Raw genomic sequence first — 53,930 nt, forward strand, 5'->3', positions numbered from 1 at the left:
ACCCCGACACCCTCCACCACACCCCCATCGGCGTCTTCCGGTCGGTGGAACGACCGGTCTACGACACCCTCATGGCCGACCAGCTCGACACCGCCATGGAGCGGCAGGGCGAGGGTGACCTGGCCCGGCTGCTGGCCGGGAACGACACCTGGACCGTCGCCGGCTGACGCCCGGCGGACACCGACTTCGGAGGAAACACACCCATGGCCTACGTCATCGCCCTGCCCTGCGTGGACATCAAGGACAAGGCATGCCTGGAGGAGTGCCCGGTGGACTGCATCTACGAGGGTCCGCGCAAGATGTACATCCAGCCGGACGAGTGCGTCGACTGCGGCGCGTGCGAGCCGGTCTGCCCGGTCGAGGCGGTCTTCTACGAGGACGACCTCCCGGAGGAGCTGGGCGCGTACCGCGTCGCGGACCGGGAGGTCTTCGACGCCCTGGGCCTGCCCGGCGGTTCGCGCGACCACGCCCCGCTCGCGGCGGACCACCCGGTGGTCGACGCCGTCCCCGTGCCGTCCCAGACCTGAACCGCCCCGCGCCGGCCCCGGCCCTTCTCTTGCCTACCTCTCCCGAGCCTTTCACGGATCGAGTCCTCCCCATGGCCAAGCCCCTCGTCCTCATAGCCGAAGAGCTCTCACCCGCCACGGTCACCGCGCTCGGCCCGGACGTCGACGTCCGGTACTGCGACGGGACCGACCGGCCGGCCCTGCTGTCCGCCGTCGCCGACGCGGACGCCCTCCTGGTGCGCAGCGCCACCCGCGTGGACGCCCGGGTGATCGACGCCGCCCGCCGTCTCACGGTCGTCGCGCGGGCCGGCGTCGGTTTGGACAACGTCGACGTCCCCGCGGCCACGAAGGCCGGCGTCCTGGTCGTCAACGCCCCCCTCTCCAACGTCGTCAGCGCCGCCGAACTCACCTGCGGACTCCTGCTGTCCACGGCCCGCACCATCCCGCAGGCCGACTTCTCGCTGAAGAGCGGGGAGTGGGACCGGCGGAAGTACACCGGCGTCGAGCTGGCCGACAAGACCCTGGGCGTCATCGGCCTCGGCCGCATCGGCACCCTGGTGGCCCAGCGGATGTCCGCGTTCGGCATGCGGATCCTCGCCCACGATCCGTACGCCACGGAGGAGCGGGCCCTGCGCGCGGGCGCGCGCCTCGTCCCGCTCGACACGCTCCTGCGGGAGTCCGACTTCCTCACCGTGCACCTGCCGAGGACACCGGAGACGGTGGGCTTCGTCGGCGAGCGGGAGCTGGGCCTCGTCAAGCGGTCCGTACGGATCGTCAACGCGGCGCGCGGCGGCATCGTGGACGAGGAGGCGCTGGCCGCCGCGCTGAAGGACGGACGCGTCGCCGGGGCCGGGCTCGACGTCTTCGCGGTGGAGCCGTGCACCGCCTCCCCGCTGTTCGGCCTCGACAACGTCGTGGTCACCCCGCACCTCGGCGCCTCCACCCACGAGGCCCAGGAGAAGGCCGGGACCTCCGTCGCCCACTCGGTGCGGCGCGCCCTCGCGGGGGAGCTCGTGCCCGACGCGGTCAACGCCCCGGGCGGGCCGGTCGCGGAGGAGGTCCATCCCTATCTGAAGCTCGCCGACGACCTCGGCCACGTCTTCACCGGGCTCGCGGGCCGCCGGGCCGTGACCCGCCTGGAGATCGAGGTCCGCGGCGAGGTGACCCGGCGGGACGTCACGGTCCTGGAGGCCGCCGCGCTCCGCGGGGTCCTCGCCGGGCTCGTCCCCGGGAGGCCGTCGATGGTGAACGCGTCGGAACTCGCCCGCGAGGCCGGCGTCTCCGTGCGTTTCTCGACCAGTTCCGAGAGCCCGGACCACCGCGACACCGTCGCCCTCCGCGGCGAGCTGCCGGACGGCGGGACCGTGGCCGTCGCCGGTGCCCTGTCCGCCCGGAAGGGCACCCACCGGCTGGTCGCGGTCGGCGCGTGCGACCTCGACCTGGCCCTCACGGACCGGATGCTCTTCCTCTGGTACGCCGACGAGCCCGGGGCCATCGGCAGGGCCGGGCAGATCCTGGGCGCCGCCGGCGTCAACATCGCCGACATGGAGGTCGCCCGGTCCGGCGGCCGGGCGACGGCCGCCCTGTCCGTCGACGTCGACGTCCCCGACGCCGTCGTGGACCGCCTGGTGGCGGCCCTCGGCGAGGCGTCCGCCCGCTACGTCCGCCTCATGCCGTAGCTCGTGCCGTAGCGGACCGCCGCTCCCTGTTTCCGTACTCCCCCGTTCCGCACCCGGAGCGGGGGAGTACGCGTGCGGGGCGCCGGACGGCGGCTAGCTGAGGGGCGCCGACGCGTGGCAGAACGCGCTGAACGCCGCCGCCCGGCGCGTCAGCCGGACGCCCGCCGGACGGGCCAGGACGACGTCCAGCGGGCGTATCTCGTCCTTGATCCGGCGGATCACCAGGCCGCGGCCCTCGTAGCTGACGTCCGCGCGGGGACGCTGGATCAGCAGCGAGTAGCCGGCGCCGCGGGCGACGAGGCTGCGCACCATCTCGAAGCTCTCCGTGCGGTGCCGCACGCGCGGGGACACCCCGGCGGAGCTCAGCACCTCGTGGAAGTAGCGCAGGCTGGGCGGGACGTCGAGCGCGATCATGTCGTGACCGGCGAGGTCGGCGAGCCGGACCTCCTCCTGCTCCGCCAGCGGATGGGCGGGCGGCAGCAGGACGTACGGCTGGGTCGGGTACAGCGTGTCGTACGCGATGCCGGCCTGGACGTCGACGCCGTAGAGCACGGCCAGTTCGCAGGTCCCGTCGAGCAGGAGCCGCTGCAGGTCGGTCAGCGAGCCCTCCACGAAGTCCAGCGTCACCTGGGGGTGGGCGGCCCGGAACTCCTCCAGGACGCGGGGCAGCAGGAACGGGGCGATGGTGGTGAAGCAGCCGATCACCAGCCGGCCCGACGGGGCGTTGCCCAGGTCCCGCATGCCCGCCTGGAGCGCGTCGGCCCGGGCCAGCAGCGACCGGGCCTCGGGCAGGAGGAGCCGGCCCGCCTCGGTCAGCGTCAGCCCCTTCGCCTTGGAACGCAGGAGCAGTTGCACGCCGATCTGGCGTTCCAGTTGGGAGATCGCGGCCGACACCGCGCCCTGGCTCACGTACAGCCGGCGCGCCGCGCCCGTCATGGTTCCGGCCTCGGCGCACGCCACGAAGGCGTGCAGCCGGCGAAGGCTGATCCGTTCAGTCATCAGGAAATCCCATAACGCACCTCACCATTCCTTCGTTTTCAACTGCGCGGTCCTGATGGAGACTTGGGGAACCAAGTCAAGGAGGTTTCGCAATGATGCCGACGAACGAAAAGACCGGTTGCCCCGTGCATCACGGTTTCGATCCGCTTGGTGACGAGTACATCGCCGATCCGTATCCGATCCACACCGCGGTGCGGGAGGAGGCCCCGGCGTTCTACGCACCGGCCATCGACATGTGGGTGATCACCCGGTACGACGACATCGAGGCCGTTCTGAAGGACCCGGGGACCTTCTCGGCGCAGGTCGGCCAGAAGCCGGTGTTCCCCCTTTCGGAAGAGGCGCAGGAGATTCTGAAGAAAGGATTCCGCGCCTATCCGGTGATGTCGGACTGCGACCCGCCCCGGCACACCCGGATCCGCAAGCACAACATGACGGGCTTCTCACCGCGGCGGATCGCCTCGCTGGAGCCGAAGGTCTGGGCCAAGGCCACGGAGCTGGTGGACGCCATCGAGCCCGGGCGGGTGGACCTGGTCAACGCGCTGACCTATCCGCTTCCGGCGTACATGATCTTCACGTTCATCGGCTTCCCGGACGAGGACATGGACATGCTGAAGAGCTGGTGCGGAAACCGCATCGCCTTCAGCTGGGGACGCCCGAGCGTCGACGAGCAGCGCGAGATCGCGACGAACATGAACAACTACTGGGAATACTGCGAGAATTTCGTCGCCAAAAGGGCCGCGGAACCGGTGGACGACTTCACCAGTGACCTCATCCGGATCCGCCAGGAGAATCCCGACAGCCTCTCGCTCGAAGACATCACCAACGTCGCCTACGGACTGAGCTTCGCCGGCCACGAGACCACGACGAGTTTCACCGGCAACGCGATCCGCCAGCTGCTGTCCAACCCCGAGCAGTGGGCCGCGGTCTGCGCCGACCGCGGGCTGATCGCCAAGGCGGTCGAGGAGATCCTGCGGTACGACAGCAGCATTCCCGCCTGGCGGCGCATCACCACCCGGGCGGTGGACGTCGGCGGCGTCGAGATACCCGAGCGGGCCAAGGTGCTCATCCTGCTCGGCGCGGCCAACCGGGACCCGAAGCACTTCGCGGAGCCCGAGACCTTCGACATCCACCGCGGCGACGCCCGCCGCCACCTCGCCTTCGGCAAGGGCATCCACTACTGCATCGGGGCCCCGCTGGCGCGGATGGAGGCCCGCATCGCCCTCGACCTGCTCGCCGAGCGGGCGCCGGACATGCGCCTGGTCGAGGGCCAGGACTTCGACTTCCCGGCGAACGTCTCCTTCCGCGGCCCCCGGAGCCTGCTCGTCGAGTGGCCCGGATGACCCTCCGGACGCCGCGGGTCCGGCGCGACCGGTCACGGCCGGCCGCGCCGCTCGGTGACCAGCAGCGTCTGCAGGACCTGCCCGCAGCTCCCCGTCGCGTCGTCCAGCTGGCCGTGGGCGAGCCCTGAGCCGTGCGGGCTGGCCGCCGTGTGGGAGCGCAGGCACAGCCACTCCCCGACGGGGTCCCGGTGCAGGGCGAGCGTCACGTCGGTGTTGATGACGAGGCCCGCGTGGTGGTCGAGTTCGAAGCCGACGGCCCAGCTGCTGTCGGCCACCGTGAGCGCCCGGGTCAGCGGCGAGTCCGGCGCCCCGGCCACCAGGGGGGCGCGCTGCCGGGCCCAGGCGGTCCCCGGACCGAGCGTGTCGAAGCCCGCGCCGTCCCCGAAGCGCCACTCCATCGCCGCGATGTACCCGTCGAGATGGGCCCCCGCCATGGTGTGCGGCGGCTGCGGCCCCGGCAGGGCGGGGGCGGGCGGGACGGGCCGCAGCGCCGGGGTCTCCCCCGGGCTCGCGACGAGCCGCCACGCGCGGGCCAGCAGCACCGGGACGCCGTCGGCGGTGATCTTCCCCTCCAGGATCTCGACGCTGCCGCCGGACCGGACCGTCCGCACCTCGACCCGCAGGTCCGCCACCGGGACCGGGCGCAGCAGCTCGACGGTGACACGGGCGATCCGCAGGCCCGGCCGGGGCGCGTGGTGCTCGAACGCGCGCCCGATCAGGGCGGAGGGCGGGCCGGCGTGCTGCGTCTTCGGGCTCCACGGGCCCGCGGTGGCCGGGGTGCTCTCGTACCGGCCGTCCCCCAGGTCGTGGTAGAAGGCCGCGTGCGGTGCGCCGGGGAACGGAACGGGCTCGGGGTTCACGAGGGATGCCTCCGGTTCCTGCCTCAGCGGTCTGAGGCGCTGTGGATGATGTCCGCCTGAACGGCCTCGGCGATTCTGCCCGTGTCCGGCAGCGTCCGCTCCAGGGCGGTTCCAGCCAGGAAGAGGACGGACTCCGCGAACGGGGCGGCGATGAGCTGCGCGCCGATGGGGAGACCGGCCGAGTCCCTGCCCACCGGGAGCGACAGGGCGGGGAAGCCGGTGATGTTGGCGGGGGAGGAGAGCCGGACGTAGGCGTCGGTGACCGTCTCGGTGACGCCGTCCGGCCACCGTACGGTCTCCTGCCCGCGCCGCGCCGCCGTGATCGGGGAGGTGGGGGCGGCGAGCACGTCGACGCCGTCGAAGACGCGGCCCCACGCGCGGCTGATGAGGGACCGGGTGCGCTGGGCGCGCAGGTAGTCCAGGGCGGACACGTGGTGCCCGGCCTCCAGGAGCAGCCGGACGTCCGGGCCGTAGAGGTGGGGCGCGGCGCGCAGGGTCTCCTCGTGGACCGCCGACGCCTCGGGGGCCATCAGGCCCCACTGCGTCGCCTCGATGTGCTCGGTGAGCGGCAGGTCCACGGGCGTCACCGTCGCGCCGAGTTCCCGCAGCCGGTCGATCGCCGCGCGGACGGCCGCCTCCACCTCCGGAGCGACGCGGTCGAAGTAGTACGTGCGGGGCACGCCGACCCGCAGCCCGCGCACGTCCGCCGGGCCCGGCGCGGCCGGGGCCGCCGGAGCGGCGGCGCTGGCCGGGTCCGCCGGGTCGTGGCCGGCGAGGACCCGCAGGACGAGGGCGGCGTCGCGTACGGTCCGGGTGAGGGGGCCGACGTGGTCCAGGGACCAGGACAGGGGCGCCACCCCGTGCCGGGAGACCAGGCCGTAGGTGGGTTTCAGGCCGACCGTCCCGTTGAGCGCGGCGGGGACGCGGATCGATCCTCCGGTGTCGGTCCCCAGCGCGAACAGCGCGGTGCCGGCCGCCACGGCCACCGCCGAGCCGCCGCTGGAGCCTCCGGCGACGGCGTCCGCGTGCCACGGGTTGGCCGTCTGCGGGGTGAGCAGTCCGTAGGCGAACTCGTGGGTGTGGGTCTTGCCGAGGAGGATCGCGCCGGCGTCGGCGAGCCGCGCGGCCACCGTGCTGTCGCCGCCGGGCATGCGGTCCGCCCACGCGCGCGAACTGGCCGTGGTGGGGATCCCGTCGACGTCGATGAGGTCCTTGAGGCCGTACGGGATGCCGTGCAGCGGCCCGCGGTGGACACCCGCGCGGATCTCCCGCTCCGCCCGCCGCGCGGCCCGTCGCGCGCGGTCGGCCACGACGGTGACGTAGGCGTGCAGCCGGTCCTCGACGGCGTCGCACCGGTCCAGGACGGAATCGACGAGTTCGACGGGGGACAGGGTGCGGGCCGCGAGGGCCGCCGCCGCGTCCGCGACGGTGAGCTCAAAGGGCCGCATCGAACGCTCCCGGAGCGGCGGGTGAGGGGCGGCCGGCCGCGGCCCGGAAGACCGGGGCCGGCGCGACGCCGGCCAGGTCCAGGGTCCGCAGCCCGCCGAGGAGCCGCCCCAGGTGGGCGACCAGTTCGGCCACCTCGCCGGGGCGGAGGTCCGGGGGCGGAGCGTGTCGCACGGTCGGACGGGACGGTCCCGCAGCGGCCATCGTGGTTCCCTTCCGGGGGGGGGGCGGAGCCGGATGCCTCGGATCACGTGCGGCGCCGGGGACGGCGGGGCCGTCCCCGGCTCGTCCGCGCCGGCGGGCACTGCCTGCCCGCCGGCGCGCGCGAGCCCGGTGGCCGCCGACGGGGGAGGGACGGAGGCCACCGGGAGCGAGGGGCGCGCGGCGGGGCGGAGGCCGTACACACGGGCAGGCCCCCGCGTGTACGCCGCTGCCCGTACGCGCTTCCCGCAGGTCGCTTCCTACAGGTCGATCGTGACGTCGTAGGACTCCAGCCAGGCGTTGAGCCAGAGCGGGACCTCCAGGTCGATCCGCGTGATCTGGGTGCTGGCCGTGCTGACGCTGCCGTCGAGCCGGCCGCGGACGCGGTCCGCGTCCAGGAGCGGCAGGACCGGCGCGTCGCCGCTCCCGACCACCTCGGCGAGCCGGTCGCGGAGCTTCTTCTCGTAACCGGAGTCCTGCGTGCTCGGGTACGGCGCCTTCACCCGCTTCACGATCGACTCGGGCAGGACGTCGCGGGTGGCCGCGCGCAGCAGGCTCTTCTCCCGGCCGTCGAACGTCTTCATGGCCCAGGGGGCGTTGAACACGTACTCCACGAGGCGGTGGTCGCAGAACGGGACGCGGACCTCGAGGCCGACGGCCATGCTCATGCGGTCCTTGCGGTCGAGGAGGGTGTTGAGGAAGCGGGTCAGGTTGAGGTAGCTGATCTCCCTCATCCGCTTCTCCAGGCCCGTCTCGCCCGGCAGGACGGGGACTTCGGCGAGGGCGTCGCCGTAGCTCGACCGCCGGTAGCCGGGGATGTCGAGCTTGCCCAGCAGCCCGCCGTCGAACAGCGGCGTGCCGTCGTAGAAGGGGCCGGGCGTCGAGGTGAGCCACGGGAACGTCTCGGCCGTGAGCACCTCGGGGTCGTGGAACCAGCTGTACCCGCCGAACAGTTCGTCCGCCGACTCGCCGGACAGGGCCACGGTGGACCGCTCCCGCACCGCCTTGAAGAGCAGGTACAGGGAGGGCCACAGGTCGCCGTACCACATGGGCGGCAGGTCGGTGGCGGCGAGGACCGCGGCCCGGACGCCGGGGTCGCTCAGGTCGTCGCTGTTGAGGAGGATCTCCTTGTGCTCGGCCGCCACGTGCTGGGCCAGGTCGCGGACGTACGGGGCGTCCGGGGTGCTCCGCAGGGGGTCCGGGACGAAGTTCTCCGCGGCGCCGACGAAGTCGACCGAGAACGACCGCACCGGTCCGCCGCCCTGGGCGGCCAGCGCCTTGGCCGCCAGCGCGGTCACCGCCGACGAGTCGAGGCCGCCGGACAGGAGGCTGCACAGCGGGACGTCGGAGATCAGCTGCCGGCTGACGGTGTCGTCGAGGAGGCCGCGGACCGTCTCGATCGTCGTCTCCAGGGAGTCCGTGTGCTCCCTGGCCTCCAGCGCCCAGTAGCGGCGCTTGACGAGGCCCTGGCGGCGGACGCGGACGGTGTGTCCCGGACGGATCTCGTACATGCCGGTGAAGATGGCGTGCTCGGGGGTCTTCACCATGTCGAGCAGCTCGCGCAGGCCGTCGGCGTTCACCCGGCGCGGGATCGCCGGGTGGGCGAGGATCGCCTTGGGCTCGGAGCCGAACAGGACGCCGTCCGCCGTGGGGTAGTAGTACAGCGGCTTGACGCCCATCCGGTCGCGGACGAGGAGCAGTTCCTCGTTCCGGACGTCCCAGACGCCGAAGGCGAACATGCCGTTCAGCTTGTCGACGACACCCTCGCCCCACTCCAGGTACCCCCGGAGGACCACCTCGGTGTCGCTCTGGGTGTGGAAGCGGTGCCCGCGGGAGATCAGGTCCGCGCGCAGCTCGCGGTAGTTGTAGATCTCGCCGCTGAACGTCAGCACCGCCAGGGTGCGCCCGTCCTGTTCGGCGGTCATCGGCTGGCGTCCGCCCTCCAGGTCGATGACGGAGAGGCGCCGGTGACCGATGGCGGCGTGCTGTCCGATCCACACGCCGTCGGCGTCGGGACCGCGGCACGCCATCGTCCGGGTCATGGCGTCGACGATGGCGCGTTCCCGGGTGAGATCGCGCCCGAAATCTATCCAGCCCGCAATGCCGCACATAAGCGACGTTCTCCTTAGGTAGGCGACCGTGAGCACCTGGCTCACCGAGGTGGTCCGGTAAAGGGAGGTGGAGGCGCCTCCCGCCGGGCCGGCCCGCAGGCGCGGGCGCGGCCGGGCGCGAGGGAAAGCGGTGGTGCGGGTGACCGCGGCGGAGCGCCGGTCACGGTGTGGCTAGGAGGACTTCGGCCAGGTGAACCCGCCGGCCCGGTGGGCCCAGGCCACGAGGACCATCAGGACGGCCGCCAGGCCGCCCAGCACCATCACCGTGGACGGCGAGGACCGGTCTAGGACGGCTCCTCCGACCAGGGCGCCGAGGGAGATGGTGGCCTGGAAGGAGGCGGTGAAGAGGACGGAGGACGCCTCGGGGGAGCCGGGAGCGGCCTTGGAGAACCACGTCTGGGAGCAGACCGGGACGGCGCCGTAGGCGACGCCCCAGACGACGAGCAGCGCCACCGCGCCGGCGTCCGAGCCGCCCAGGACGGGCAGGAGCAGGGTCGAGGCGGCGATCAGGGCCGCCGCCGCGGCGAAGGTGGACCGCGGGTAGCGGCCCACGGTGGCTCCGCCGAGGAAGTTGCCGGCGATGCCGGCGGCGCCGTAGATGAGCAGGTAGACCGTGATGAGGCCCGAGCTGACGTGGGTCACCTGCTCCAGGAAGGGGGTGACGTAGGTGTACGTGCCGAAGTGGGCGAGCACGACGAGGAACGTCATGACCAGGGCGAAGCGGGTGTTGACGCTGCGGAGCATGCCGCCGAGCACGTCGAGCCGCGTCGCCTGGTTCGACGGGAGCGGCGGGACGGCCACGAGGAGCAGCACGAGGACGGCCAGGGTGAAGCCGCCCATGACGAGGAACGCGGTCCGCCAGCCGGCGATGTCACCGATGAACGTGCCCAGCGGTACGCCGAGTACGGAGCCGAGCGGTACGGCGGAGAAGATCACCGACGTCGCCCGGCCCACGGACTTCGCGGGGACGAGCTGACTGGCGAGCCCGGCCCCGATGGACCAGAAGCCGCCGATGGTGATGCCCACCATGACCCGGGAGACCAGGACCAGCCAGTAGCTCGACGCGGCGGCGGCGAGGAAGTTGGCCAGCGCCAGCAGCAGGATGAACACGCCCAGCATGACCCGCCGGTCGATCCGGCCCGTGGCCACCGTGACGACGGGGGCGGACACCGCGGCGAGGAATCCCGGCATGGTCATCATGAGACCAGCCATTCCGTCCGAAATCGTGAAACTCGATCCGATCGACGTGAGGAGGCCGATCGGAAGAATTTCGGTCGTGACGATGGAGAAGATCCCCAGCATTACCGAGATGACGGCCAGCCAGGAGATGAAAGGCGACCGGTCGGGCGCTGCGGGGGATTGGACAGAAGGGGTGGTTGCTGTGGACATGGATCCCGTCCTGAGTTGGGCCTCACGTGGAGAGTGTGACCTCTAGTCCAGCAGGAACGGGCCCCATCTTCTGGCAGGTTCCCGACGCCAACAACCGTCCCCGGGAGGGGCCGGGTGCCTTCGCGGCGCGCCCGAGGAGGCATACGTTCCGCTGTTTCCGCAGGTCATGACGGTGCCCGGGGCGCCGGTCGGGAGGGGTCGCGCCGGCGCGGGGCGGGGTGGGCGCCGCGTGATCCGCGACGACTTCGCCAAGTCGCGAAACCGTCCGCCCGGGAAATCCGGCGGGCGGGGGTTCACGTCGCAATCCTGCCGGACGGCGACGCGATTCGCTGTTGTCCTGGTGCTTCCGCGACGCACACCCTCCGTTCAAATCGAGGAGAAAAATGTTCGAATCTGAAGAGGCGATCCGGAAGAACGTGCAGCAGAAGGCGGCGGGTCTCGACCGCGCCGCCGTCGCCGCCCGGGAGAAGGAGGCACGGCGCCGGTACGAAACCAGCACGCCGGGCCATTGCTTCGAGCTGACCGCGCGACGGGAGCAGCTGGAGCGGTACGCCGGCGCGTGGCGGCGGGTCCTCGACGGGATGACGGACGCGACGGCGGGCGCGGACGAGCGGTAGGCGCCGTTCGCGGCGCCTGACCGGCTCCCGCACCGGCCGGGAGGGGCGGGGTGATGCCGGTCCGGGGGCGGACCCGGCATAGGCTGGTCCGGTGAGCGAGAGGGATGCCGGGACGGCCGGGGGCGGGAGCGCGGGCCGTGCTGCCCGGCACAGGTTCGGGGTCGCCCTGCGGCGCATGCTCGGCGAGATGAACCGGCTGGTGCACGGCTTCGCCCAGGAGCAGAAGCTGCACCCGACCGACGTCCACGCCCTCTCGTACGTGCTGGACAGCCCCGGCGCGACCACCCCCGGGCTGCTCAGGGAGCACCTCGGTCTGACGTCCGGGGCCGTGACCGCGTGCCTCGACCGGCTGGAGAAGGCCGGGCACATCCGGCGCAGCCGGGCGGAGGACGACCGCAGGGTCGTCCACATCGACTACGTCGAGGGTGCGCGGTCCGTGGCGCGTGCGTACTTCATGCCGCTCGCGGAGGCCGCCGACCGCGCCAGTGGGCGGTTCAGCGACGACGAACTCGCCGTCGTCCTGCGCTATCTGGACGCCCTCAACGACGAGCTCGGCGAGCTGCGCGTTCCGCCGCGCGCCTGACCCGCGCCGCCCGTCCCCACCCGCTTTCCGGCCTCGCCGCCGCATCCGTCCGGTGCCTGTGCGGCGAAGAGGGGGTGACGTGCTTCAATATCTCTCGATCATTGAGATTATTAATCGTCGAAAGAAGTGAGGACCTCCATGTCCGCACCCGCCCGGTGGGCGAGCAGACTCCTGCCGCTTCTGGTCCTGGTCGTCTGGCTGGCCGTCGGAGGAGGGCTCGGCCCGTACGCCGGCAAGCTCGGCGAGGTGTCGACCAACGACCAGGCCGCGTTCCTGCCCCGCAGCGCGGAGTCCACCCAGGTGCTGAAGGCGCAGGAGGCGTTCCGGCAGGAGGAGAGCCTGCCCGCCCTGGTCGTCTGGACCGCCGAGGGCGGCGGCGCCCTCGACCGTTCGGCCCAGCCGGCGGCGACGCAGGCACTGGCGTCCCTCCGGGGCGTCGACGGCGTCGTCGGCGCCCCGTCCCCGGCGATCCCGTCCGCGGACGGCGAAGCCCTGCGCGGCATCGTCCAGCTCCGCCCGGACCTCGGTGACGACCTGCCCGCCGTGCTGGAGAAGGTGGACGCGGCGGCCGCCGCCGTACCCGGCACCGAGACCTGGCTCGGCGGTCCGGCCGCCACCCAGGCGGACCTCGGCGACGCGTTCGCGGGCATCGACGGACTGCTGCTCGTCGTCGCCCTGGTGACCGTCCTGGTCATCCTGCTCCTGGTGTACCGCAGCGTGCTGCTGCCGCTGATGATCATCGTGGGCGCGGTGTTCGCCCTCGGCCTGGCCTGCGCCGTCGTGTACGTCCTCGCCGACCACGACGTCGTGCGCGTCGACGGCCAGGTCCAGGGCATCCTGTCCATCCTCGTCATCGGCGCCGCCACGGACTACGCCCTGCTGCTCGCCGCCCGCTACCGCGAGGAGCTGGGCGCCCGGGACGGCGACCGGATCCCGGCCATGCGGGCCGCGCTCCGGCAGTCCTTCGGTCCGATCGTCGCCAGCGCCGCCACGGTCGGCCTCGGTCTGCTCGCCCTGCTGCTCAGCGACCTCACCAACAACCGCGCCCTCGGCCCCGTCGGGGCGATCGGCATCGCCTGCGCCGTCCTCAGCGCCGTGACGTTCCTCCCCGCCGTCCTGGTCCTGCTCGGCCGGGCCGCGTACTGGCCGGCCCGCCCCAAGGCGGCGACCGGGGACGACGCGCATCCCGTCTGGCGCAAGGTCGCCGGGCTCGTCGACCGCGCGCCGCGCAAGGTCTGGGCCGGCTCCCTCGTGGCCCTGCTCGCCTGCGCGGCCTTCTCCTTCTCGCTCGACTCGAAGGGCGTGCCGCTCGACGAGATCTTCGTCAAGGACGCGCCCTCCGTCGCCGCCCAGGCGCGGCTCGGCGAGCACTTCCCGGGCGGCGCCGGCAACCCCGCCGTCGTCATCGCGAACGTCGGGGCGGCGGAGCGGGTGCGCACCGCCGCCGAGGGCGTCGACGGGGCCGACTCCGCGGCCGTCGTCACCGTCCCCGGCACCACCCGGCCGCTCGTCGCCGACGGGCGCGTCCGCATCGACGTCACGCTCGCCGACGCGGCGGACTCCGACGCCGCCAAGGACACCGTCGCCCGGCTGCGCGGCACCCTGCACGCCGTGCCCGGGGCTGACGCCCTGGTCGGCGGCTACACCGCCCAGCAGTACGACACCCGGCTCACCGCCGAGCGCGACCGGACGCTCATCATCCCGGTCGTGCTCGCCATCATCCTGGTGATCCTGGTCGGCCTGCTCCGCTCCCTGCTGCTGCCGCTGCTCCTGGTGGCCACGGTCGCGCTCAACTTCGTGGCCACGCTGGGCGTCTCCGCCCTGGTCTTCGAGCACGTCCTCGGGTTCACCGGCACCGACTCGGCGGTGCCGCTGTACGGCTTCGTCTTCCTGGTCGCCCTCGGCGTCGACTACAACATCTTCCTGATGTCGCGCGTCCGCGAGGAGACGCAGGAGCACGGCACGCGCGAGGGCGTCCGCAGGGGGCTGATCGCCACCGGCGGCGTCATCACGTCGGCCGGCGTCGTCCTGGCGGCCACGTTCGCCGCGCTCGGCGTCATCCCGCTGGCGTTCCTGGTGCAGATCGCGTTCATCGTCGCGTTCGGCGTCCTGCTCGACACGCTCGTGGTGCGGTCCCTGCTGGTTCCGGCGCTCGTCCGGGACATCGGCGCCTTCGTGTGGTGGCCGGGGGCCCTGCGCCACCGGCCCTGACCCGCGAGCGCGGGCCCGTACCCCGCCGCGTCAGGAGGCGGCGGGGGCGGGCCGCGCCGGGGGAGGGGAGGACGGCGTCGGCTGGTAGAAGATGTCGATGTCGACCTCCTCGCCGCCGACGATCAGGGTGTCCCACGCCCCGCTCTCCCACAGCGTGCGCAGCGTCGCCGGTTCGAGCCCGCTCAGATGGGCGCGGAGGGTGGCGTCGTCGGGCATGCCGGGGAGGCGGGGCGCCAGACGGTCGCGGATCGAGCCGAGGCGTTCCATGAGGGCGTCGACGTCCGCCTTCCGGTCGAGGACCTGGCCCTCCCACTCCTCGATGCTCCGGGCGATCTTCTCCTTGATCGGCCGGCTCACGCCGTTCTCGTCCGTGGTGATCATCGCGTTCCAGGCGCGGCTCTTGTGCCGGTACTGGAGCATCGACATCGCCGCCTCGTGGCGCGCGAAGTCCGCGTCGCGGAACGGGCGGCCCGTCCACGCCCCGTTGAGCGAGCGGGCCAGCGAGATCGCCGAGCCGAGCCCGCTGTTGAGGCCGCGGCCCGGCCAGAAGTGGATGGCGTTGGCGGCGTCGCCGAGGAGGAAGCCGTACGTCCCCGGGGAGGCGGCCGTGGCCGGCCGCAGCCGGGTGGTGAACCTGGGCCGCTGCACCATGTCCAGCCGGAAGGCGGTGACGGCGCTCAGGTCCCCCTCGGCGACGCCGAACAGCGCCAGCCCCTCCCGCACCCGCCGCCACAGCGCCGAACCCCGGACCATGGCGGGCAGGAAGAGCGTGCTGTGCGTCGAGCACTGGAAGTCGCCGTGGTCGTCGCGCCCCATCACGCACGGCCGGGAGGCGATGCACTCCTCGAAGACGTGCCGCACCGGATCGATGCCGACGACCTCCGCCGCCTCGGCGTCGGTGAGCCGCATGTTCAGGAAGCCCTCGCCGCGCAGCGCGTTGAGCAGGAAACGGTTCTGAGCGACCGTCAGCAGCACCGTCATGGGATCCGAGAGCCGCGATTTCACCCGCAGACCGAGGACGACGTCCTGGACGTGCTCGCCGTGCAGCGAGTAGATGGACGTGTCGGCGTTCCCGAACCTGTCGGCGTAGTACTCGCGGGTCCGGGACCGGCCGCCCTCGCAGATCGCGAGCACGTGGGGGCGCGCGCCGGAACTCTCGTGCTCGGCCGGGTCGAAGGCGGCGGGGACGAGGCGGATGCGGTCCGGCTTCTCGCCGGCCAGGGCGAGGAGCGTGTCCTCGATGTAGGCGATCCGGAGGTTCCGGGGGCTGTGGCCCCGGATGGAGTCGGGGCCGAGCGGCCACATCTCGGTGTACGCGTCACCCCGGAAGAGCCGTTCCTGCACCGCCTCGGGGAGGTTGAGGTACTGGCGGCTCTGCACCGTGACGACCTGCTGCCGGCGGACGTTGCCCTGGCTCTCGTCCTTCCACACGACCCGCGGCCCGTCCTGCGTCCAGCGCCCGTCGTACACGGTGATCGAGACCCGGTGGCCCATGAGGTGTTCGAGGAGCAGGGCGAAGCTCAGGCCGACGGGCCCGCCGCCCGACACCGTGACCTCCAGGACCGGTCCCGCCGCCAGCGTGGCCTGGGAGGCGGGGCCGAGCGGGCGCAGCACGGAGAGGTCGAGGATCGTCTCCATCGCGTCGGCCGCCTCGAACCGGAACACCTCGGTGCCGATCTCGACGAGGTCCCCGGGCTGCAGTTCGTGCGAGGTGACGCGCGTTCCGTTGATACGCGTCCCATTGCTGCTGCCGCTGTCGTACAGCACGAATCCGTGGCCCTCGCGGCGCACTTCGGCGTGAAAGCGGGAGACGTTCTCACCGGAAAGCACGATGCTGTTGTCGCCGTTGCGGCCGAGCGTCAGCGGTGCGGTGCCGATCGGGAACTGCTGTCCCGCCAGGGAGCCTTGATGGCCGACGAGCCGAGGAGGCATGAATTCACCCAATTCCGGAGGAGGAAGAGACGGAAAGCCGCGGATCCGATGACGATGGGCGAGGACGCGGGGCAATCTTAGGGCGGCTCCGACCTCGCTGAGAAGCCGTGGGAACCGACTGCCCACCACGCGGTTTCCGTTCCGTGACATCGTCACGGGAGGAGCCGGCAAGAGGGCGGAGAAAAGGGGCGGGTGGGGCTGGTGAGAGAGGTGGGACGGAAAAGGGGAGAGGTAAATCGAGCCCGGGAAAAGGCACTTCCGGCGGCGCCGGAAGACCGGGCGGGGAGAATGACGGGATGGACTCGATCGTCTCCCGTCTCCCCGCGCGGTTCTGGACCGTCCGCTACGACGGCTCGCGGTACCCCGGCGCCCCCGCCGTGACCGCCCGGCCGGGTCTCGCGGCGGGCGCCAACTGCCAGGTGTTCGCGTACGAGGTGCTGCGGCACTTCGGGCTGAACCCGCCGGAGCTGCGCTCCTCCGACCTGTGGGAGGACACCGGCTCCACCGTCCGCGTGCCGGTCGCCCGCCCCCTGGACCTGCTGCTGTTCAACGCCACCGACGACGCCTACGGCGCCCATGTCGCCGTCGCCGCCGGCGACGGCCTGATCCTGCACCTCTGCCGAGAGGTGGGGCGTCCGGCGGTCTGGCGGCCGGAGGACTTCGCGGCCCGCGAGCGGTACGGCGTGCTGCTGGGCGCCAAGCGGGTCCTCGGGGGCTGAGGGGGATGCGCGCGCGGATCACCCCTCGCACGCCGGGCGGCGGGTCGGGAAGGGGGTGGCCGGCTCAGCCGACCGGGGAGGCGGTCACCCGGATGATGCCCTCGGGCTGGGCGAGCGGGGTGAGGCCGGCGGCCAGGAAGACGCTGGTCAGCGCCTGCTCCAGGGCGTTGCGGATGCCGCTGATCTCGGCGACGGCATGGACGTCGGGGTCGGACGCGTGCGCCGCGATCGTGGGGCGGATGAGCGGGTCCGGATGCCAGGCGACGATGACGGCCACGCCGTCGCTCTGCGCGGTGATGCCGCTGTCGGGGCCGTAACCGGCGTCGGCGAGCACGATCTGCACCCGGCGGACGAGTTCGCGGCTCATGTGGTGCTCCGGTCGGTTCAGGTCGTCACGAGGACTCTCACCCTTGAGTGTCCGCTTTGGTAGGAAATGCGTCAATATTTACACGAAAGACATTTCGCATGATCCGCGTGGATGGGGGGCAGGGGACGAGTATGGGAGCGAACGGAAAGGGTCAGGCGGGGTGGACCTTCCTGACGAACCACGCACGCGTGCTGCTGGCCGTCGCCCGCGATCCGGAGGTGCGCCTCCGCGAGGTGGCCGCCCGCTGCGGAGTGACCGAGCGGACCGTCCAGGCGATCGTCGCCGACCTGGAGGAAGGGGGGTACCTGACCCGGGGCCGCGCGGCCGACGGACGCCGCAACCGCTACAGCGTCAACCCGGAGGCCCCCTTCCGTCACCCCGCCGAGGCCGGCCACGAGATCGCCGGCCTGCTGGAACTCCTCACCCGCGAGTCCGCGAGGCCGTAGCCGGGCTGCGGGAGGGGAAGGCCCCCGCCCGGCGTCAGCGGCGGGCGCGGCGGCGGGCGAGGACGAGACCCAGGGCGACGCCGACCAGCAGCGTGACCGTGAGGACCGTCCAGAGCGGCAGCGTGACCGTCGGGATCCAGAGCCGGACGGTGACGGAGCCGGTGTTGGCGGCGATGAACCAGACGGCGAGCGCGGCGACCAGGACGAATCCGACGGTCCGCAGCCGCATGTCCCGCCCCTTCACCGTCACCGTCGCCGGTTCGTGCGGCGCTTTCGCGGTGTTCCGGGCCATGAGAGCCGGTTCCTCTCTCTCGGGGAGGAGGGATGCCCTTCCCAGTATCGAGGCCGCCGCCCCCGCTGTCCCCCGGGAGGGTGACGCGCGGAGGCCGTCACGGAGCGTTGTCCACAGGCTCCGGCGGGCGGCCCGGCGCGGGTGCCCGGGCGGCTAGGCTTTTCGGGTGGCCCTCATCGACGCTTCCTCCGACGCCTCCTCCTCCGCCCCCGGCACCGACCGCCCCTCCGACGCCCTCGACGTGCTCCACCGGGTCTTCGGCTACAGCTCCTTCCGGGGCGAGCAGCAGGAGATCATCGAGCATGTCGTGGCCGGCGGCGACGCCCTCGTGCTCATGCCGACCGGTGGCGGAAAGTCGCTGTGCTACCAGATCCCGGCCCTGGTGCGGCCCGGCACGGGCGTGGTGATCTCGCCGCTGATCGCGCTGATGCAGGACCAGGTGGACGCGCTGAACGCGCTCGGCGTCCGGGCCGGCTTCCTGAACTCGACGCAGGACCCGTACGAGCGGCAGACCGTCGAGCAGGCGTTCCTCGCCGGCGAGCTCGACCTCCTCTACCTGGCCCCCGAGCGGCTGCGCACCGAGGGCGCCCAGCGGCTGCTCGACCGCGGGACGGTCTCCGTCTTCGCGATCGACGAGGCGCACTGCGTCTCCCAGTGGGGCCACGACTTCCGGCCCGACTACCTCGCCCTCTCCCTGCTGCACGAGCGGTGGCCCGAGGTCCCGCGGATCGCGCTGACGGCGACGGCCACCGAGGCCACCCACGGCGAGATCGCCACCCGCCTCGGCCTGGAGGACGCCCGGCACTTCGTCGCCAGCTTCGACCGGCCCAACATCCAGTACCGGATCGTCCCCAAGAACAACCCGACCCGGCAGCTCCTCGACCTCATCCGCACCGAGCACGCCGGCGACGCCGGGGTCGTCTACTGCCTGTCCCGCGCCTCCGTGGAGAAGACCGCCGCCTTCCTCGCCGAGCACGGCATCGACGCCATCCCGTACCACGCGGGCATGGACGCCGCCGCGCGCGCCGCCAACCAGGCGCGGTTCCTGCGCGAGGACGGCGTCGTGGTCGTCGCGACCATCGCCTTCGGCATGGGCATCGACAAGCCCGACGTCCGCTTCGTCGCCCACCTCGACCTGCCCAAGTCCGTCGAGGGCTACTACCAGGAGACCGGCCGCGCCGGCCGCGACGGCGAGCCCGCCACCGCCTGGCTCGCGTACGGCCTTCAGGACGTCGTCCAGCAGCGCAAGATGATCGACGGCTCGGAGGGCGACGAGCAGCACCGGCGCGCCCTCGCCGCCCACCTGGAGGCGATGCTCGCGCTCTGCGAGACCGTCGAGTGCCGCAGGGTCCGCCTGCTCGCCTACTTCGGCCAGAAGTCCGGGCCGTGCGGCAACTGCGACACCTGCCTGACCCCCGCCGAGTCCTGGGACGGCACGGTCCCCGCGCAGAAGCTGCTCTCCACCGTCTGGCGGCTGGCCCGCGAGCGGCGCCAGAAGTTCGGCGCCGGCCAGATCATCGACATCCTCCAGGGCAAGAAGACCGCCAAGGTCATCCAGTTCGACCACGACCGCCTCTCCGTCTTCGGCATCGGCGCGGACCTCGGCACGGCCGAGTGGCGCGGCGTCGTCCGCCAGCTCCTCGCGCTGGGGCTGCTCGCCGTCGAGGGCGACTACGGCACCCTCGTCCTCACCGAGGCCAGCGGCGACGTGCTGGGCGGGCGGCGCCAGGTGCACCTGCGCAAGGAAGCCCCCAAGGCGGCGGCGCCCCGCAAGGAGAGCGGCGGCGGCCGGTCCGGCAAGGCCCGCGTCCCCGTCGACCTGCCCGCCGCCGCCGTCCCCGTCTTCGAGGCCCTGCGCGCCTGGCGCGCCGCGACCGCGCGCGAGCAGGGCGTGCCCGCGTACGTGGTCTTCCACGACGCGACGCTGCGGGAGATCGCGACGACGCTCCCCACGACCGTGGCCGAGCTCGGCACGGTCGGCGGCGTCGGCGAGGCCAAGCTCGCCAAGTACGGCGAGAGCCTGCTGGAAGCGCTCGCCGCGCACACGTCCGGAACCGGGGGCGCCGCGGCCTCCGAGCCCGCCCCCGGCCCCCGGAGCCCCGCGGTCCCCGAGGTCTCCGAGGCGGCGGACCAGCGCGCCGCCCGCGCCGCGGCCGCGCCTCCGGCCACCCGCGAGCAGGCCCCGCCGCGCCGCGCCGCGGCTCCGGCCGCCGAGGACGAGCCGCTGTTCTTCGGCGAGGACGAGACGGAACCGACCTGGGACGACGACTGGCAGTGACGGCCGGCGGCGGCGAGCCGCCCCGCCGCCGGGCTCACGGCGCCGGCGTCTCCGCCGGCGCCGGGGCCGGGCGCCCGTCCGGGCGGGACGCCGGGGACGACGCCGGATGGTCGCGGCGCTGGAGGCGGCGGATGGCCGGGACGCACAGCATCGCGGCCAGCAGCAGGAACGAGACCGCCGACGAGAACAGCAGGACCCGGTCCGCGCCGAAGTCGTCCGCCACCGGCCCGGCCAGGGCGCGCCCCAGCGGGATCACCATGATCGAGCCGGCGATGTCGTACGCCGACACCCGGCTCAGCACCGCCAGCGGGACGTGCGACTGCACGCTCGTCGCCCACATCACGCCCCAGAAGGCGAAGCCGCAGCCGGCCACCATGCCGGTGACGGCGGTGAGGGCGAAGTTCCAGCCGAGAGCGGGAGCCAGCGGGTTCAGCGCGAAGAAGAACATCGCCACCACGCCCGCGACCAGCGGCCGGCGCGGCCGGACCCGCATGCCGAGCAGCCCGCCGACGATCGTGCCCAGACCGTCGGCCGAGGCGATCCAGCCGTAGCCGGTCGCGCCGTGCTGCTCGGTGAGGAGCGCCGCGCCCAGCGGCAGCGACGGCCCGAAGACGAACAGGCCGTACACCGCCCACAGCGAGATCACGCCCCACAGCCACGTCCGGGACCGGAACTCGTGCCAGCCGGTGGCGAGCCGCCGCCACATCGGGTCGTCGCTCTCGTCCCGCTCGGCGGCGAGCCCCCGCAGCGGCAGCAGCCCGCCCGCGCTGACCGCGTACGCCCCCGCGATCACCACGAACGACACGGCCCGGTCGCCGTACGCGACCAGGAACCCGGCCAGGCCGGGCCCGATCAGCGTGGCCATCGACTCGGAGATCCGCAGCAGCGCGTTGGCCCGCTGGATGTCGTCGGCGACCCGCGGCACGATGCTCGCCAGGCCCGGCTGGAACATGGCGGTCGCCGCGCCGCTCACCGCCATCAGGGCCATGATCTGCCAGAGCCGTACCCCGCCCGCCGCGAACAGCCCCGCCATGACGAGCATCGCGACCACGCGGACCGCGTCCGCGCCGACCATCATCACCTGGGGCGTGAACCGGTCGGCGAGCACCCCGCCGAAGAGGATGAGCAGCACGATCGGCGCCATCCACGCGGCGAGCGCGTAACCCACGCCGGTCGCCCCGAACCCGGAGCCGAGGACCGACGTCGTCACCGACACCATGAGCATGCCGTCGGCGAGCAGCGAGGCGCTGCGCGCGGTGAAGAAGAGCCGGAAGCGACGCGACCGCCACGGGCTGGGCAGCGGCCCGGCCTTCCGCGCCGCGGTGGTGTCATCGGTGGTCATGTGGCATCTCCCGGCGCGTCCGGCCGGTCCCTTCCCTGAGGATCCGCCGCGCCCCGGCGGGCTGCCGGGGCGGGCCGTCGACGAACACGTACCGGTGCGGCGCCAGGACCCCGGGACGCCCCGGCAGCAGACGCATCAACGCCGCGTGCGCCTGATCGGGCGTCACCTCCACGCCGGCGCGCGAAGAGACGCCGATGTACGCCGTGAGGCGCGGGCCCTCGCCCGCCGCCCCCACCGCCACCTCCACCGGACGCCCGTCCAGCGCCTCCGCCAGCGCCTCGGCCACGGCGGCGGGACGGATCCAGCAGCCGTCCACCCGTACCCACTCCGGCCCGCGCGCCACCGGACGCACCCCGGTCGCCTCGGTCAGCGGCCCCGGCGCGTCCAGCGGCACGTCGGCCCGAGCGACGGCCTCCAGGAGCCGGACCAGGCCCGTGACCAGCTCCTCGGCAGCCGCCCGGGGGAACAGCGCCGGGTCGGCCCAGGTCGCCAGGCGGAGGACCGGCTCCGTCTCGTACACGAAGGTCAGCAGGCGGGTCGGCAGCGACTGGCCCCCGCCCCAGGCGAGTTCGAGTTCCGGGGCGTCCCCGTCGGGGGCGGCGGCCCCGGCGAGGGTGGCCGGCAGGGCGCTGATGTCGTTGTAGACGGCGTCGCGGGCGAACTGGCTGCCGCGCTCGGTCGTCACCCGGCCGATCAGCTCCCACAGGTCGAGCGCGTCGAAACGGCTGTGCCGGTACGCGTTCATGGCCGCGCCCCACGCCCTGGCGAGGAGCGCGTCGAACGACGGGGCGCGCACGTCGAGGTCCAGGAGCGCGTCCTGGGACAGGGTGCCGACGGAGCGGGCCAGCTTCGGCAGGAAGCGGTTCGAGGTGGGGACGGCGGCGACGCAGACGGACTGGCCGGCGCGGTGGGCGGTGAGCAGGCACCAGGCGGTGAGCAGCACCGTGCCGGGCAGCGCGCCGGTGCGCCGGGCCGCGGCGGCGAGGGCGCGGGCGCCGCGCGCGGAGCGGAGGGTGAGGACCGGGGTGTCGGTCTCGGTGCCGGCGGCGCCGTCCTCGGCGAACATCGCCTGGGGGCCGGTGCGCAGCACGCGTTCCCAATGGGCCAGGGAAGCCGTCGACTTGCGGCGTCCGGCCGGGCTGTGCTCCTCGGCGGCGAGGTCGAGCGGGGTGAGCGCGGTGACCGGCGGCAGCGTCTCGCCGGCGAGGAGCGCGAGCCATTCGTCGCGGAGGACGCCGAGGGCGCTGCCGTCCGTGACCGCGTGGCTGGCGGCGAGCGCGACGCGGACGGGCAGGCCGGCGCGGGCGAGGATCCGCAGCCGCAGCGGGTAGTCGAGGTCGAGGCGGAAGCGGGTCTCCCGGGCGGCCCGGGCCACCGCCTCGGCGTACGCGTCGGTGTCCTCGGGGAGGCGGTCGTGGTCGAGGACGGTGACGGTGAACGCCCCCTCGGCGGACACGACCTGCTCGCCGGGGGAGGGGCCGCCGCCCTCCGCGTCCGGGAAGGTGGTGCGCAGGGCCTCGTGGCGGACCGTGAGCGCGGCGAGGGCGTCGAGCGCCCGGTCCATGCCGGTGCCGTCGGGCACCGGCCATACGTCGTGGATGTTGATGGTGCCGGGCTCGTCGCGCAGGATGCAGCGGATCATGTTCGCCTGGCCCATGGTGACCGGGCCCCGGCGGGAGGCGGCGCCGGTGTAGCGGACGGTGAGGGTGCGGGAGCCGGTGACGCCGTCCGGCGCGGTGACGGCCGTCATGGCGTCACGGCCGGGACGGGCGCGGTGCGGGGACCGGGCGGACGGGTCACGGGGGTGCCTTTCGCGTGTGTGGTCAGGGCGGCCCAGGCGTCGACGAGCAGGGCGAAGTCCGCCATGCCGGCGCGGGCTTCGGCGATCAGGCGCGCGCGGCGCGCGGCGAACAGGCCGGCGGCGGTGGCGTACCGGCCGCCGAGGGAGCGGTAGCGGCGGTCCAGGACGTCGAGCCGTTCCTCGTTGCCCGCCGGGTCGATCAGGGTGCTGTCGCGGACCAGCGCGGCGACGGCGGCGGGCCGGAGGCGGCCGGCGGGGTCGAGGAGCGCGTCGCCGGCCGCGGACAGGCCCGCGTACACCGCGTCCAGGTGGGCGGTGGCGAGCAGGTACTTGGCGAAGCGGAGCTGGTACGCGAGGAAGCCGTCGTCCGAACGCCGTTCGCCGGTGTGGTAGTTGACGATGTGCCGGTTGTGCAGGACGCCGGGCAGCCGGGCGCTGTGGACGAGGTGCAGCAGGAAGTAGTCGGTGCCGATGGTGTCGGGGGCGGGCGGCAGCGGCACCCGGCCGTACACCTCGCGGCCGAGGGCCACGTTGCACATGTCGACGCGGGTGGGGCTGACCAGGGTCAGGGTGGTGAGGTCGGTGGTGAAGGGGGCGGTGCCGGCGCCGCGGAACGCCTCGTCGATCAGGTTCCGGCGCCAGATCTCCGGATGGCGGGAGGACACCGACAGGCCGACGACCTCGCGGTACGCCTCCGGGTCGCGGGCGCGGAGCTCGGCGACGTCCACGGACGGCGCGCCGATGAAGGAGGCGCCGGCGAGGACGACCGTGCGGTCGGCGCAGGCGGGGTCGAGCCGGCTGCGGCCGACCGTGCCGGTCAGGTCGGCGGCGCGCCGGCCGAGGGCCGTCAGCTCGTGGTGGATCGGGAAGACCGGTGCGCCGTCGCGGAGCTGGTAGCGGCTGTCGGAGTCGCGGCGGTGCACCGAGGCGCACCCCAGCGCCTCGGCCAGCAGGAAGGCGCGGTTGGTGCAGGCGCCGTACGACACGCCGGCCGGCAGCATCAGGTCGAGCAGCCGGTCCGCCCCGGGGAGTCCGGCGGTGGCCAGGACGGCGCGGAGGAAGGCGCGCTGGTCGTCCTCGTCGAGGTGGTGGACGACGACTCCGGGGGCGGGCGGCAGGGCGGCGACCGCGGCCCGGTGGGCGGCGAGGTCGGCGGACGCGGAGGAGTCCAGGACCAGCAGGTGCACCTCGGCACCGAACTCCCGGGCGCCGTAGGCGGCTTCCTCGGCGACCGCCGCGATCGTCGCCGTACAGGCGCGGTGGGTGGGCAGGGTCAGGCAGACGCGGCGCACACGGACTCCCCGGTGGGTGCGGCCGGGCCGGCGGGCTCCTCGTGCCAGGAGGTGAGGCCGAGCAGCCGTTCGCCGAGCGGGGTGAGCGCGGCGGTGGGGTAGCGCTGGGACTCGTGCAGGACGGGGTCGCCGACGAGGGTGCGGTTCCAGCGCGGGGTGCGCAGGTGCCGCCAGGACTCGACGCGGGAGCGGCGCAGCTTCGCGTGCTCCTCCAGGGCGGGCATCATCGACAGGTACTGCACCGCGCGGACCCCGTCCGCGGAGGTGTTGCGGGCCACTCCGTGGGCGAGCAGGCCGTTCCAGATCAGCAGGTCGCCGGGGTGCAGTTCGGGGCGGACGACGGGGTACGCGGCGCGGTCCAGGTCGGGGCGGACCGGGTCGCGGTCGGCGGGCCGGCCGAGCTTCCACTCCTCGAAGCGGCGGAAGAGCTCGGGGGCGCACTGGAAGCCGCCGGTCTCCGGCGTGGTGTCGTTGAGGGCGATGATGCCCTGCACGCGCTGCGGCGGCACGCCGAGGGTGGTGTCGATGTCCCAGTGCAGCTCGATGTCGAAGCCCCGGTCGGTGGGTTCGATGAGGGCCCGGTCGCGGTTGCGGACGTTGGGCGGGTTGAGGTTGAGCCGGTCGAGGGTCACCCACAGCTCCTCGCAGTCCCAGACGTCCACGAAGGCGTCGTAGACCCGCTGGGACTGGCGGCTGTCCCACAGCAGCTGGTGATGGTACGCCTCGACGAAGCCGTACACGTGCAGCTGCCGGTCCAGCGCGGAGCGGAACGGCCGGTCCTCGTACCAGCTGTCGGGCCGGTCCGGGTCGAGGCCCTGGAAGTCCCAGGTGAAGTCGAGCAGCCGGCGGGCGGCGGCGGCCGGGATCGCCTCGCGCACGATGACATGGCCGTACGTCTGCCAGTGCGCGAAGTCCTCCTCGGACAGCACCCGCAGCGGCCGGGTCTTCCGCAGCTCGCGCAGGGTCGTCGCGGCGAGGTAGGACTCGCCGTCGGCGCTGAAGTAGGGGCGTTCGGTGGCCGCCCGGTGCAGGTACGGGGTGCGCGGGCGGCGCGGGACGGCGGGGGCGGGGGGCGTGGTCAAGGTCCCTCCAGGCGTGGGGTCGGACGGCGTGCGGGCGTGGGGAGCGGGGCACGGCGGGGCGTGGGGGAGCGTGGCGGGAGCGGGGCACGGCGGGCGTGCGGGAGCGGGGCGCGGCGGGAAGGGGCGCGGACCTGGCGACGGTGGGGGACCGCGGGGACGAGGGACAGAATTGGTGTAGACCATCGCCGGTGTCAAGTGACCCGCCGGTATGCCCCGCGTGTCGGCCGCGCCGCCGAATTCCAGCCGCACGGCGTCGAGTTGGCGCCGGATCTTTGGTCTAGACAACCCTCGGGTGGCTGGCCTACTGTCCCCACTGCGCGGCGCCGTGACCGACCCGACCCCCCGGTCCGGCCCGACCACCGCGCCCCGGTCGACGGCGACCGCGAGCAGGGCCCCGCCCGTACCCCCACGGGCGGCGGCGGCCCGCGCCCGCACCGTCCGCGCCCCGGGGACCGACCGCCCCGGCGCACCGGATCAGGCCCGAGACCGACCGCCCACGCCGAGAGGGAACGGTTCCATGAGCACAACCAGCGCCACCATCCCGCCCGTCCCCGGACTCCGCGGCCCCGGCCCGGGACTCCTCACGCTGGACCCCGCCCACACCGCCCTGCTGCGCGGCCTCGACGCGCTGCTCGCCGGCCTCGCCGCCCGGCTCTCCGCCCCCGAGGTCACCGGGCCGCCGCTGCTCGCCGCGGACGCCCTCGCCCGCCTCGACTACTTCCGCAACTTCCCCCATCTCGGCGTCTCCGCCGGACGGTTCACCCCCGACGCGTACGATGCCCTCGCCGCCGGACAGACCCCGGCCGGCCGCCCCCTGGAACCCACCGGCTACGTCCTCCCCTCCGCCACCTGCTACGGACTGCTGCTCTCCCTGGAGGGCGCCGACGTCGGCGCCGACGGCCTGCGGCTCTCCGCCGCCGGCCGCTGCTTCCGCAACGAGACCCACTACGACGGCCTGCGCCGCCTCTGGGGCTTCCACATGCGCGAGGTCGTCTACCTCGGCACCAAGGAAGGCGCTCTCGAACACCTGGAACGCGGCGGCGCGTTCGTCGAGGAGACCGCCGCACGCCTCGGCCTCGTCCTCACCCGCGCCACCGCCGACGACCCCTTCTACGACAAGGGCGGCTCCCGGGCCCGGCTGACGGCCCTCGACCCCGTCAAGCACGAGTACAGCGCGCCCGACGGCACGGCCGTCGCCTCCGTCAACCGCCACCGCAACTTCTTCGGCGAACGCCTCGGCATCCGCGCCGGCGACCACGGCCCCGCCTACAGCGCCTGCGTCGCCTTCGGCGTCGAGCGCTGGGTGCACGCCCTGCTCCTCGCCCACGGCGGCCCCGAACAGGCCCTCGACCGCCTCCGCGCCGCCGCCCCCTGACACCTCCCCGGAAGCACCGGCCTCCCGAGGACCGGAGCCGCCGCCCCGCCGCACCCCCGCGCCCACCCGCCCCGAAAGGACCGGAGAACCACCCCATGGAACGCGTCGCCGCCTGGCTCCACGAGAAGAACCCCGGCCTCGACGGGCCGATCGACACCGACGAGGACCTCATCGAGGCCCGGCTCATCGACTCCATGGACTTCCTGGAGTTCATCGACCTCCTGGAGGAGATCTCCGGCGCGTCGATCGACCTCCAGGAGGTCACCATCGACGACTTCCGCACCCTCGCCCGCGTCCGGGAACGCTTCCTCACCCCCAGCACGTGACCCCCGGCGCCTTCGCGGTCGTCGCCACCACCCGGGAGGTCCTCGACCACCCGGGCCACGGACCCCACCTGCTCGCTCCCTGGGAGCACCGCCGGCTCGCCGCCGTCCGCCTCCCGGCCCGCCGCGACGACGTCCTCGCCGCCCGCCTCCTCGCCCGGCTCTGCGCCGCCCGCGCCGCCGGCCGGCCCCCGGGCGAGCGCGGGCTGTGGGCCCAGCGGTGCCCGGAGTGCGGCCGGGACGGGCACGGCCGCCCGTACCTCCCCGGCCGTCCCGGGCTCGGCCTCAGCTACAGCCACGCCGACGGCCTGGTGGCCGCGGCGGCCGGGTCGGGCGCGGTCGGCGTCGACGTCGAACCGGCCGCCCGCCGCCCCGGCCCCCTCTCCGTCCTCCGCCGCCTGCTGCCCGCGGCCGAGCTGCGCGAGGCGACCGCCCGCCCCGACCCGGGCCCGGCGCTCCTGCGCGCCTGGGTCCGCGCGGAGGCCCGCTGCAAGGCGGGCCCGCCGGAGCCGGGGGACGCCCGCCGGCTCACCGAGTGGACGGACCACGGACGCGCCGCCGTCGCCGCCGTGGTGGCCGCCGCACCACCGGCCCTCGTCCCGCTCCGGGAGCTGCTCGGAGGGCCGGCGGCCGGCGGCGGCTGATCAGGCGCCCACGTACTGCGCCAGGTGCTCGCCCGTGAGCGTCGAGCGCGCGGCGACGAGGTCGGCCGGCGTCCCCTCGAAGACGATCCGGCCGCCGTCGTGGCCCGCGCCAGGACCGAGGTCCACGATCCAGTCGGCGTGCGCCATCACGGCCTGGTGGTGCTCGACCACGATCACCGACTTCCCCGCGTCCACCAGCCGGTCGAGCAGCGCCAGCAGCTGCTCCACGTCGGCGAGGTGGAGTCCCGTGGTCGGCTCGTCGAGCACGTAGATCCCGCCCTTGTCGCCCATGTGCGTCGCCAGCTTCAGCCGCTGCCGCTCGCCGCCGGAGAGCGTCGTGAGCGGCTGCCCCAGCGTGAGGTAGCCGAGGCCGACGTCCACCAGCCGCTCCAGGATCCGGTGCGCCGCCGGGGTCCGGGCCTCGCCCGCGCCGAAGTACTCCACCGCCTCGGACACCGGCATCGCCAGGACCTCGCTGATGTCCCGCCCGCCGAGCTTGTACTCCAGCACCGCCGCCTGGAACCGGCGCCCCTCGCACTCCTCGCAGGTGGTGGCCACACCGGCCATCATCGCCAGGTCGGTGTACGTGACGCCCGCGCCGTTGCACGTCGGGCAGGCACCCTCCGAATTGGCGCTGAACAGCGCCGGCTTGACGCCGTTGGCCTTCGCGAACGCCTTGCGGATCGGGTCCAGGAGCCCCGTGTACGTCGCCGGGTTGCTGCGCCGCGAGCCGCGGATCGGGCTCTGGTCCACCGAGATCACGCCCGCGTCCGCCGGGATCGAACCGTGCACCAGCGAACTCTTGCCGGAGCCGGCGACACCGGTGACCACCGTGAGGACGCCGAGCGGCAGGTCGACGTCCACCTTCCGCAGGTTGTTGGCGGTCGCGCCGCGGATCGGCAGCACGCCGGTCGCCGACCGCACCGTCTCCTTCACCGACGCCCGGTCGTCCAGGTGCCGCCCGGTCACCGTCCCGCTGGCGCGCAGCCCCTCCAGGGTGCCCTCGAAGCAGATCGTGCCGCCGCCGCTGCCGGCGCCCGGCCCCAGGTCCACCACGTGGTCCGCGATCGCGATCGTCTCCGGCTTGTGCTCGACGACCAGCACCGTGTTGCCCTTGTCCCGCAGCCGCAGCAGCAGTTCGTTCATCCGCTGGATGTCGTGCGGGTGCAGCCCCGCCGTCGGCTCGTCGAAGACGTACGTGACGTCCGTGAGCGACGACCCGAGGTGCCGGATCATCTTGACGCGCTGCGCCTCGCCGCCCGACAGGGTGCCCGCCGGCCGGTCCAGCGCCAGATAGCCGAGGCCGATCTCCACGAAGGAGTCCAGCGTCTGGCGCAGCGACTCCAGCAGCGGCGCCACCGACGGGTCGTCCAGCTCGCGCACCCACGCGGCCAGGTCGCTGATCTGCATCGCGCAGGCGTCGGCGATGCTGATGCCCTTGATCTTCGAGGAGCGGGCCCCCTCGTTGAGCCGGGTGCCGTCGCAGTCCGGGCAGACCTGGGTGGTGGTGGCGCGCTCCACGAAGGCCCGGATGTGCGGCTGCAGCGACTCGACGTCCTTCGCCAGGAACGACTTCTGGAGCTTCGGGATCAGGCCCTCGTACGTGACGTTGACCCCTTCGACCTTGACCCGGGTCGCCTCCTTGTACAGCAGCGTGTCCAGCTCGCGCCGGGTGTACTTCCGGATCGGCTTCGCCGGGTCCAGCAGACCGGAGAGGCGGTACGTGCGCCCGTACCAGCTGTCCGCCGTGTAGCCGGGGATGGTGAGGGCGCCCTCGTCGAGCGACAGGCTGTCGTCGTACAGCTCCGCCAGGTCGATGTCCGAGACCCGGCCCCGGCCCTCGCAGCGCGGGCACATGCCGCCGGTGATCTGGAAGCTCGCCTTCTGCTTCACCGTCCGGCCGCCGCGCTCGACGGTGACCGCCCCCGCGCCGCTCACCGACGGGATGTTGAAGGAGAACGCCCGCGACGAGCCGATGTGCGGGGTGCCGAGCCGGCTGAAGAGGATCCGCAGCATCGCGTTGGCGTCCGTGGCGGTGCCGACGGTGGAGCGCGGGTCGGCGCCCATCCGCTGCTGGTCGACGATGATCGCGGTGGTCAGCCCGTCGAGCACGTCGACGTCCGGACGGGCCAGCGTCGGCATGAATCCCTGGACGAAGGCGCTGTACGTCTCGTTGATCAGCCGCTGCGACTCGGCGGCGATCGTGTCGAAGACCAGCGAGCTCTTGCCGGAGCCGGAGACCCCGGTGAACACCGTCAGCCGGCGCTTCGGGATCTCGACGCTGACGTCCTTGAGGTTGTTCTCGCGCGCGCCGAGCACGCGGATCCGTTCGTGGCTGTCGGCGAGGTGCGCGGCAGACGACGGCGCGCCGTTCCGCTGGGCCGTGCTCAAAGGTGTGTCTCCCTCGTCAGGGTGGGCGGTGGTGCCGACCACCTTAGGCGGCGGGTCCGACAGCGGCAGGGGGACGGGAGATGCGGTCCCGCGCGCCGCGCTTGATAGGCAAGTGGCGACTTGCCTATCGTGGCGGCATGGAGGAGGATCTGTTCAAGGCGCTCGCCGACCCGACGCGCCGGGTGATCCTCGACGAGCTGACCGAACGCAACGGACAGTCGCTCTTCGAGATATGCGCCCGGCTGGCGACCCGGCACGGCCTCGCCCTCTCCCGGCAGGCGGTCAGCCAGCACCTGGCCGTGCTGGAGTCCGCCGGCCTGGTCACGCCCCGCCGCGAGGGCCGCTACAAGTTCCACGACCTCGACCCCCGCCCCCTGCAGCACATCGTCACGCGATGGCTCACCCCCGCACCCCCGGAGGACACCCCATGAGGATCAACCTGGCCAGCGTCTTCGTCGACGACCAGGACAAGGCGCTCCGCTTCTACACCGACGTGCTCGGCTTCGTGCTGAAGCACGACGTCCCGATCGGCGCGGACCGCTGGATCACCGTCGTCTCCCCGGAGGCCCTCGACGGCACCGAGCTCGTCCTGGAGCCCTCCGGCCACCCCGCCGTCCCGCCGTACAAGCAGGCCCTCGTCGCCGACGGCATCCCGGCGACCTCCTTCGCCGTCGACGACGTCCGCGCCGAGCACACCCGCCTCACCGCCCTCGGCGTCCGCTTCACCCAGCCCCCCGTCGAGATGGGCCCGGTCACCACGGCCGTCCTCGACGACACCTGCGGCAACCTCATCCAGCTCGCCGAGTACAAGTAGCCGCGCACCGGCCCGGCCCCTCCGGTGGCGGCCCCGCGCCGCCCGGCGGCCGGGACCGCCGCCGGAGGGGCCGCGAGGTTCCGCCCGGCGCCGCCGACGCCCTGAGGGCCGCGCTGCCGCGCCGGAGCCGGGAGGTCAGTCGCTGACGGCGAGGCGTACCGCGAAGGCGCCGATCACCGTGCCGGTGACCCGGTCCAGGACGCGGCGGGCGCGGGGGCCGCGGAGCCAGGCGCCGAGGGCGGTCGCGGACGCGATGAGGACCGTCGACCAGAGCATGCCGAGGACGACGTGGACGGAGGTCAGCGCGAGGCCCATCGCGAAGTGCGGCGCCTCGGCGGGGATGAACTGCGGCAGGACCGCCACGTAGAAGACGCCGACCTTGGGGTTGAGGAGGTTCGTCAGCGTGCCCTGCCGCCAGCCGCCGGCGAGCGTGTCCGCACCGCCGGCCTCCACCTCCGCGTGCGCCCCGGAGCCGTCCCGCCGGAACGTCTCGGCGATCATGCGCGCCGCCATCCACAGCAGATAGGCGGCGCCCGCCCAGCGCAGGATCTCGTACGCGAGCTGGGAGGCGGTCAGCAGGGCCGTCACGCCCAGCGAGGTCAGCGCGCCCCAGATCAGGGTGCCGGTCTGGATGCCGAGGACGACGCCCCAGGCCCGGGTCCGGTGGCCGAGCGCGGCCGTGCGGAGGATCAGGGCCGAGTCGAGGCCGGGGGTGAGGGTGAGGAGTCCCACGACGAGCGCGAAGGACCAGAGTGCGGTGCTCGATGCCATGGAAGGCCACCGTAGCCCAGGCGTATGTGGGGCTCCGCCCCGCCTCCCTAGGGTGGGGCGCATGAGAGAACTGTTCCTGGCTGACCGGCGGGCGTACCTGCGCTGGATCGACCTCCCCGGCGACGGACCCGTCCGCGTCTACCTGCACGGGCTCGGCTGCACCGCCGCCTCCGACTTCGCGCACATCGCGACCCACCCGGCGCTCGCCGGCGGGCGCGCCCTGCTGGTGGACCTGCTCGGCCACGGGCTGAGCGACCGCCCCGCCGACTTCGACTACCGGCCCGAGGGGCAGGCCGCCGCCGTGGCCGCGCTCCTCGACCACCTCGACCTGACCGGCGTCCACCTCGTCGGCCACTCCATGGGCGGCGCCGTCGCCCTCCACCTGGCCGCGGCCCGGCCCGGCCGGATCGCCCGGCTGGTGGTCGCGGAGCCCAACCTGTACGCGGGCGGAGGCGCGTTCAGCACACCGGTGGCCCGCCAGCGGGAGGAGGACTTCGTCCGCGGCGGGTTCGCCAGGATGCTCGCCCTCGCCGACCGCGCCGACTACGCGGCGCGGCTGCGGCTCGCCGACCCGCGGGCCGTGCACCGCTGCGCCGTCGCGCTCGTGGAGGGCGGCGACCCCGAGGCCGGTGACCTGCTCGCCGCGCTCACGCTGCCCCGGGCGTTCCTGGTCGGCGAGAAGAGCCTGCCGGACCCGGCCGCGGAGCAGGCGGCGGCGATGGGCGTGCCCGTGCTCGAAGTGCCGGGCGCCGGCCACAACATGATGCTCGACAACCCGGACGGCTTCGCCACCGCGCTGGCACGGGCCCTGGCACCGCCCCGGTAGTTTCTGGCCGACTCGACGGGGGCCCCGCGCAGAGGTCTTGCGCGGGGCCCCCGGCGCTCTCTACGCTCGGCGCGCCGATGGTTAGGAACGTTTCCTAACGAGCGATGGCCGTGAAGAGAAAGGGAGTTGTCATGCGCCGACGATCCATCCGCGCGCGAAGTGCCACCCCGAGCACCGCCACCCCCAGCCCCGTCACCCCGCACGCCGCCGCCCCGCACGCCGCACCCCCGCACTCCACCGCCCACCGCGCCGGCCGGCCCCCAACGGCCGTCCCCGCCACCCCCTTCCGGCGCCGCCGCACCCCCCGCCGCCTCCTCCCGCTCGCGCTCGCCGCCGCCCTGCTGGCCCTGCCGCTCTCCCTCCTGCCCGGAGCCGACGCCGAGGCCGCCGACGGCCTCGTCTCCGCGGGCAAGCCGGCGACCTCCTCGTCCGTGGAGGGCTCCGGCTTCGCCCCCGGCCTCGCCGTGGACGGCAGCACCGCCACCCGCTGGGCCAGCCTGGAGGGCGTCGACCCCCAGTGGATCCGCGTCGACCTCGGCGCCCAGCACACCCTGTCCCGGGTGCGGCTCGACTGGGAGGCCGCGTACGCGAAGACGTACCGCGTCCAGACCTCCGCCGACGGCACCACCTGGACCGACCTCTACACGACGACGACCGGCGACGGCGCCGTCGACGACCTCGCGGTCTCCGGCACCGGCCGGTACGTCCGCGTGTACGGGACCGTGCGCGGCACCCCGTACGGCTACTCGCTCTGGGAGTTCCAGGTCTACGGCTCGCCGACCGGCACGGGCGGCGGCACCGGCCCCGCCGTCCCCTTCGGCAGCCACCTCAAGCCCTACGCGGCCGGCATGCTCCGGCCCTCCGGCACCCAGGCCGCGCTCGACCAGAAGGTCGTCGACTACTACCAGCGCTGGAAGTCCGCCTTCGTCCGGCAGAACTGCGGCAACGGCTGGTACCAGGTCATCTCGCCCGACGCCGACCACCCGTACGTCGCCGAGGCGCAGGGCTACGGCATGGTCGTGACCGCCACCATGGCGGGCGCCGACCCCGACGCGAAGAAGATCTTCGACGGCCTGGTGAAGTGGAAGCTCGACCACCCGTCCTCCATCAACCCCGACCTCCTCGCCGCCGAGCAGGACGTCAACTGCCGCAGCGTCAACGGCGGGGACGGCGCCACCGACGGCGACATGGACGTCGCCTACGGCCTCCTCCTCGCCGACAAGCAGTGGGGCAGCGGCGGCACGTACGACTACAAGGCGCTCGCGCTCAAGCACATCGCGGCCATCAAGAAGGACGAGCTGAACCCGACCACCAAGCTGCTCAAGCTCGGCGACTGGTCCAGCGCGGGCGACCAGTACTACTACATCTCCCGCACCTCGGACTGGATGGTCGACCACTTCCGCGCCTTCCGCGCCGCGACCGGCGACACCACCTGGGACGCCGTCCGCACCGCCCACCAGACGCAGATCGCCGGCCTCCAGTCCGGCTACGCCCCCGCCACCGGACTCCTCCCCGACTTCGTCGTCGACACCGCCACCAGCCCCAAGCCGGCCCCGAACCAGGTCCTGGAGGACCCGAACGACGGCCAGTACTGGTGGAACGCCTGCCGCACCCCCTGGCGCATCGGCGACGACGCCGTCACCAGCGGCGACACCAAGTCCCTCGCCGCGGCGCGGAAGATGAACAGCTGGATCAAGGGCAAGACCGGAGGCGACCCGAACAAGATCGCCATCGGCTACAAGCTCAACGGCACCCAGATCTCCGCCGGCAGCGAAGCCGCCTTCTTCGCGCCCTTCGCCGTCGCCGCCATGACCGACCCCGGCAGCCAGGCGTGGCTCGACGCGCTGTGGAACAAGATGCTCGCCACCCCGATCGACACCGGCAGCTACTTCTCCGCCAGCATCCAGCTCCAGGTGATGATCACGGTCACCGGCAACCACTGGGTCCCGTAGCACCGGCGGCCGCGTACGGAGCACATGACCCCGTCACGTCACTCCGCCGGCGCCACGCCCCGGCGGGGATCGGCGCGGACCCCCGCCTGCCAGACGGTGGGTCCGCAGCCCTCCCCGTTCGGGGTGACCTTGCGCAGGGTGACCCGTGTGCCGCCGTCGTGGACCACCCGGCCGCCCTGGGCCGGGTCGGTCACCGCCAGGCGCACCGTCACCTCCCGGGGCCCGTCCTCCTCCGGCAACGGCACCTGGAGCGAGCCGAACGGGTCCTCCCGCAGCGACGCGTGCTCCCGGCACGCGTCGTTGGCGCAGAGCCGGAAGAGCGCGCCCTCCGGGTAGGCCGCGGGGTCCCAGGACACCGACACTCCGGAGTCGGCCCCGATCAGCGTGCAGATCCGGCCCGGCCCCGCCTGGCAGCCGGCCGCCAGCGACGCCGCGGCGCAGACCGCGGCGGCGGCCCCGAGCGCGCGGCGGTACGCGCCGGGCCGCGGCGGACTCCACGACCGGCCCACGAGTCCTCTGGTCATGACAAGTCAACTCCACGGCCACCGCGGAAAGTTCCACCCCACCCCACCGCCGGTCCGCCCGGCTCGAACTCCCGACCATGATCACCTGAACGAGTGAGCGGGCGGCCGGCGCCTCCCCGTCCGTGGTCCATCCTGGCCCGGTACGCGTCCCCCCAGGGCGCCCCACCACCCCCCTTCCTCCAGGAGCCGGACGGCATGACCCACCGCACCGACCGGGGCGAACGCCCCGACGGACAGGCCCTGTTGCTCGCCGCCGGAGTCGCCGACCTGGTCGTCGGAGCCGTCGGCACCGCCGCCGGCACGCTCCGCTCCCTCCTCGGCCGGGCCGACGCCGGGGACATCGCCCAGGACGCCGCCGCCGACCTCCGCGCCCGCGGCCGGATCGCCCTCGACCGGCTCACCCCGAGCGGGGACGGCACCGGCGGCCTCGCCCACATGGAGGTCCTGGCCCGCGAAGCCGCCGCCCGCCGGGCCGCCGCCGCGGCGACCGGCGATGAGTGACGTCTGGGCGCCGGAGGCGTTCAAGACCCGCACGGACACCGTCCTCGCCGGCTTCCTCGACGAGGAGGCCCGGGAACTCCTCGCCGTCGACGACGCCCTCGACCCGCTCGCCGCGGCCCTGCGCGCCACCGCCCGGCACGGCAAACGGCTCCGCGCCGCCTTCTGCTACTGGGGCTGGCGCGCCGCCGGACAGCCCGACAGCGACGCCCTGATGCGGGCCGCCGCCGCCATGGAACTGGTGCACGCCGCCGCCGTCGTCCACGACGACCTCATCGACGACAGTCCGCTCCGGCACGGCCGCCCCACCGCCCACCACGCCTTCGCCGCCCTGCCGCACCCCCGCCGGCGCCCCCGCGCGGCGGCCCGCGCGCTCGCGCTGCTCCTCGGCGACCACCTGATGGCCCTCGCGGGCCGCCTCTACACCGAGTCCGGGCTGCCCGCCGCGTACCTCTCCCGGGGCCGCCCGCTGTGGGCCGCCCTCGCCCGCGAACTCGTCGCCGGCGAAGCGCTGGAGATCCTGCACACCGGCGGCCTCCCCGACACCGGCACCTCCCTCAAGGTCGTCCGCTACAAGACCGCCAAGTACACCGTCGAACAGCCCGTCCTCCTCGGTGCCCTGCTCGCCGGCGCCCCCGCCGCGCTGCGCGAGGGACTGTCCCGGTACGGACTGCCGCTCGGCGAGGCGTTCCAGCTCCGCGACGACCTGCTCGGCCTCTTCGGCGACCCGGCCCGCACCGGCAAGGCCCCGCTCGACGACCTCCGCACCGCCCGGCCCACCGTGCTGCTCGCCGAGACCTGGAGCGCCGCCGGCCCCGCCCAGCGCGAGCTGCTGCGCCGGACCCTCGCCGACGACGCGCCGCCCGACGACGACGCGCTGCGGGAGGTCCGCGCCCTCATGGCCGAACTCGGCGCGCCCGCCCGCGTCGAGCGGATGATCGCCGGCCGCGTCGAGGAGGCCGTCCGCGCCCTGGACGAGCTCGACCTGCCCGGCCCCGCCCGCCGCGCCCTCACCGACCTGGCCCACCGCGCCGCCGTCCGCCACCACTGAACGCCGGCCCCGCCTGGCTCACCCCACGCCACCCCACCCGGCACCGCCCCCGACCGCCCCCGCACCCACCCCACCCGACCCTGGAGCGCACCCGTGACCACCACCACGCCCACCGAGGCGTCCCTCGACGCCCTGCGCCACAGCGGCGACGAGCTCGCCGACGCGGTCGTCGCGACCCTCTTCGAGCGCGGCGAGGTCGGCCTCTTCAACTCCCTCATGCGGTACGTCTCGGTCTCCGGCCAGGAGCTGCCCGCCGGCCTCCCCGAGGTGGCCCGCGAGTACCTGGAGGCCACCGCCGTCCCGCCCGCCTGGGTGGACTGGAACGAGATGGAGAAGGCCCGGCTCTTCTTCACCGACAACAACGTCCACATCAACACCGCCCTCTCCTTCGCCGCCATGCCCGCCTGCTACGTCGTCCCGCGCGTGGCCCGGCTGCTCTCCGCCACCCACGGCCTGCGCTACCCGAGCAAGCGGATGGCCGAGACCGGCCAGTTCACCGTCTACCTCATTCGGCCCGACGCCTTCGAGGCCGGCGGACGGTTCGTCCCCGCCGCCCAGAAGGTCCGCCTCCTGCACGCCTCCATCCGCCACCACCTGATCCGCTCCGACCGCTGGGACACCGCCGCCGACGGCGTGCCCATCTGCCAGGAGGACATGATCGGCGGGCAGATGTTCTTCTCGATGCTCGTGCTGGACAGCCTCCACCGGCTCGGCATCCACATGTCCACCGAGGGCGCGGAGGCGTACTACTACGCCTGGCGGGTCGTCGGCGCGATGCTCGGCGTCGACCAGGAGGCCGTGCCGAAGACGCTCGACGAGGCGCGCCGCTACCTCGACCTGTACCTGCTGCGGTACATGGGCCCCTCCGAGGAGGGGGTGGTGCTCACCCGCCAGCTGATCGACCTGTACGAGGAGGTCGTCCCCGGCACCTTCTTCGACCCGGTCGTCTCCGCCCTCATCCGGCACCTCGTCGGCGACACCTGCGGCGACTGGCTCGGCGTGCCCCGCAGCCGCTGGGACACGGCCGTGAAGGCCGTGCCCGCGCTGCTGGGCGTCCTGGAGTCGGTGGAGGACGCCTCGCCGTTCGCCGCCTGGGCGCTCGACCGGCTCGGCCACCTCACGTCGGTCTTCGAGCTGTCCACGCTCACCCGGGGCCGCGTGATGCACTACGCCATCCCCGAGCACCTGAGGAAGGAGTACGGCGTCGACACGGGCGTGTCCCGGAAGAGCCGCTGGACCCCGCCGCCGCCCGCGCTCTGACCCGGACGGCGCACGGCACGGCGACCGCCCGGCGCCATGAGGGGGACGGTTCTCCTCGCACGCCGTCCGGAAATGGAAGAAAATGGATGCACCCGGTGAAGGTGAGGCGTGCATGGACAGCGAGCGGAGTGGGTTCGGCGGGGAGCCGCCGAGCGCCCGTCGGGTCCGGTTCACGGTCGACGTCCGGTCCGCGTGGGGGAGCGACACCGTCGTGGTCGTCCCGCTCGGCGAACTGGACCACGACACGGTCGAACCCCTGCGCACCGCCCTGGAGAAGCACGAGGACGCGGCCCGGATCGTGGTCGACTGCGCCGGGCTGGACTTCTGCGACTCCACCGGCCTCAACCTGCTGCTCAGGGCCCGCTCCCGGGCCCTGGACGCCGGGGCGCGACTGGACCTGGCCGGACTGAGACCTCCCGTCAGCCGCATGTTCGAGATCACCGGGGCGTTCCGCGTCTTCCAGGTGTACGAGGACGTGGGCGCCGCCCTGGCCGCCGACGGGACGGGCGGCGCCCGTCCCGGGGACCGGGCGTGACGGGCCCTCCGGCCGTGCGGGAGGGCGAGATGACCGAGGACGGCGGAACACCCGCGCAGACCCGCAGACTCCTGCTGCGCGAGAGCGCGGGCGCGGTCTCCCGCTGCCGTGACTTCACCGCGAAGGCGCTCGCCGACTGGGGCTGGATCCCGGCCGAGAGCGCCCTCGGGCGGGAGCGCGTCGAGGACGTGCTGCTGCTGGTCTCCGAGGTGGTCACCAACGCGTGTCTGCACGGCGGGGGGCCGGAGGAGTTCGTCCTGCGCCACACCGACGGGCTGCTGCGGGTGGAGGTCGCCGACCGGAGCCCCGAACCCCCGCGCCGGATGGCGCCGCGCTCGCCCTCGCTGCCGGGCGGCCACGGGCTGATGGTCCTCGACCGGCTGGCGAGCGACTGGGGCTCGACGCCCCGGGGCCCGGGGGCCCCGGGGAAGGTGGTGTGGCTGGAGGTCAGCAGGCCGTCCGGTCCTCCGTGGCGTCGTCCTCCAGCAGACCGCTCCTGAGCTCGCCGAGGATCCGCGCCAGCAGCCGCGACACGTGCATCTGGGAGAGGCCGATGCGGGCGCCGATCTCCGCCTGGGTCAGCTCCTCGCCGAAGCGCAGCGACAGGATCAGCCGGTCCCGCTCGTCGAGCCGGGCCAGCAGCGGGCGCAGCGAGTCCAGGTCGTCGATCAGCTCGTAGGCGGGTTCCTCGACGGCGGTGCGCCGGCCCGCGGTGCCCTGCGGGGCGCGGTCGGAGTCGTCCTCGCCGACGGGGGCGTCGAGCGAGTGGGCCGTGTAGGCGTTGGCGGCCAGCTCGCCCTCGGCGACCTCGTCCGGCGTCAGGTGCAGCCGCTCGGCCAGCTCCGCCCGGTCGGGCCGGTGGCCGTCCCGCTGCTCCAGCTCGTCGGATGCCTTGGCGAGGTCGATGCGCAGCTCCTGGAGGCGGCGCGGCACCCGGACCGCCCAGCCGGTGTCGCGGAAGAACCGTTTCATCTCGCCGACGATGGTGGGCAGCGCGAAGGCGGAGAACTCGACCCCGCGCTCCGGGTCGAACCGGTCGATCGCCTTGATCAGCCCGATCGTGCCGACCTGCACGATGTCCTCGGTGGGCTCGGGCCGACCGCGGAAGCGCCGTGCGGCGAACTTGACCAGGCTCAGGTTGAGCTCCACCAGCGTGTTGCGGACGTACGCGTGCTCCGGCGTGCCCTCGGCGAGGGCGCGGAGCCGCTGGAAGAGGGCCATGGACAGCGTCCGGGCGTCGTCGGTCGTCGCGGCCGTGGGGTTCTCGGGCTCCGACATGCCCCCGAGGGCCCGGCGCCGGACGGTCGCCGCGGGCGGACGACCGTCGTCGCGGCCGCGCGCCGACGGTGCGTGGGTGGCTCTGGCGATGGTCATCGGTCTTCCTATCGACGGTTCCGGTGGGCCGGCCCCGTCATCGGAAGGAGGACGGGTGTCGCGGTCCGTCGGTGGAACGTCCTCGTGAAGAGGATTCCCTCCTGAAGTGATTTTCACCCATTTCGGATGTTTTGACCTCCTTGGTCACGGTCAGGCGCGCACCATGGCGGAAGCTGCGAGGAGTCGGCGCGCGGTGGCGCGCACCCGGCGGTACGCGCTCGGCGGAGGTCCGGGCACGGCCGGTCTCGTCCGCGACCTCTCCGCCCAGGCGCTGGCGGACTGGTACGGACCGCTCTCCCCGGCGGCGCGGACCGCCGCCGCGGACGTGCTCCTCCTGGCCACGGAACTCGTCGCCCACGCGGTGCGGCGCGGGGGGACCCCGTACGAGCTCCGCCTCGACCGTTCCGTCGACGGCGTGTGGCTCCAGCTCAGCGACACCGCCCCGGGGCGCCCCCTGCCCCAGGACCGGCACCACCCGGGCCGGCCGTCCGAGCAGTGCGTCTACCTGGTCCAGCGGCTCGCCGCCGCCTGGGGCTCGGTGCCGCGCGGGCGCGGCCGGACCGTCTGGTGCGAGGTTCCGTTCCCGCAGGACCACGACGGCGGCGGTCCGGTTGTCTGAAGGCGCCCGGAGCGGGTAGCCGCCGCATCGTACGACCCCGCCGCCGGTGGGGGACCAGGACCGGAGGAGGTGCCCGCGATGGAAGAGGCCCGGCTCTCCGCGTACGAGCGGCGCGTGCTGGCCGAGATCGAGGAGCAGCTGAGCGCCGACGACGGCCTCGCCCGGCGGATGGCCGGCCGGCGCCCCTCCCTCCGCGTCCCCCGGCCCCGGCTCCCCCGCCTCGGCGCCCTGATGCTGGCCGCCGCGACGCTGGCGCTGCTGGTCCTCGCGGCGGCGACCTCCAGCCCGGCCCTGACCTGGGGCTTCGCCGCCGTCTGGGTGGTGACGCTGATCGTGCTGCTGCGCATGGTGGTCCGCTGGACCCGGCGGCACGCGGGCGGCGACCGGCCCGAGTACTGACACCCACGAGAGGAGCCCACGATGCCCCGCGGATCGAACGCCAAGCGCGAGCGGCAGTACGAGCACATCAAGGACAGCGCGCTGGACCGCGGCGAGAGCGAGAAGCGCGCCAAGGAGATCGCCGCCCGCACCGTCAACAAGGAACGGGCCCGCGCGGGCGAGTCGAAGACGGCGAGCAAGAGCTCGACCCAGGACATGTCGTCTTCACGGCGCGGCGGGAAGCGCTCGCACAGCGGCTCCGAGGGACCCACCTACGACCAGCTCTACGCGGAGGCCCAGCGCCGGAACCTGCACGGCAGGTCCCAGATGAACAAGGCCGAGCTGAAGAAGAACCTCGGACACTGAGCCGCGCCGGACCCCCTGACCACACCGATCACACGCACCACTGAGGGCCCCGGAGTCCCGGTCCCAGCCCACCGGACCGCCGGGGCCCGCCCCTGCCCGGCGTCAGCGCCCCCCGCCGGGCGGCTCCGCCGGCCGCGCGCCGACCACGCCCCGCACCACCCCCAGCTCCACCAGGTCCGCCGGGCGCAGCCGCAGCCGGTCGGCCAGGGCGTCCGCCTCCTCCGGCGGCCGCTTCAGGATCGCGGCAGCGAGCTCCGGCGCGATCACCGAGAAGTACGCGTCCGGCGTCGCCCACGTCCGGTCCGGCGCCGCCAGCGCCAGCGCGCCCCCCGAACCGCCCTCGCCGATCAGCAGGGCGGTGACCGGCACCGGCGCCTCCGCGACCGCCCCGAACAGCTCCGCGATCGCCGGCCCCGCGCCCGCCCGCTCCGCCGCCGCGTCGTTGGCGGCCCCCGGCGTGTCGATCAGGGTCAGCACCGGGATCCCGAGCCGGCCCGCCAGCCGCACCAGCCGGGCGGCGGTACGGAACCCGGCCGGCCGGGTCGCCGTCCCGCACTGCGCCGCGTACGCCGCCGTCCGCCCGTCCGGCAGCCGGCCGAAGCCGCACCGCATCCCCGGATCGGTGCCGCCCGCACGGTCGCCGGAGAGCTCCGCCCGCTCGGTGAACACCGCGGCGAGATATCGGTCCGCGCGGGGCCGCTCCGGGCGGCGCGCCCGCGCCACCGCCTCCCGCCCGCTGCCCGCCGGCTCCGTCCCGCCGAGCGCGTACGGCGGCGGCACCGGGCCCCCGGCGGGGCGGGTGAGCAGCGACAGCCAGCAGCCCAGCACCGCCCGCAGCTCCCCGGGCGGCACCACCGCGTCGACGTGCCCGTGCGCGAGCTGCGACTCCGCCGTGTACGCCGCCGGGTCGGCGCCCGCCGGCCGCACCCGGGCCCCGGCGAAGCCGACCTGCGCGCCCGGCAGCGCGAGGACCACGTCCGCGCCCGCCCCGAGCGTCGCCCACCCGCCGCCGGTCACCGGATCGCGGAGCACCGCAAGCTGCGGCAGGCCGGCCGCCCGGGTGCGCGCCGACTCCCCGGCCAGCCGCTGGAGCTGGACCAGAGCCCGCATCCCCTCCTGCATCCGGCTGCCGCCCGTCGCCAGGAGCACGGTCACCGGCAGCTGGTGCGCCCGGGCGTGCGCGTGCGCGGCGGCGACCGCGGCGCCGGTGTCCTCGCCGATGGAGCCGCCCAGGAAGCCGAACTCGAAGGAGACCAGCACCGTCCGCGTACCGCCGACCGTGCCGGTGCCGCACACCACCGACTCGGGCGCGCCCGAGCGGGCGGCGGCATCGGCCCGGGCCCGGCCGTAGCCGGGCCAGCCCAGCGGCCCGTCGCCGCCGGACGGGGCCGCGGGGCGGGGGAGTTCGGTGAAGTCGTCGGTGACGAGGGCCAGGGCCTCGCGCGCGTTCGCCGGTGCTGTCATCGGGGCCTCCCGCCCGTCGCCAGGGCCGCCACCGTACCGCCGCCCCGCACGCCCCGGACCGGCCCCCGGCCCCGGTGCGGCGAAGATCACCCCGGGACGGAGGGCCGGTCAACGCCCCTGCTCCGCCGCGTCTTTCAGGACATGATGCCGCTGCCGTGCGGCGCGTACAGGTCGAGCAGCCGGACCCGGGTCACCTGCAGCCGGTGCGCCAGGATCGACCCCACCCAGAAGTACACCGCCGACCCGAACTCCCGGTCCGTGTGGCACATCGCCCGCACCGCCGTCGCGTCGAACTCGTGCGCCCGGACCGGCGTCATCGCCTCCGCGCCCGACTGGCACAGGTACGGCGGGTACAGCCAGGACAAGCCCACCAGCTCCCCGTGGCGCAGCGTCTCGATCACCGGCGCGCCCCGCCCCGGCACCTTGGCGTCCAGCTGCACGGCGCCCGTCTTCACGATCCAGAACCGCTCCGCGTGCTGCTGCTCCTCGAAGAGCCGGTCCCCGGACTCGAAGTACACGTCCTCGGCGAAGGCCATCAGCCGCTCGCGGTGCTCCGCCGGCAGCGTACTGACCTTGGGTGCGGCACTCCTCATGGCGGGCCCTCCTCGTCGCGCGTACGGCTCCGGTTCCAGTCTCCGCCCACCGCGCCCGGACCGCAGGCGGCGGCGCGCGGCCCCGCCGCCCTCCGCCCCGGCGTGCGCCCGGACGGAGCAGGGCGGAGCATGAGACCGAGGAGGAAACGGCAGGTGGGGGCGCGAGCCAGGAGGCCGGCATGCCCGTCCCGGAAGACCCCGCCGCGAGGCCCCCGGGCCCCGGACGCGGCGCGCCGCCCGCCGCCCCCGACGACGCCGCCGGCTCCGGCACCGCTTCCGCGTCCGGTGACGGCGACGGCGACGCGCTCGTCGTGCTCCGCGGCGTCGACAAGCACTTCGGGTCGCTCCACGTCCTCCGGTCGATCGACCTCACCATCCGGCGCGGCGAGGTCGTCGTCGTGATCGGCCCCTCCGGGTCCGGGAAGTCCACGCTCTGCCGGGCGATCAACCGGCTGGAGACCATCGACAGCGGCGAGATCCGCGTCGACGGACGCCCGCTGCCCGCCGAGGGCCGGGAACTCGCCCGGCTCCGCGCCGACGTCGGCATGGTCTTCCAGTCCTTCAACCTCTTCGCCCACAAGACCGTCCTGGACAACGTCACCCTCGGCCAGATCAAGGTCCGCAAGAAGGACCGCGGGGCCGCCGAGGAACGCGCCCGCGCCCTCCTCGAACGGGTCGGCGTCGCCGCCCAGGCCGACAAGTACCCCGCCCAGCTCTCCGGCGGCCAGCAGCAGCGGGTCGCCATCGCCCGGGCCCTCGCCATGGACCCGAAGGTGATGCTCTTCGACGAGCCGACCTCCGCCCTGGACCCCGAGATGATCAACGAGGTCCTGGAGGTCATGCGGCAGCTCGCCGAGTCCGGCATGACCATGGTCGTCGTCACCCACGAGATGGGGTTCGCCCGCTCCGCCGCCCATCGGGTCGTCTTCATGGCCGACGGGCGGATCGTCGAGGAGGCCACCCCCGACGCGTTCTTCGGCGCCCCCCGCACCGCCCGCGCCCGCGACTTCCTCTCCAAGATCCTCCACCACTGAGCCCCCCGGGGTGATCACATGAACCCGCACCGGACCACCCGCACCGTCCTCGCCTCCGCCACGGCCGTCGTGCTCGCCCTCGGCACCGCGTCGCTCGCCCACGGCGCGGCGCCCGCCGACCACTCCGGCGACGACCGGATCACCATCGGCATCAAGTTCGACCAGCCCGGCATCGGCCTGAAGACCCCCGACGGCACGTACACCGGCTTCGACGTGGACGTCGCCACCTACATCGCGAAGCAACTCGGCCACGAACCCGACGAGATCGTGTGGAAGGAGGCGAAGAGCGCCGACCGCGAGACCATGCTCCAGCGCGGCGACGTCGACTTCATCGCCGCCTCGTACTCGATCAACGACGAGCGGGCCGAGAAGGTCGACTTCGCCGGCCCCTACCTCCTCGCCCACCAGGACGTGCTGATCCGCGCCGACGACGACTCCATCAAGAAGCCGTCCGACCTCAACGACAAGCGCCTGTGCTCCGTCACCGGCTCCACCTCCGCGCAGAACGTCAAGGACGAGATCGCCCCCGACGCCCAGCTCCAGGAGTACGGCGGCTACTCCGAGTGCCTGACCGGCCTGGAGAACGGCGTCATCGACGCCCTCACCACCGACGACTCCATCCTCGCCGGCTACGCCGCCCAGGAGCAGTTCAAGGGCAAGTTCAAGCTCGGCGGCTTCGAACTCAGCAACGAGAACTACGGCATCGGCGTCCAGAAGGGCAGCGACCTCAAGGGGAAGATCGACAAGGCGCTGGAGAAGATGGTCGCCGACGGCGCCTGGGACGACGCCGTCAAGAAGAACTTCGGGCCGGCGAACTACCAGAACGAACCCGCCCCGAAGATCGGCGTGATCGTCGACTGAGCCGGCCGCCGTGTTTGACTTCCTCGAAGGCTACGACCTCCTGGGCGCCTTCTGGGTGACCGTCCAGCTCACCTTCTGGTCCGCCCTCGGCTCCCTCGTGTGGGGGACGCTGCTCGCCGCCATGCGCGTCGGCCCCGTCCCCCTCATGCGCGGCTTCGGCACCGCCTACGTCACCGTCGTCCGCAACATCCCCCTCACCGTCATCATCGTCTTCACCTCCCTCGGCCTCTTCCAGACCCTCGGCGTCAGCCTCGGCGCCGACCGCTTCACCACCATCAACTTCCGGCTCGCTGTCCTCGGACTCGCCGCCTACACCAGCGCCTTCGTCTGCGAGGCCCTGCGCTCCGGCATCAACACCGTCCCCCTCGGCCAGGTCGAGGCCGCCCGCGCCATCGGCCTCAGCTTCCCCCAGGTCCTGCGGATCATCGTGCTCCCGCAGGCGTTCCGGTCCGTCGTCGGCCCCCTCACCAACGTCCTCATCGCCCTCACCAAGAACACCACCGTCGCCGCCGCCATCGGCGTCGCCGAAGCCGCCCTGCTCATGCGCGAGATGATCGAGAACGAAGCCCAGCTCATCCTCATCTCCGCGATCTTCGCCTTCGGCTTCCTCTGCCTCACCCTCCCCACCGGCCTGCTCCTCGGCCGGCTCGCCAGGAAAGTGGCGGTCAAACGGTGAGGCGCCGCCCCGAGGACGCGTCCGCCACCGTCCTCTACGACGTCCCCGGACCCCGCGCCCGCCGCCGCAACCTGCTGTGGACCCTGCTCTTCCTCGCCGCCCTCGCCGCCCTCGTCCGCTGGGTGATCGCCGGACTCGACGCCAAGAACCAGCTGGAGGCGGCCAAATGGGAGCCGTTCCTCACCGACGGCCGGATCTGGCGGACGTACCTCCTGCCCGCCCTGCGGAACACCGTCGTCGCCGCCGCCCTCGCCATGGTCCTCGCCCTGCCGCTCGGCGCCCTCCTCGGCATCGCCCGCCTCTCCGACCACCGCGCCGTCCGCGCCGGCGCCGGCACGGTCGTCGAGTTCTTCCGCGCGATCCCCGTCCTCATCCTCATGCTCTTCGCCAACGCCGCCTACGCCGAGTTCACCGCCATCAGCCCCGAGACCCGCCCCCTGTACGCGGTCGTCACCGGCCTCGTCCTCTACAACGCCTCCGTCCTCGCCGAAGTCGTCCGCGCCGGCATCCTCGCCCTCCCCGCCGGACAGACCGACGCCGCCCAGGCCATCGGCATGCGCAAGGGCCAGACGATGGCGCACGTCCTGCTGCCCCAGGCCGTCACCGCCATGCTGCCCGCCCTCGTCAGCCAGCTCGTCGTCATCGTCAAGGACACCGCCCTCGGCGGCGCCATGCTCGGCTTCGCCGAACTCCTCGCCTCCGTCCGCCCCATGAGCGCCAACTACGGCGCCAACACCATCGCCTGCTTCACCGTCGTTGCCGTCCTCTTCGTCCTCCTCAACCTCGCCCTCACCACCCTCGCGTCCCGGCTCGAACGCCGGCTGCGCCGCGGCCGGCGCTCCACCGGCGCCGTCGTCACCGCCGAAGCCGTCGACGACCTCAACGCCCCCGGCGAACCCCCCGCGCCGCCCGCACCCGGCGCCCGCGAACCGTAACGAACCGATTCCACCCGAGCTTTCCGCGCGGACATGTAGGACACTGCTCCCGTGCGTGGACACCTACCGGACGAGAACCCGGGTTTCACCGGCCGCCGCACGGAACTGAAGCGCCTCACCGCCGCGCTGGCGGAGCACCGCCTCGTCACCGTGACCGGCGTCGGCGGGGTCGGCAAGACCCGGCTCGCGCTGCGCGCCGCCCACCGCGTCCGCCACCGCCACCCCGACGGCGCCTGGTGGGCCGACCTCGGCCAGCTCGACGGCGAACGGCTCCTCGTCGCCCTCGTCGCCGACTCCGTCGACCTCGCCGACCACACCCCCGGCACCGACACCGGCGCCCTGCGCCGCCGCCTCGCCGGCACCCGGCTCCTCCTCGTCCTCGACTGCTGCGACCACCTCGCCGACGCCTGCGGCCGGCTCGTCGCCGAACTCCTCGACGCCGCCCCCGGCCTCACCGTCCTCGCCACCTCCCGCCGCCCCCTCGGCGTCCCCGGCGAACACACCCTCGCCCTCGACCCCCTCCCGCCCACCGGCGACGACGCCCTCACCCTCCTGCGCACCGCCACCGGCCAGGACCTCCCCGCCGCCGGCCCCGCCGCCGAGATCTGCGTCCGCCTCGAAGGCATACCCCTCGCCCTGGAGCTCGCCGCCGCCCAGATCCGGCTCCAGGGCGCCGAAGCCGTCCGCGACCAGCTCGGCAGCCGCCTCACCGCACCCCCCGACGCCCGCTTCGACCTCCTCACCCACCCGGAACGCGTCTGGCCCGCCCGCCACCAGACGCTGCGCGCCGCCATCGGCTGGAGCCACGAACTCGCCGACCCCCTCGAACGCCTCCTGTGGGCCCGCCTCTCCGTCTTCCGCGGCCCCTTCGACCTCGCCGGCGCCACCGCCGTCTGCACCGGCGGCCCCCTCACCGACGCCACCCTGCCCACCGCCCTCGACGGACTCGTCCGCGCCTCCGTCGTCCGCCCCGCCGACCCCGCCGGACGCCACCGCCTCCTCGACACCATCCGCGAGTACGGCGCCGGCTGGCTGGACCGGCTCGGCGAGACCGCCACCGTCGCCGGCCGCCACGCCGCCCACTTCCACGCCCTCGCCGCCCAGGGCCCCGCCGCCTGGCACGGCAGCCGCCAGCTCCACTGGTACCGCGCCGTCGACACCCACCACACCGACCTGCGCACGGCCCTCGACCACCTGCTGCGCACCGACCCCGACGCCGCCCTCGACCTCGTCGGCTCCGTCGCCTTCGCCTGGTCCTGCCGCGGCCGGCTCCGCGAGGCCCGCGACGGCCTCGAACAGGCCCTCCTCCTCAGCGCCGCCCGCGGCCGGGTCCGCACCCGCGCCCTGTGGGCCCTCGGCGTCACCCTCGTCCTCCAGGGCGACCTCGGCCCCGCCCAGGACGTCAGCGAACGCTGCGCCCGCGAGGCCCGCCACACCGAGCACCCGCCCGAGCGGCCCCGCACGTCCTCGGAGCCGTACGGCCCCGGTCAACTCACCCTCGACGCCGCCGCCCTCGCCGGCCTGCTCGCCCTCAGCACCGGCCGCGCCCGGGCCGCCCTCGTCGTCGTCGACCACGTCCTCGCCTCGGCACGCGGCCGTCCCGCCGACTCCGCCGCCGCCCTCCGCTGCCACCTCGTCCGCGTCTTCGCCCTCACCGGCCTCGGCCGGCTCGCCGAGGCCCGCCCCGAAGCCCTCGCCCTGCGCGCCCTCTGCGACACCCTCGACGAACACTGGACCCGCACCGCCCTCGAGTACCAGCTCGCCCTCACCGCCCTCCTGGAGGGCGAACCGGCCGCCGCCGCCGACCACGCCCGCGCCATGCTCGCCGGCACCCGCGCCCTCGGCGCCGGCCTCGGCGTCGCCCTCGGCCTCGACGTCCTCGCCACCGCCCACGCCGCCGCCGGCGACGGCGCCCGCGCCGCCGACGTCTCCGGCACCGGCGAGGCGTACTGGCGCGCCACCGGCCAGCCCCGCCGCGGCCTCCCCGGCCTGCGCGCCCTCCACGCCCACTACACCGCCGGCGCCCGCGCCACCCTCGGCGCACCCGCCTACGAGGAGATCTTCCTCCGCGCCCTCACCGACCTCCCCCAGACCGGCCTCGACCGGGCCCTCGGCCCCGGCTGACCCTCACCGGCCCCCGGCCGGCGCCTCCCCCTCCCACGGCCACGCCGCCCGGACCGCCGCCGAGGCCGTCCAGCGCGTCGAGGTGTCGTGCGCCCCGGAGCCGGGGCGGCCCGGTGTGCCGGGGACCCCGTAGAGTCGGAACCGTCACCCGTACCCGTCCCGACGAGGAGTCTTCCGTGACCGACCCGGCGCCCACCGACCGACAGCAGCTGATCGCCCGGGAGCTGCACGTCTCCGCGGCCTTCGACCCGGCCGCGGAGATCGAGCGCCGGGTGGCCTTCCTGGCCGAGCGACTCACCAGCACCGGGCTGCGCTCGCTCGTCCTCGGCATCAGCGGCGGCGTCGACTCCACCACCGCCGGCCGGCTCTGCCAGCTCGCCGTCGAGCGCGCCCGCGCCGCCGGCCACGAGGCCGCCTTCTACGCCATGCGGCTGCCCTACGGCGTCCAGGCCGACGAGCGGGACGCGCAGACCGCCCTCGGCTTCATCCGCGCCGACCACGTCCTCACCGTCGACATCAAGCCGGCCAGCGACGCCGCCCTCGACGCCTGCGTGGCCGGCGGGGTCGCCTTCCGCGACGCCCACCACCAGGACTTCGTGCACGGCAACATCAAGGCCCGCCAGCGCATGATCGCCCAGTACGCGGTCGCCGGCGCCCACGACGGCCTCGTCGTCGGCACCGACCACGCCGCCGAGGCCGTTTCCGGCTTCTTCACCAAGTTCGGCGACGGCGCCGCCGACCTCGTCCCGCTCACCGGCCTCACCAAGCGGCGCGTGCGCGCCGTCGCCGCCGAGCTCGGCGCCCCGGCGGAGCTGGTCTGGAAGGTCCCGACCGCCGACCTGGAGACCCTGGACCCCGGCAAGCCCGACGAGGACGCGCTCGGCGTCACGTACGACGAGATCGACGACTTCCTGGAGGGCAAGCCGGTCGGCGAGGCCGCCCACGCGGCGATCGTCCGCCGCTACGACCTCACGGAGCACAAGCGGCAGCTGCCGGTCGCGCCCTGAGCGCGCCGCGCCGGACGGGCGGATCCTGGAAGGGTGGGCGCCCCGGACCAGGGGCCCCGGAAGGGAGCACACCATGTTCGGCGAGACGACGGCGTACAGCAGCTTCTCGGTGGACGACCTGGACGCCGCCCGGCGCTTCTACGGCGACACGCTCGGCCTGACCGTGGAGGACACGGGGACCGGGGACATGCGGATGCTGTTCCTGACCCTGCCGGGCGGGGCCCGGGTCTTCGTCTACCCCAAGGAGGACCACACCCCCGCCTCCTTCACGATCCTCAACTTCCAGGTCGACGACATCGACCGGGCCGTCGACGACCTGCTCGCCCGCGGCGCCGAGTTCCAGCGCTACCCCGCCTTCGACGCCGACGAGAAGGGCGTCGTCCGCCCCGGCGACGGCGAGCCGGGACCGGCGGGCATCGCCTGGTTCACCGACCCGGCCGGCAACGTCATCGCGGTCTCGCAGGAACGGTGACGGTTCCGCAGGGACGGTGACGCAGGGACGGTGACGCAGGGACGGTGACGTCTCCGACGTTCGCGCCCGGCTCCGCGCCCCCGGTGCGGGCGGTCCGGGGGCGGCTGTGATCCACTGGGCGGGCGGGGGAGCCCGGAGTCGGAACAGCAGGAGCAGGAGCAGCACCCTTGACCACCTACCGCCAGCCCGGCGTCGTCGTCACCGACCACCACTTCCCCGTCCCCCTCGACCACGCCCGCCCCGACGGCGAGCAGATCGAGGTCTACGGGCGCGAGATCGCCGCCGCCGGACTGAGCGACGCCGAGCGCGACCGCCGCCCCTGGCTGCTCTACCTGGAGGGCGGGCCCGGCTTCGGCGCCCGCCGCTTCATCGGCACCCAGGCGTGGATCGGGCGCGCCGTCCGCGAGTTCCGGGTGCTGCTGCTGGACCAGCGCGGCACCGGCCGCTCCACCCCCGCCAACCGCCAGACCCTCCCGCTGCGCGGCGACGCCGCCGCCCAGGCCGACTACCTCACGCACTTCCGCGCCGACGCGATCGTCAAGGACGCGGAGCTGATCCGCCGCCGGCTCACCGGCGGCGCGCCCTGGACCGTCCTCGGCCAGAGCTTCGGCGGCTTCTGCGCCGTCCACTACCTCTCCACCGCCCCCCAGGGCCTGGAGCGGGTCCTGATCACCGGCGGCCTGCCGTCCCTCGACGCCACCGCCGACGAGGTCTACGCCGCCGCCTTCCCGCGGATGCGGCGCAAGAACGAGGCGCACTTCGCCCGCTACCCGCGCGACGCCGAACGCGTCCGGGCGATCGCCGCCCACCTGCTGGAGCACGAGGTCACGCTCCCCGGCGGCGGTCTCCTCACCGTCGAGGCCTTCCAGTCCCTCGGCATCCTCCTCGGCTCCGGCGACGGCACCCACCAGCTCCACCACCTCCTGGAGGGCGCCTTCGTGTCGACCCCCGGCGGGCCCACCCTCGCGGACGCCTTCCTGGAGCAGGTCCAGGCCCACCTCTCGTACGCCGGACATCCGCTGTACGCCGTCCTCCACGAGGCCATCTACGCCCAGGGCCAGGGCCCCACCGCCTGGGCCGCCGAACGGGTCCGGGCCGGCTTCCCCGAGTTCGACGCCGCCGCGGCCGTCGCCGACGGGCGGCCCGTCCTGCTGACCGGCGAGACCGTCCACCCCTGGCACTTCACCACCGACCCGGCCCTGCGCCCGCTGCGCGAGACCGCCGAACTCCTCGCCCGGCGCGACGACTGGACGCCGCTGTACGACCCCGACGCGCTCGCCGCCAACCGGGTGCCGGTGGCCGCCGCCGTCTACCACGACGACCTGTACGTGGACACCGCCGACTCGCTGGAGACGGCCGCCGCGATCCGCGGCCTGCGGACCTGGGTCACCGACGAGTTCGAGCACGACGGGGTACGGGCCGGCGGCCCGCGCGTCCTCGACCGGCTGCTCGCCCTCTCCCGCGGCGAACTCTGACGGGCGCTGTCGGGCTCCGACGGACGTCCACCGGCGCGGAGCCCGTACGCCCGCGCACCGGGACGGGCCCGGCGCGCGCTGTTCCAAAAGTCCAAGCGCCGGACCCCGATCGCCCATGGCCCGCCCCGGCCCCCGCCGCTACAACTCGGCCCATGACCACCCACGTCACCGCCGAGATCGCCGGCCAGCCCGACTGCTGGCGCCGCGCCGCCGCCCTCGCCGGGCCGCTCGCCGACCGGCTGCCGCGGCCCGGGGAGCGGGTCGCCGTCGTCGGCTGCGGCACCTCCTACCTGATGGCCCGCGCCTACGCGGCCCTGCGGGAATCCCTCGGCGCGGGGGAGACGGACGCCTTCCCCGCCTCCGAGCGGACCGTCCTCGGCCGCGGCTACGACCGCCTCGTGGCCCTCACCCGCTCCGGTACGACCACCGAGGTCGTCGACCTGCTCGCGGGCGCCGCCGGGCGGCTGCCCGCCCTCGTCCTCACCGGCGTCCCCGGCAGCCCCGCCGCCCGGCTCGCCGACCGGGTCGTGGACCTCTCCTTCGCCGACGAACGCTCCGTCGTGCAGACCCGGTTCGCCACCACCGCCCTCCAACTCCTGCGCGCCGGGCTGGGGGTGGACCTCGCGGCGTCCGTCGCCGACGCCGAGCTCGCCCTCTACGAACCGCTCCCGCGGCACTGGGAGAGACGCGGCCAGTTCACGTTCCTCGGCACCGGCTGGACCGTCGGGATCGCCGACGAGGCGGCCCTCAAGCTCCGCGAAGTGGCCCGCTCCTGGACGGAGTCGTACCCGGCGATGGAGTACCGCCACGGCCCGATCAGCGTCAGCGACCGGGCGAGCCTGGTCTGGTGCGTCGGACCCGTCCCGGCCGGGCTCCGCGACGAAGTCGAGTCCACTGGCGCCCTGTTCACCGCCGACGCCGTCGACCCGGTCGCCGCCCTGGTCCGCGCCCAGCGGCTCGCCGTCGCCCTCGCCGCGCGCCGCGGCCTCAACCCCGACCGCCCGCGCCACGTCTCACGCTCCGTCATCCTCTCCGGGTCGTTCCGCCCCGCCGCGGCCGACGCCGCCCGTATCCTGCGGGCATGATCGACACCGAAGCCACGGCCCTGCCCCCACTGCCCGAACTGCCCGGCGACTGGCAGCGCGCCCTCGCCGTCGTCGCCCACCCCGACGACCTGGAGTACGGCTGCGCCGCGGCCGTCGCGAGCTGGACCGACGCCGGCAAGGACGTCGTCTACCTGCTGGCCAGCCGGGGCGAGGCCGGCATCGACTCGCTCGCCCCCGACGTCTGCGCGCCGCTGCGCGAGCGCGAGCAGCGGGAGAGCGCCGCCGTCGTCGGCGTGGACACCGTCGAGTTCCTCGACCACCGCGACGGCGTCATCGAGTACGGCACCGCGCTGCGCCGCGACATCGCGGCGGCGATCCGCCGCCACCGCCCCGAACTCGTCCTCACCCTCAACCACCGCGACACCTGGGGCGACGGCCCCGGCGCGCCCCGGAACACCCCCGACCACGTGGCCGTCGGCCGCGCCACCCTGGACGCGGCGTCGGACGCGGGCAACCGCTGGATCTTCCCCGAACTCGCCGAGCAGGGCCTCGCCCCCTGGGACGGCGTCCGCTGGGTCGCGGTCGCCGCCTCCAGCACCCCCACCCACGCCGTCGACGCCGGCCCCGGCCTGGACCGCGCTATCCGGTCCCTGCTCTGCCACCGCGCCTACATCGAGGCGCTGACCGACCAGGACCCGGAGGAGTACGTCCGCGAGTTCGTCACCGCCACCACGACCCGCTCGGCCTCCCGCTTCGGCAACCGCCCGGCCGTCACCTTCGAGCTCTTCCCCCGCTAGCGCGGCCCCGCTCAGCCCATCGGCGCGGGCTTCAGGACCGCGAACTCGGCGCCGGCCGGGTCGGTGAACCAGGCGAGGCGGCCGACGTCGGGGATGTCCGCCGGCGGCAGCAGGACGGTGCCGCCCGAGACGGTCACCGCGTCCGCCGTCGCGTCGGCGTCCTCGACCTCGAAGTACGGGATCCAGCGGGAGCGTTCGCCCGAGTCCTGGAGTTCGGCCGCGCCGCCGAAGGAGGCGTCCTCCTGGTCGCCG

Annotated in this window: 55 protein-coding genes and 1 pseudogene (1 of these 56 running past the window's edge); 36 read left to right on the plus strand and 20 right to left on the minus strand. The window is 74.2% G+C overall.

What is annotated here, in order from left to right; all coding sequences use genetic code 11:
* The 3 genes and pseudogenes from ACFVQZ_RS33660 to serA form a co-directional block, all read left to right on the plus strand.
* Positions 1–167 (plus strand): annotated as a pseudogene (locus ACFVQZ_RS33660) (2-oxoacid:ferredoxin oxidoreductase subunit beta); the annotation flags it as partial.
* A gap of 36 nt (positions 168–203) precedes the next feature.
* Positions 204–527 carry a ferredoxin gene (gene fdxA, locus ACFVQZ_RS33665; protein ID WP_030497793.1) on the plus strand — a complete coding sequence of 108 codons (324 nt, stop codon included), beginning with the start codon at positions 204–206 and terminating at the stop codon, positions 525–527.
* Between the two features lie 71 nt (positions 528–598).
* The gene (gene serA, locus ACFVQZ_RS33670; protein WP_383628556.1) at positions 599–2,185 is read left to right on the plus strand and encodes a phosphoglycerate dehydrogenase; all 1,587 of its coding nucleotides are present in this window, start codon (positions 599–601) and stop codon (positions 2,183–2,185) included.
* Between the two features lie 93 nt (positions 2,186–2,278).
* Here the strand turns inward: serA and ACFVQZ_RS33675 are convergent, their stop codons facing one another.
* On the minus strand, positions 2,279–3,184 hold the full coding sequence (locus tag ACFVQZ_RS33675; RefSeq protein ID WP_030497795.1) for a LysR family transcriptional regulator: 906 nt from the start codon (positions 3,182–3,184) through the stop codon (positions 2,279–2,281).
* A gap of 125 nt (positions 3,185–3,309) precedes the next feature.
* Here ACFVQZ_RS33675 and ACFVQZ_RS33680 point away from each other — a divergent pair, with 125 nt between their 5' ends.
* Positions 3,310–4,524 (plus strand): cytochrome P450, encoded by a 1,215-nt coding sequence (locus ACFVQZ_RS33680; protein ID WP_383628558.1) that lies wholly within the window; start codon positions 3,310–3,312, stop codon positions 4,522–4,524.
* A 32-nt stretch (positions 4,525–4,556) separates the two neighbouring features.
* Here the strand turns inward: ACFVQZ_RS33680 and ACFVQZ_RS33685 are convergent, their stop codons facing one another.
* From ACFVQZ_RS33685 to ACFVQZ_RS33705, 5 genes are all read right to left on the minus strand, one after another.
* Positions 4,557–5,384, minus strand: a complete 828-nt coding sequence (locus tag ACFVQZ_RS33685) for a thioesterase family protein (protein WP_383628560.1) — start codon at positions 5,382–5,384, stop codon at positions 4,557–4,559.
* 23 nt (positions 5,385–5,407) lie between these two features.
* Positions 5,408–6,832, minus strand: coding sequence for an amidase (locus tag ACFVQZ_RS33690; protein WP_383628561.1), 1,425 nt, complete (start codon positions 6,830–6,832; stop codon positions 5,408–5,410).
* Complete coding sequence (locus ACFVQZ_RS33695) at positions 6,819–7,004, minus strand: hypothetical protein (protein WP_321193425.1); 186 nt, start codon at positions 7,002–7,004, stop codon at positions 6,819–6,821. The genes ACFVQZ_RS33690 and ACFVQZ_RS33695 overlap by 14 nt, the downstream gene beginning before the upstream one ends.
* A 287-nt stretch (positions 7,005–7,291) precedes the next feature.
* Positions 7,292–9,142 carry an asparagine synthase (glutamine-hydrolyzing) gene (gene asnB / locus ACFVQZ_RS33700; protein ID WP_383628564.1) on the minus strand — a complete coding sequence of 617 codons (1,851 nt, stop codon included), beginning with the start codon at positions 9,140–9,142 and terminating at the stop codon, positions 7,292–7,294.
* A gap of 171 nt (positions 9,143–9,313) precedes the next feature.
* Entirely contained in the window at positions 9,314–10,444 is a 1,131-nt protein-coding gene (locus ACFVQZ_RS33705) for an MFS transporter (RefSeq protein ID WP_383628566.1), read from the minus strand.
* Here ACFVQZ_RS33705 and ACFVQZ_RS33710 point away from each other — a divergent pair.
* The 4 genes from ACFVQZ_RS33710 to ACFVQZ_RS33725 all read left to right on the plus strand — a co-directional run bounded on the left by ACFVQZ_RS33710 (position 10,332) and on the right by ACFVQZ_RS33725 (position 13,942).
* On the plus strand, positions 10,332–10,577 hold the full coding sequence (locus tag ACFVQZ_RS33710) for a hypothetical protein (RefSeq protein WP_383628647.1): 246 nt from the start codon (positions 10,332–10,334) through the stop codon (positions 10,575–10,577). The two genes, ACFVQZ_RS33705 and ACFVQZ_RS33710, sit on opposite strands and share 113 nt — an antisense overlap.
* Before the next feature lie 337 nt (positions 10,578–10,914).
* Positions 10,915–11,148: a hypothetical protein gene (locus ACFVQZ_RS33715; RefSeq protein WP_383628568.1), complete on the plus strand. Its 234-nt coding sequence runs from the start codon at positions 10,915–10,917 to the stop codon at positions 11,146–11,148.
* A 91-nt stretch (positions 11,149–11,239) separates the two neighbouring features.
* On the plus strand, positions 11,240–11,731 hold the full coding sequence (locus tag ACFVQZ_RS33720) for a MarR family winged helix-turn-helix transcriptional regulator (protein ID WP_383628570.1): 492 nt from the start codon (positions 11,240–11,242) through the stop codon (positions 11,729–11,731).
* Between the two features lie 138 nt (positions 11,732–11,869).
* Entirely contained in the window at positions 11,870–13,942 is a 2,073-nt protein-coding gene (locus tag ACFVQZ_RS33725; protein WP_383628572.1) for an MMPL family transporter, read from the plus strand.
* A 30-nt stretch (positions 13,943–13,972) separates the two neighbouring features.
* Here the strand turns inward: ACFVQZ_RS33725 and ACFVQZ_RS33730 are convergent, their stop codons facing one another.
* Positions 13,973–15,874 (minus strand): FHA domain-containing protein, encoded by a 1,902-nt coding sequence (locus tag ACFVQZ_RS33730; protein ID WP_036416393.1) that lies wholly within the window; start codon positions 15,872–15,874, stop codon positions 13,973–13,975.
* 296 nt (positions 15,875–16,170) lie between these two features.
* Between ACFVQZ_RS33730 and ACFVQZ_RS33735 the strand changes: the two genes are divergently transcribed.
* Positions 16,171–16,593: a hypothetical protein gene (locus ACFVQZ_RS33735; protein WP_030497806.1), complete on the plus strand. Its 423-nt coding sequence runs from the start codon at positions 16,171–16,173 to the stop codon at positions 16,591–16,593.
* A 64-nt stretch (positions 16,594–16,657) separates the two neighbouring features.
* Here the strand turns inward: ACFVQZ_RS33735 and ACFVQZ_RS33740 are convergent, their stop codons facing one another.
* Positions 16,658–16,960, minus strand: coding sequence for a hypothetical protein (locus ACFVQZ_RS33740; protein ID WP_030497807.1), 303 nt, complete (start codon positions 16,958–16,960; stop codon positions 16,658–16,660).
* Positions 16,961–17,091: 131 nt separating this feature from the next.
* On the opposite strand from ACFVQZ_RS33740, the gene ACFVQZ_RS33745 reads away from it, so the two are divergent.
* Entirely contained in the window at positions 17,092–17,406 is a 315-nt protein-coding gene (locus tag ACFVQZ_RS33745; protein ID WP_030497808.1) for a helix-turn-helix domain-containing protein, read from the plus strand.
* Between the two features lie 34 nt (positions 17,407–17,440).
* Here ACFVQZ_RS33745 and ACFVQZ_RS33750 read toward each other — a convergent pair whose 3' ends face one another.
* Entirely contained in the window at positions 17,441–17,698 is a 258-nt protein-coding gene (locus ACFVQZ_RS33750; protein ID WP_383628575.1) for a LapA family protein, read from the minus strand.
* Between the two features lie 166 nt (positions 17,699–17,864).
* On the opposite strand from ACFVQZ_RS33750, the gene recQ reads away from it, so the two are divergent.
* A complete protein-coding gene (recQ, locus tag ACFVQZ_RS33755) occupies positions 17,865–19,976 on the plus strand; it encodes a DNA helicase RecQ (RefSeq protein ID WP_383628577.1) in 2,112 nt (703 codons plus the stop codon).
* Between the two features lie 34 nt (positions 19,977–20,010).
* On the opposite strand, the gene ACFVQZ_RS33760 is transcribed toward recQ, so the two are convergent.
* From ACFVQZ_RS33760 to ACFVQZ_RS33775, 4 genes are read right to left on the minus strand one after another with little or no spacing between them, the layout of a single operon-like run.
* The gene (locus ACFVQZ_RS33760; RefSeq protein ID WP_383628579.1) at positions 20,011–21,318 is read right to left on the minus strand and encodes an MFS transporter; all 1,308 of its coding nucleotides are present in this window, start codon (positions 21,316–21,318) and stop codon (positions 20,011–20,013) included.
* Positions 21,305–23,068: a condensation domain-containing protein gene (locus ACFVQZ_RS33765; protein ID WP_383628581.1), complete on the minus strand. Its 1,764-nt coding sequence runs from the start codon at positions 23,066–23,068 to the stop codon at positions 21,305–21,307. Before ACFVQZ_RS33765 ends, ACFVQZ_RS33760 begins: the two co-directional genes overlap by 14 nt.
* Entirely contained in the window at positions 23,065–24,411 is a 1,347-nt protein-coding gene (locus ACFVQZ_RS33770) for a DUF6271 family protein (protein ID WP_383628583.1), read from the minus strand. Before ACFVQZ_RS33770 ends, ACFVQZ_RS33765 begins: the two co-directional genes overlap by 4 nt.
* On the minus strand, positions 24,393–25,493 hold the full coding sequence (locus ACFVQZ_RS33775; RefSeq protein WP_383628585.1) for a phytanoyl-CoA dioxygenase family protein: 1,101 nt from the start codon (positions 25,491–25,493) through the stop codon (positions 24,393–24,395). The genes ACFVQZ_RS33770 and ACFVQZ_RS33775 overlap by 19 nt, the downstream gene beginning before the upstream one ends.
* Before the next feature lie 517 nt (positions 25,494–26,010).
* Here ACFVQZ_RS33775 and ACFVQZ_RS33780 point away from each other — a divergent pair.
* The 3 genes from ACFVQZ_RS33780 (at position 26,011) to ACFVQZ_RS33790 (ending at position 27,835) form a co-directional block, all read left to right on the plus strand.
* Positions 26,011–26,868 (plus strand): hypothetical protein, encoded by an 858-nt coding sequence (locus ACFVQZ_RS33780; RefSeq protein ID WP_383628587.1) that lies wholly within the window; start codon positions 26,011–26,013, stop codon positions 26,866–26,868.
* Positions 26,869–26,963: 95 nt separating this feature from the next.
* A complete protein-coding gene (locus ACFVQZ_RS33785) occupies positions 26,964–27,194 on the plus strand; it encodes an acetylxylan esterase (protein WP_030497816.1) in 231 nt (76 codons plus the stop codon).
* Entirely contained in the window at positions 27,191–27,835 is a 645-nt protein-coding gene (locus ACFVQZ_RS33790) for a 4'-phosphopantetheinyl transferase superfamily protein (protein WP_383628590.1), read from the plus strand. Before ACFVQZ_RS33785 ends, ACFVQZ_RS33790 begins: the two co-directional genes overlap by 4 nt.
* Here ACFVQZ_RS33790 and ACFVQZ_RS33795 read toward each other — a convergent pair whose 3' ends face one another.
* Entirely contained in the window at positions 27,836–30,226 is a 2,391-nt protein-coding gene (locus ACFVQZ_RS33795) for an ATP-binding cassette domain-containing protein (RefSeq protein ID WP_383628592.1), read from the minus strand. It abuts the gene before it with no gap.
* A 137-nt stretch (positions 30,227–30,363) separates the two neighbouring features.
* Between ACFVQZ_RS33795 and ACFVQZ_RS33800 the strand changes: the two genes are divergently transcribed.
* On the plus strand, positions 30,364–30,657 hold the full coding sequence (locus ACFVQZ_RS33800; protein ID WP_030497818.1) for a helix-turn-helix domain-containing protein: 294 nt from the start codon (positions 30,364–30,366) through the stop codon (positions 30,655–30,657).
* A complete protein-coding gene (locus ACFVQZ_RS33805; protein ID WP_030497819.1) occupies positions 30,654–31,040 on the plus strand; it encodes a VOC family protein in 387 nt (128 codons plus the stop codon). Before ACFVQZ_RS33800 ends, ACFVQZ_RS33805 begins: the two co-directional genes overlap by 4 nt.
* Positions 31,041–31,175: 135 nt before the next feature.
* Here ACFVQZ_RS33805 and ACFVQZ_RS33810 read toward each other — a convergent pair whose 3' ends face one another.
* The gene (locus ACFVQZ_RS33810) at positions 31,176–31,811 is read right to left on the minus strand and encodes a LysE family translocator (RefSeq protein WP_383628595.1); all 636 of its coding nucleotides are present in this window, start codon (positions 31,809–31,811) and stop codon (positions 31,176–31,178) included.
* A 61-nt stretch (positions 31,812–31,872) separates the two neighbouring features.
* Here ACFVQZ_RS33810 and ACFVQZ_RS33815 point away from each other — a divergent pair, with 61 nt between their 5' ends.
* Both ACFVQZ_RS33815 and ACFVQZ_RS33820 read left to right on the plus strand, forming a co-directional pair.
* Positions 31,873–32,637 (plus strand): alpha/beta fold hydrolase, encoded by a 765-nt coding sequence (locus tag ACFVQZ_RS33815; RefSeq protein ID WP_030497821.1) that lies wholly within the window; start codon positions 31,873–31,875, stop codon positions 32,635–32,637.
* 131 nt (positions 32,638–32,768) lie between these two features.
* Positions 32,769–34,589, plus strand: coding sequence for a glycosyl hydrolase family 8 (locus tag ACFVQZ_RS33820; protein ID WP_383628598.1), 1,821 nt, complete (start codon positions 32,769–32,771; stop codon positions 34,587–34,589).
* Between the two features lie 38 nt (positions 34,590–34,627).
* Here ACFVQZ_RS33820 and ACFVQZ_RS33825 read toward each other — a convergent pair whose 3' ends face one another.
* Positions 34,628–35,113: a hypothetical protein gene (locus tag ACFVQZ_RS33825; protein WP_383628600.1), complete on the minus strand. Its 486-nt coding sequence runs from the start codon at positions 35,111–35,113 to the stop codon at positions 34,628–34,630.
* Positions 35,114–35,308: 195 nt separating this feature from the next.
* Here ACFVQZ_RS33825 and ACFVQZ_RS33830 point away from each other — a divergent pair, with 195 nt between their 5' ends.
* The 5 genes from ACFVQZ_RS33830 (at position 35,309) to ACFVQZ_RS33850 (ending at position 38,957) form a co-directional block, all read left to right on the plus strand.
* Positions 35,309–35,614: a hypothetical protein gene (locus ACFVQZ_RS33830; protein WP_030497789.1), complete on the plus strand. Its 306-nt coding sequence runs from the start codon at positions 35,309–35,311 to the stop codon at positions 35,612–35,614.
* A complete protein-coding gene (locus ACFVQZ_RS33835) occupies positions 35,607–36,662 on the plus strand; it encodes a polyprenyl synthetase family protein (protein ID WP_383628603.1) in 1,056 nt (351 codons plus the stop codon). The genes ACFVQZ_RS33830 and ACFVQZ_RS33835 overlap by 8 nt, the downstream gene beginning before the upstream one ends.
* A gap of 93 nt (positions 36,663–36,755) precedes the next feature.
* Positions 36,756–37,922 carry an oxygenase MpaB family protein gene (locus ACFVQZ_RS33840; protein ID WP_383628605.1) on the plus strand — a complete coding sequence of 389 codons (1,167 nt, stop codon included), beginning with the start codon at positions 36,756–36,758 and terminating at the stop codon, positions 37,920–37,922.
* A gap of 112 nt (positions 37,923–38,034) precedes the next feature.
* Positions 38,035–38,457, plus strand: coding sequence for an STAS domain-containing protein (locus ACFVQZ_RS33845; protein ID WP_036416376.1), 423 nt, complete (start codon positions 38,035–38,037; stop codon positions 38,455–38,457).
* Positions 38,454–38,957 carry an ATP-binding protein gene (locus ACFVQZ_RS33850; RefSeq protein ID WP_321193421.1) on the plus strand — a complete coding sequence of 168 codons (504 nt, stop codon included), beginning with the start codon at positions 38,454–38,456 and terminating at the stop codon, positions 38,955–38,957. Before ACFVQZ_RS33845 ends, ACFVQZ_RS33850 begins: the two co-directional genes overlap by 4 nt.
* On the opposite strand, the gene ACFVQZ_RS33855 is transcribed toward ACFVQZ_RS33850, so the two are convergent.
* On the minus strand, positions 38,905–39,831 hold the full coding sequence (locus ACFVQZ_RS33855) for a SigB/SigF/SigG family RNA polymerase sigma factor (RefSeq protein WP_383628608.1): 927 nt from the start codon (positions 39,829–39,831) through the stop codon (positions 38,905–38,907). The genes ACFVQZ_RS33850 and ACFVQZ_RS33855 overlap by 53 nt on opposite strands.
* Before the next feature lie 193 nt (positions 39,832–40,024).
* Between ACFVQZ_RS33855 and ACFVQZ_RS33860 the strand changes: the two genes are divergently transcribed.
* The 3 genes from ACFVQZ_RS33860 to ACFVQZ_RS33870 all read left to right on the plus strand — a co-directional run bounded on the left by ACFVQZ_RS33860 (position 40,025) and on the right by ACFVQZ_RS33870 (position 41,194).
* Positions 40,025–40,450 carry an ATP-binding protein gene (locus ACFVQZ_RS33860; RefSeq protein ID WP_030497783.1) on the plus strand — a complete coding sequence of 142 codons (426 nt, stop codon included), beginning with the start codon at positions 40,025–40,027 and terminating at the stop codon, positions 40,448–40,450.
* 78 nt (positions 40,451–40,528) lie between these two features.
* On the plus strand, positions 40,529–40,849 hold the full coding sequence (locus tag ACFVQZ_RS33865) for a DUF3040 domain-containing protein (RefSeq protein WP_383628610.1): 321 nt from the start codon (positions 40,529–40,531) through the stop codon (positions 40,847–40,849).
* A gap of 21 nt (positions 40,850–40,870) precedes the next feature.
* Positions 40,871–41,194 (plus strand): hypothetical protein, encoded by a 324-nt coding sequence (locus ACFVQZ_RS33870; protein ID WP_030497781.1) that lies wholly within the window; start codon positions 40,871–40,873, stop codon positions 41,192–41,194.
* Between the two features lie 102 nt (positions 41,195–41,296).
* Here ACFVQZ_RS33870 and ACFVQZ_RS33875 read toward each other — a convergent pair whose 3' ends face one another.
* Positions 41,297–42,658, minus strand: a complete 1,362-nt coding sequence (locus ACFVQZ_RS33875; protein ID WP_383628612.1) for a carboxyl transferase domain-containing protein — start codon at positions 42,656–42,658, stop codon at positions 41,297–41,299.
* Positions 42,659–42,792: 134 nt separating this feature from the next.
* Complete coding sequence (locus ACFVQZ_RS33880) at positions 42,793–43,251, minus strand: cyclic nucleotide-binding domain-containing protein (RefSeq protein ID WP_030497779.1); 459 nt, start codon at positions 43,249–43,251, stop codon at positions 42,793–42,795.
* 179 nt (positions 43,252–43,430) lie between these two features.
* Between ACFVQZ_RS33880 and ACFVQZ_RS33885 the strand changes: the two genes are divergently transcribed.
* From ACFVQZ_RS33885 to ACFVQZ_RS33930, 10 genes are all read left to right on the plus strand, one after another.
* A complete protein-coding gene (locus ACFVQZ_RS33885; protein WP_383628615.1) occupies positions 43,431–44,285 on the plus strand; it encodes an amino acid ABC transporter ATP-binding protein in 855 nt (284 codons plus the stop codon).
* 18 nt (positions 44,286–44,303) lie between these two features.
* Positions 44,304–45,146, plus strand: coding sequence for a glutamate ABC transporter substrate-binding protein (locus ACFVQZ_RS33890; protein ID WP_383628617.1), 843 nt, complete (start codon positions 44,304–44,306; stop codon positions 45,144–45,146).
* Positions 45,147–45,156: 10 nt separating this feature from the next.
* The gene (locus tag ACFVQZ_RS33895) at positions 45,157–45,822 is read left to right on the plus strand and encodes an ABC transporter permease subunit (RefSeq protein WP_030497776.1); all 666 of its coding nucleotides are present in this window, start codon (positions 45,157–45,159) and stop codon (positions 45,820–45,822) included.
* Positions 45,819–46,757 (plus strand): amino acid ABC transporter permease, encoded by a 939-nt coding sequence (locus tag ACFVQZ_RS33900; RefSeq protein WP_383628619.1) that lies wholly within the window; start codon positions 45,819–45,821, stop codon positions 46,755–46,757. The genes ACFVQZ_RS33895 and ACFVQZ_RS33900 overlap by 4 nt, the downstream gene beginning before the upstream one ends.
* 51 nt (positions 46,758–46,808) lie before the next feature.
* Entirely contained in the window at positions 46,809–48,881 is a 2,073-nt protein-coding gene (locus ACFVQZ_RS33905; protein ID WP_383628621.1) for an ATP-binding protein, read from the plus strand.
* 176 nt (positions 48,882–49,057) lie between these two features.
* Positions 49,058–49,888 (plus strand): ammonia-dependent NAD(+) synthetase, encoded by an 831-nt coding sequence (gene nadE, locus ACFVQZ_RS33910; protein ID WP_383628623.1) that lies wholly within the window; start codon positions 49,058–49,060, stop codon positions 49,886–49,888.
* Positions 49,889–49,961: 73 nt separating this feature from the next.
* Positions 49,962–50,360: a VOC family protein gene (locus ACFVQZ_RS33915; protein WP_383628625.1), complete on the plus strand. Its 399-nt coding sequence runs from the start codon at positions 49,962–49,964 to the stop codon at positions 50,358–50,360.
* Between the two features lie 167 nt (positions 50,361–50,527).
* Positions 50,528–51,835 carry an alpha/beta fold hydrolase gene (locus ACFVQZ_RS33920; protein WP_383628627.1) on the plus strand — a complete coding sequence of 436 codons (1,308 nt, stop codon included), beginning with the start codon at positions 50,528–50,530 and terminating at the stop codon, positions 51,833–51,835.
* Positions 51,836–51,987: 152 nt separating this feature from the next.
* The gene (locus ACFVQZ_RS33925) at positions 51,988–52,920 is read left to right on the plus strand and encodes an SIS domain-containing protein (protein WP_383628629.1); all 933 of its coding nucleotides are present in this window, start codon (positions 51,988–51,990) and stop codon (positions 52,918–52,920) included.
* Positions 52,917–53,678 carry a PIG-L deacetylase family protein gene (locus ACFVQZ_RS33930; RefSeq protein WP_030497769.1) on the plus strand — a complete coding sequence of 254 codons (762 nt, stop codon included), beginning with the start codon at positions 52,917–52,919 and terminating at the stop codon, positions 53,676–53,678. Before ACFVQZ_RS33925 ends, ACFVQZ_RS33930 begins: the two co-directional genes overlap by 4 nt.
* 11 nt (positions 53,679–53,689) lie before the next feature.
* Here ACFVQZ_RS33930 and ACFVQZ_RS33935 read toward each other — a convergent pair whose 3' ends face one another.
* Positions 53,690–53,930: the 3' portion of a VOC family protein gene (locus tag ACFVQZ_RS33935; RefSeq protein WP_383628631.1), read on the minus strand. It continues 539 nt past the right edge of the window; the window shows 241 of its 780 coding nt (coding positions 540–780); the start codon falls outside the window, past its right edge; its stop codon occupies positions 53,690–53,692.

Origin of the sequence: Streptomyces sp. NPDC057854, assembly GCF_042797055.1 — a bacterium.
Lineage (GTDB): Bacteria > Actinomycetota > Actinomycetes > Streptomycetales > Streptomycetaceae > Streptomyces.

What these genes read in the sequence shown, in the direction of transcription:
- fdxA (WP_030497793.1), top strand. Translation starts at nt 204, where the DNA reads ATGGCCTACGTCATCGCCCTGCCCTGCGTGGACATCAAGGACAAGGCA.
- serA (WP_383628556.1), top strand. Translation starts at nt 599, where the DNA reads ATGGCCAAGCCCCTCGTCCTCATAGCCGAAGAGCTCTCACCCGCCACG.
- ACFVQZ_RS33675 (WP_030497795.1), bottom strand. Translation starts at nt 3,184, where the DNA reads ATGACTGAACGGATCAGCCTTCGCCGGCTGCACGCCTTCGTGGCGTGC.
- ACFVQZ_RS33690 (WP_383628561.1), bottom strand. Translation starts at nt 6,832, where the DNA reads ATGCGGCCCTTTGAGCTCACCGTCGCGGACGCGGCGGCGGCCCTCGCG.
- asnB (WP_383628564.1), bottom strand. Translation starts at nt 9,142, where the DNA reads ATGTGCGGCATTGCGGGCTGGATAGATTTCGGGCGCGATCTCACCCGG.
- ACFVQZ_RS33710 (WP_383628647.1), top strand. Translation starts at nt 10,332, where the DNA reads ATGGTCATCATGAGACCAGCCATTCCGTCCGAAATCGTGAAACTCGAT.
- ACFVQZ_RS33705 (WP_383628566.1), bottom strand. Translation starts at nt 10,444, where the DNA reads ATGCTGGGGATCTTCTCCATCGTCACGACCGAAATTCTTCCGATCGGC.
- ACFVQZ_RS33715 (WP_383628568.1), top strand. Translation starts at nt 10,915, where the DNA reads ATGTTCGAATCTGAAGAGGCGATCCGGAAGAACGTGCAGCAGAAGGCG.
- ACFVQZ_RS33725 (WP_383628572.1), top strand. Translation starts at nt 11,870, where the DNA reads ATGTCCGCACCCGCCCGGTGGGCGAGCAGACTCCTGCCGCTTCTGGTC.
- ACFVQZ_RS33730 (WP_036416393.1), bottom strand. Translation starts at nt 15,874, where the DNA reads ATGCCTCCTCGGCTCGTCGGCCATCAAGGCTCCCTGGCGGGACAGCAG.
- ACFVQZ_RS33735 (WP_030497806.1), top strand. Translation starts at nt 16,171, where the DNA reads ATGGACTCGATCGTCTCCCGTCTCCCCGCGCGGTTCTGGACCGTCCGC.
- ACFVQZ_RS33740 (WP_030497807.1), bottom strand. Translation starts at nt 16,960, where the DNA reads ATGAGCCGCGAACTCGTCCGCCGGGTGCAGATCGTGCTCGCCGACGCC.
- ACFVQZ_RS33745 (WP_030497808.1), top strand. Translation starts at nt 17,092, where the DNA reads ATGGGAGCGAACGGAAAGGGTCAGGCGGGGTGGACCTTCCTGACGAAC.
- ACFVQZ_RS33750 (WP_383628575.1), bottom strand. Translation starts at nt 17,698, where the DNA reads ATGGCCCGGAACACCGCGAAAGCGCCGCACGAACCGGCGACGGTGACG.
- ACFVQZ_RS33760 (WP_383628579.1), bottom strand. Translation starts at nt 21,318, where the DNA reads ATGACCACCGATGACACCACCGCGGCGCGGAAGGCCGGGCCGCTGCCC.
- ACFVQZ_RS33765 (WP_383628581.1), bottom strand. Translation starts at nt 23,068, where the DNA reads ATGACGGCCGTCACCGCGCCGGACGGCGTCACCGGCTCCCGCACCCTC.
- ACFVQZ_RS33780 (WP_383628587.1), top strand. Translation starts at nt 26,011, where the DNA reads ATGAGCACAACCAGCGCCACCATCCCGCCCGTCCCCGGACTCCGCGGC.
- ACFVQZ_RS33785 (WP_030497816.1), top strand. Translation starts at nt 26,964, where the DNA reads ATGGAACGCGTCGCCGCCTGGCTCCACGAGAAGAACCCCGGCCTCGAC.
- ACFVQZ_RS33800 (WP_030497818.1), top strand. Translation starts at nt 30,364, where the DNA reads ATGGAGGAGGATCTGTTCAAGGCGCTCGCCGACCCGACGCGCCGGGTG.
- ACFVQZ_RS33805 (WP_030497819.1), top strand. Translation starts at nt 30,654, where the DNA reads ATGAGGATCAACCTGGCCAGCGTCTTCGTCGACGACCAGGACAAGGCG.
- ACFVQZ_RS33810 (WP_383628595.1), bottom strand. Translation starts at nt 31,811, where the DNA reads ATGGCATCGAGCACCGCACTCTGGTCCTTCGCGCTCGTCGTGGGACTC.
- ACFVQZ_RS33815 (WP_030497821.1), top strand. Translation starts at nt 31,873, where the DNA reads ATGAGAGAACTGTTCCTGGCTGACCGGCGGGCGTACCTGCGCTGGATC.
- ACFVQZ_RS33820 (WP_383628598.1), top strand. Translation starts at nt 32,769, where the DNA reads ATGCGCCGACGATCCATCCGCGCGCGAAGTGCCACCCCGAGCACCGCC.
- ACFVQZ_RS33825 (WP_383628600.1), bottom strand. Translation starts at nt 35,113, where the DNA reads ATGACCAGAGGACTCGTGGGCCGGTCGTGGAGTCCGCCGCGGCCCGGC.
- ACFVQZ_RS33830 (WP_030497789.1), top strand. Translation starts at nt 35,309, where the DNA reads ATGACCCACCGCACCGACCGGGGCGAACGCCCCGACGGACAGGCCCTG.
- ACFVQZ_RS33835 (WP_383628603.1), top strand. Translation starts at nt 35,607, where the DNA reads ATGAGTGACGTCTGGGCGCCGGAGGCGTTCAAGACCCGCACGGACACC.
- ACFVQZ_RS33845 (WP_036416376.1), top strand. Translation starts at nt 38,035, where the DNA reads ATGGACAGCGAGCGGAGTGGGTTCGGCGGGGAGCCGCCGAGCGCCCGT.
- ACFVQZ_RS33855 (WP_383628608.1), bottom strand. Translation starts at nt 39,831, where the DNA reads ATGACCATCGCCAGAGCCACCCACGCACCGTCGGCGCGCGGCCGCGAC.
- ACFVQZ_RS33865 (WP_383628610.1), top strand. Translation starts at nt 40,529, where the DNA reads ATGGAAGAGGCCCGGCTCTCCGCGTACGAGCGGCGCGTGCTGGCCGAG.
- ACFVQZ_RS33870 (WP_030497781.1), top strand. Translation starts at nt 40,871, where the DNA reads ATGCCCCGCGGATCGAACGCCAAGCGCGAGCGGCAGTACGAGCACATC.
- ACFVQZ_RS33875 (WP_383628612.1), bottom strand. Translation starts at nt 42,658, where the DNA reads ATGACAGCACCGGCGAACGCGCGCGAGGCCCTGGCCCTCGTCACCGAC.
- ACFVQZ_RS33880 (WP_030497779.1), bottom strand. Translation starts at nt 43,251, where the DNA reads ATGAGGAGTGCCGCACCCAAGGTCAGTACGCTGCCGGCGGAGCACCGC.
- ACFVQZ_RS33885 (WP_383628615.1), top strand. Translation starts at nt 43,431, where the DNA reads ATGCCCGTCCCGGAAGACCCCGCCGCGAGGCCCCCGGGCCCCGGACGC.
- ACFVQZ_RS33890 (WP_383628617.1), top strand. Translation starts at nt 44,304, where the DNA reads ATGAACCCGCACCGGACCACCCGCACCGTCCTCGCCTCCGCCACGGCC.
- ACFVQZ_RS33915 (WP_383628625.1), top strand. Translation starts at nt 49,962, where the DNA reads ATGTTCGGCGAGACGACGGCGTACAGCAGCTTCTCGGTGGACGACCTG.
- ACFVQZ_RS33925 (WP_383628629.1), top strand. Translation starts at nt 51,988, where the DNA reads ATGACCACCCACGTCACCGCCGAGATCGCCGGCCAGCCCGACTGCTGG.
- ACFVQZ_RS33930 (WP_030497769.1), top strand. Translation starts at nt 52,917, where the DNA reads ATGATCGACACCGAAGCCACGGCCCTGCCCCCACTGCCCGAACTGCCC.